This window comes from Mucilaginibacter sp. (assembly GCF_028288205.1).
Lineage (GTDB): Bacteria > Bacteroidota > Bacteroidia > Sphingobacteriales > Sphingobacteriaceae > Mucilaginibacter.
On sequence record NZ_JAQBOD010000052.1, the window covers coordinates 1 to 42929 of the forward strand.

The following is a 42929-nucleotide window of genomic DNA, read 5'->3' on the forward strand; positions in this document are numbered from 1 at the left end:
GTTCGTAAACAGGTAGCCATCCGAAGAAAATAAAAACCCGGAGCCCGAGCCGGTCGCCTGCTCGATCCCTTTCACATAACTAAAAACCTCGAGTGTTACAACCGCGGTCTAGAGATTATCGACCGCGCCGATAATAGTAGCTGAATAGCTATCCATAATCATCCTTTCACGAAGCCTGCTTCAATTTGCGTTCCTATCGGTCGTTTAGCGCCCTTTTGTCGCTTGGAAGCTCCGTATTTGGTTATTATGTCAGTTATGGAGCATAATATTGATTTACCTGGCGTTGAATCGGATGTGCGCGAGGTAAGGCCCTAATTGCTGTGTTCCCTCGAAGGCCCGCCAGCGCAAGATCCTATTGGCTCCAAAGGATTGTAATATAATTCTCCGTAAAAGCTGCCGACACGATACAACTGCACGATCAGGCCGTTCTCTTCGCGGTCAGCTAAGAAGTCGCCCCGTAAAACGACTGCCATCCAGCGCATCGTATTCTTCCATCGTCAGCATATACAAATTTAAACAACCTCCGTCAGAAAGTATTATAAATGATCATACGTGGCTTAGACTTCTTAATTGCTGTCACGATTATTTTTTATTAAATGTCGGATAAGGCACAAATTCGGTTTCGTCCCCTTTTATCTTATCAAATGTTTGCGCGATCCATTTTTGTTTGGCCGCGTTGATCAGTTCCTTATCGGTGGCCACAAAATTCCAATCTAAAAATCGCTCTTCGGCAAAAGGTTCTCCGCCAAATAAGTAGATCGTGCTGTCTGCTGCTATAGTAAATTCGCACAACGAGCTTTCTTTGGCTACCAATAGCTGTTTAGCCTGGTAACTATTGCCCTCACTTTCTATCTGACCTTCGAGTATATACAGGCCCGCTTCACCATAAAGAAAAGGTCCAATATTAACCGTTTGCCTGGTTTTGCTTTTAATCTCTACCATAAATAGTTTGCTGTACACCGGGACGGCAGATTGGTGGCCAAATGCTTCACCGGCCACTAACTTGAATTGCAGGCCACCGTCTGTCCAGGTAGGTAATTGCGCAGCATCAATATGGAAAAATTCCGGTGCCATTTGTTCCAGCTCTTTCGGCAAGGCCACCCAAATCTGTAAGCCATGCAAGGTTTGGCTGGCATGGCGCAAATATTCCGGCATGCGCTCCGAGTGAACGATCCCTTTCCCCGCAGTCATCCAGTTTACCGCGCCCGGTTTGATCTCCACCACATTACCCAAAGTATCCCGGTGCATAATGCTGCCTTCAAATAAAAAGGTAAGCGTAGAAAGACCGATATGCGGATGCGGCAGCACATCGAAGCTTTGACGCTCAGTCAGTTTTACCGGCCCCATGTGGTCAATAAAAACAAAAGGACCAACCATTCTTTTTTCCCGGAATGGCAGTAAGCGGCCGACCATAAAGTTGCCAATGCTGGCCGCTCTTTCTTCAATGATAAGACTGATATTCGACATAACCGTAATTGATTGCTTTACAATGGTAAAGATAAAAAAGGCTAAACTAAATTTTTTGTGGGGTGCTTTTTTTATTAGTCTGAATAGGATATTAGCGCCCGGCTACCCCTGCTTTCACGAAGTCTTGTCAATGCTTTGTCTTTGATTTGCCTTACCCGTTCCCGGGTGAGCTGGTATATTTCCTCAATTTCTTCGAGGCTGTGGGCGTGTTGGTTACCAAGACCAAAAATAAGGACAATACTTCTCTTTCTTTTTCAGCGAGCACGCGCATGCTGTTGGAAACTTCAATGTTTAGTGATTCGTTCATCATCCCTTATCTGTTCCGGGTTCCGGGCTTTGCAGCACATCCAGCAGTGTGTTTTCTTCCTCGCTTGAAAACGGCGTATCGTAAGAGAGGTGCTTGCCGGAATTAGCTAAAGAATTAGTCACTTTTCCTACAGTTATTTCTAAATCTTCTGCCAGTTCCTCAGGTGTCGGCTGCCTTTCATACACTTGTTCCGGCCTGGAAGCCGCTTTAGCGATCTTCGATAGGCCACCCACCTGGTTCAATGGTAGCCGCGGAGATATTATCCAACCCGCGCAACCAGAAAGACGAAATACAAGCTTTGCAGGACACGATTTACATGATTGGCGGCAAATGGAAATTGCCGATCATCAATTCGCTTTGCAACGGTAATAAACGCTTCCGCGATATTAAGCGCAGCATTCCCGGCATTTAGGACGTTTGCTGTTTTTCTATTTTTTCTTCGCTTTATCCCGATATGATTTTTGTAAATTCTCAATTAAAGACTTCTCTGCATTGCCATTTGGCCTAATGAATGATTCAGCTTTTTCAATTGCTTGTAAATCAGCAAAAAAGTTAGACCATTGTCCTGTCTGGTCTACCAGAAAGGCAAAAGCCTCAAGTCGAAAGATTTGAGGCTTTTTTGCGTAAGAACTATCGGCTCGCCAAATATTGTAACAACGGGTTTCAACCCGTTGAAGCACACCCCACCCAACGCAAGTGCCGTATGCACGAACGAGCTTTAATCTGTTGAGCATGCAACACTAAACCGCCCAGCGCACAAGTACGACCTATATAATATCCCTCTGTAATGAAATATTTCTTACTTTACCCGTTCAATATATTCCCCGGTGCGTGTATCTACTTTTACTTTATCGCCCTGGTTTACAAAAAGCGGCACTTTTATTTCTACACCATTCTCTGTTGTAGCCGCTTTTAACGCGCCTGATGAGGTATCACCTTTAACAGCCGGCTCAGAATACGTAATTTCTAATTCTACGAAGTTAGGTGCTTGCGCCATAATAGGTTCTTCACTTTCAAATGATACAATTACGTTCATTCCTTCTTTTAGAAATTTCACAGACGGGCCAAATAGCGCTTTTGGAATATTAAACTGATCATAAGTGTCATTATTCATGATTACCATGAAATCACCATCTTCATACAGATATTGAAAATCGTTAGTTTCTACCCGGCAAATCTCAACCTGTTCGTCGGTAGCTAAACGAGCCTCTACAATTTTACCGGTTTTTATATTTCTAAACTTATCTAAATAGAAAGCCCCACCTTTACCTGGTGTACGATGCAGAACTTCTGTAACGGTTACCAGGTCGCCATTGTAACGTAATATATTTCCTACTTTAATTTCAGATGCCTTTGCCATGAAAATACTCTTTTAAATTTTGAAGCCCAAAGATATATTAAGTTATGATAATCTGCCACTATTCGAAGTTTAGCGAAGCGTAAGAAGATGTAGGCTAATTTATCTAACCATAAAATCAGGTCTCCACGCTCAGGGGAATAAAAATAAAAAAGCTGGAGCCCTGTCCAAAAGCACTTTCAAAATCTATTGTGTCGCCTGTCGCTCAATAAATTCCTTACATAATGGCAGGCTCAAACCAACTCCCTTTTCATCATTCGTACCATATGTGGTTTCTGAGGTTATTGAAAAAATCTTATCTCTTTTATCCTGGTTTCCATTGTCTTTAACTATTAAAAGAAAGCCTTTAATTGAGAGATTAGAGGCTTTTTTGTTTTAGATAATTATTCACTTTTACCTAATAATATTATCTTTAACTTTTTACAAACTTAAAACCTTCATCTCACACTAAAATGAATAAATTCGTACTGCTTTTTTTATTTATATTATTTTTTAATATCTCGAAGGCACAAATAAAAGCACTTACTGACAATGGCCGTCAAGTAGTTTTATATGATAATGGTACCTGGAAGTATGAAGACAATAGTGTTACTAAAAAGTCAAGTGATTCAATAAAATTAAATCCTATTAAATTTTCAAAATCACCCGGCGCTACTTTCCTTGTAAAGAGTACTATTGTAAATATTGGAATTTATATTGACCCTAATAAGTGGACTTTTGCGGGTCATCATGATAATGAGACAAATCCGGAATATAGATTTAATTTAAAGTCGGAAAATGGCATGGCCCTCCTGGAAACAGAAAAGACCCAGATTGGAATTGAATATATGCCGGAAATAGCTTTAGTAAATGCTCGAAAAGCAGCACTTGATGCCAGAATTACTACTAAGGAATACAGGATAGTGAATAATAAAAAAATTCTTTTTTTAGAAATGGCTGGTACCATTAAAGGGATTAAGTTTAAGTATATGGGATATTATTTTTCTAATGAAAAGGGTACTGTTCAATTATTGTGCTATACAACGGAAAGCATGTATAATGCAGCCTATAAAGATCTGGAGATCTTTTTGAACGGTTTTTTAGTAATGGAATAGAAATATCAATTTAAAATCATCGAAAAAGTTTGGGATTTGTCCTGCTCCCGCTACCCAAGTCAAAAGCCGCAAGCCGCAAGATTTGAGGTTTCTTCTGTAAGAGCCCGCGGCTCGCCAAATTTTGTAACAACGGCTTTTAATCCATTGAACATGAGCCTACACCTTCAACACCCGTGTGCCGGAGACGCACTTGTTCCACTTTACTACGTTTACACCCTTTATAAGCAACCACAGGCAAAGTGATAATTCGGCAATAAAGGGGGGAAGTAAAATTACAGGAAACATACGGTATGCAAATGCGGGGGCAATTATCAGCGCAAAGCTATTAATAAGATAACACAAACCGGCAATCTGCATCAGAACGCCCAGGATACGGGGCAGATAGCCCGATCTGAAAATTAAATACCCGGAAACGAGGCATGTAAAGCCAAAAAATATAAGGCCAACGCTAAAGCCTATTCCATGCAACTTGATAGAAAGGTAGCTAAGCGCGTGTAGCTGATTGGGATTGAATGCCTTCAGGTAATCCGCACTGCCTAATAAAGACATCGCCGCCAAAAGATTTAATTTATTGGCAACCAAAACAGCAGTCTGGATCAAATTAAAAAGCACCATAAGCAAAGCAAGGTTTTTGTTTACTGGCCTAAGCAAAACATAAAATACCAGCATTAAAGGGATATCGCATACATGCATTATCAGGTCGGTGGCAATGCTTATGCGCCACAGTAACTCATGGGCCATAATATTATTTGCTGTGGCTATAGCATTGCCCGATACAACAAGCTTGTCTCTTACAAACAATTCGCCAAAAATACCGGCAATTATTATAATCAGATACAGCACGCCGCCAATCCGTGCATAAACTTGCGGCGAAACCTCAGTATGGTTTGAGTTCATCTTGGGCTTTTTAACTTGACTTTATGACTATACCTGTTTTAAATTGTTACAAAAATGAAAAAGCACACATTAGCCCGGATCTTAATACAACAGGCAGTTGATCTTGATCCCGGCTATTTAAGCTATCCGTTTAGGTGGTTTTTCTTTTTAGAATATATCCTAATCCACCTGTTAATTGCTTCAAATAATATTAATACTTAGTTAATAAACTACAGTATTTCTATTATACTAATCAATATAGATTTGAAAATGCCTCACCTATTTAAAAACTTATAGTTGTATCCTTTATTTATTTTTCTTTTTAATTAACGTCCCGTTTTATTAAAATATCTAACTTTTATTACCTATAAAGCACAAATGTTATCCTTGATGCGCTATAACTTTCATGTAACTATTATTAAAATAATAAGCAGACTAAAAATATTTTACCTGCTTTAATTTCTCAAAACCATTTTTTTAAAGTTAAAATACGGCTTACTGCAAGCCTAAGGGCACTATCTGAAAAAAATTTGTCAACAATTTAGCTTGCACGCTTAATCCTAAAAAACAAGGCTATTTATAATGGGCACTTGCTTTGCATATATCGCAGCAATGAAACTATTTATAAAAAACATGATTTGCCTTAGTTGCAAAATTGTAGTAAAGCATGAATTTGAAAAACTTGGACTATTTTGTATGTCTGTTGAGATTGGCCAGGTGGAAACCCGGGGGGCCATTTCTGTTGACCAGATGAAAGACCTTAAGATAGCCTTACTTAAAGCCGGATTAGAGCTTTTAGAGGACCGGAAAAATATATTAATAGAAAAAATTAAAAATGTTGTTTTAGAAATGATCGATGATTCAGATCATCCCTTAAAAACAAATTTTTCTTATTACTTAAGTAAAGCGCTAAATCTTGATTATACCTATTTGGCTAACACTTTCTCTGAAATGGAAGGTACAACTATAGAAAATTTTATTATTGTAAATAAAATAAAAAGGGTAAAAGAATTGATAGGCTATAAAGAACTTAATCTTACAGAAATTTCCTGGAAACTCAACTATAGCAGCGTTGCCCATCTATCTACTCAATTTAAAAAGGTTACCGGTGTAACCCCTTCACACTTCAAATATGTTGAGTGTGCCAGCCCATTGCCTTCTGCAATGTGTGAATTATAGAACTTATTTAAAAAATAATGTAACATCTCTACCCATTACCCGAGGTAGGTTTGTATTGTCCTGAATTATGCCCTAAAAGGTTTCAGGCATTAAACATTATTATTTAAATAATTATTTATGAGCAAAAAAACTACTCCGACTATTAATAGCACTCAAGTGTGTAAAAGCAGAGGCTATTCAAAGGCATTCACTACCATTTGGTCCATGGTGCTACTATTTATGGTATTTACAACAAGTTGTAAAAAAGATGAATTTGTAGCTATTCAAGGGGTTTGCCCCTTAGTTACTACCGATCCGATGGATAAAGCGGTAGATGTGATACTCAGCAAGGTTATTACGGCAACTTTTAATACCGATATGGACCCGGCATCTATCACAAAAACAACATTTATAATTAAACAAGGCGCCACTGCAGTATCAGGCACGGTTGCCGCTACTACCAATGCCAGGGTCTACACTTTTACACCCGATGTGCCTTTATTGCCCTTTACTCTTTATACAGGTACCATCACTACAGGTGCTGTTGATAAATTTCATACAGCCTTAGTTAATGATTATGTATGGACGTTTACAACTATCCCGCAGGTATCTTTATCATCACTTCCTGTTGCAGGTGGAACAACTACCGGGGCGGGTACATTTGCCCAGGGAGCTGTAACTACTGTAACGGCCACACCAGCTACCGGCTTTGTGTTTACTAACTGGACGGAAAATGCAGTTATAGCCTCAACCAGTCCAAGCTACCAATTTACTATGGCTGGAAACAGAGTCTTGGTTGCTAACTTCACAGCAGTAGCAGCAGGGAAAGTAGCATTAAATCTATCAGCTGCCCCGTTAGCAGGCGGAGTACTTAGTGGACAGGGGCAATATGCAACCGGTTCAACTGTAATTGCAACTGCTGCTCCCAATGCCGGATATACATTTGTTAATTGGACAGATAATGGAACTATAGTTTCTACCAGTTCAAGCTATCAGTTTGTTTTGTCTGGAGATAGGACATTAATTGCACACTTTAGCACAATACCGGCATCGCAATTCGCGGTAATATTATCATCAAATCCAGCTGCCGGCGGATCAACAACCGGGTCTGGTTCATATGCTGCGGGAACATCTGTAACCGTAACCGCATCGCCGAATATCGGATATACCTTCGTTAACTGGACAGATAACGGAACTGTTGCATCAACCAGTCCGGCTTATACATTCCCGTTAAGTGCAAACAGGACATTGGTTGCTAATTTCTTAATTAACACGTACACCTTAAATACAACAGCATTACCAGCAGCAGGTGGGAGTGTAACAAAAACGCCGAACCAGCCAACGTACAATTACGGAACTACGGCACAGCTTACCGCAACGCCAAATGCAGGTTATATATTTTCATCATGGAGCGGAGATGCCTCAGGTTCAGTAAACCCATTAACGGTTACCATGACCTCGAATAAAAATATTACGGCCAACTTTACGGCAACAGTAACACCAGCGATTGGCCCTGTACTTCCTGGTCTTGGAGCGGCTGGTAATTTTACCATTTTAACCGAATCTGGGATATCTACTACAGGTGTTACATCAATTACCGGTGATATTGGAGTGAGCCCTATAACCTCAACAGCAATAACCGGGTTTGGATTAATAATGGATACCAATGGTCAAACTTCACACACCCCAATTGTGAGTGGAAAGGTTTACGCTGCCGACTACGCTGTTCCTACACCAGGTAACATGACCACAGCTGTAAGTAATATGGAAACCGCTTATACAAATTCAAATAACCTAGTAACCCCTGCACCTGTTAATGGTTTAGGCGCCGGTGATATTAGTGGTTTGACTTTGCCTCCGGGCTTGTATAAATGGGGCACGGGTGTTTTAATAACCAATGCCGGTGTAACACTTTCGGGTGGTGCAAATGATACATGGGTTTTCCAGATCGCACAAGATCTTACTGTAAATAACTCTGCCATTATTCACTTAATAGGCGGGGCGCAAGCCAAGAACATCTATTGGGTAGTTGCCGGCCAGGCAACACTTGGAACAAACGTTGATTTCAGCGGAAATATTCTGAGTAAAAACCTGATCTCACTAAATACCGGGGCTAAAGTTACCGGCAGATTATTGGCACAAAAAGCAGTTACATTAAACGCCAGTACGGTTATTTTACCTTAATATATTTTATACTCATCAGTACATTCCCCGCGGGGGATGTACTTGTAAAACACATTTATTAAAACAGAAATCATATGTTACTTCAATATAAAACAATAAAAAGATCCATCATATTTTCATTGATGCTGATGCTTGCCCAAATTGCTGCGCAGGCTCAAACAACGCAACCCATTTGGTGGTTTGGCGTATCGGGCGCTGCTAATTTTAATTTTTATGATGGCACAACCCAAACGCTCAACAGTTCATTAATTGTTCCAACTGCTTTTCATAAAGGTTACGGGGTGCGCCCTTATGGCTCCGTTCTGGCAGAATATCGCCCGGCCGGAATATGGGGTGTTATGCTTAACGTTGGCTATGATGGCCGGGGTGGAAAATTTAAAGATGTTGTTGCCCCTTGTAATTGTGATGCCACATTGCATACAAATACAAGCTATATTTCTGTTGAGCCAAGCTTGCGTTTAGGTATCCCATCATCAAGCCTTTACTTCTTTGCAGGCCCGCGTTTAGCTTTCAATATGATGCATGATTTCGCTTATACCCAGGTAAAGCAGCCGAATACAAATTCACAGCTAAGCGATATGCGTAAAACTTTAATATCCGGACAAGTTGGTGTTGGTTTTGAAGTTCCGCTTTCTTCAGCTAACAGCACAACTAAGGTTAACCTTTCGCCTTTTGTTTCTTATCAGCCATATTTTGGTCAATCGCCCCGCAGTATAGAAAGCTGGACGGTAACAACGGTAAGAGCAGGTGTTGCACTTAAATTTGGAAAGGCTCACAAAATTGCTGTGGCCGCTACACCACCGCCGATAGTTGTTCCTATTGTGGCTGATGTTGCTTTTTCAGTACGCGAGCCAAAAACAGTGCCTTTAAATCGTCAAGTAAGCGAAACCTTACCATTGCTTAATACCGTATTTTTTGATGCTGGTTCTAACAGCGTGCCAGCCCGGTATGTACTGCTTACAAAAGATCAGGCATCAGGTTTTAAAGAACAACAATTGCAGGAAGAGCAATCGGTAACTATGTCTGGCCGTTCTGCAAGGCAATTAAATGTATACCATAATATACTCAACATAGTAGGCGACCGTATGCGGGCCAACCCCACTACTACCATATTACTAAGCGGCGCCCCTGCCGGCGATGGTAAAATTATGGCCGAGTCAATTAAACAATATATAGTAATGACATTCGGAATTGACGGCTCAAGAATTACTACCAGGGCACGTATTAAACCTATTAATCCATCAGAACAACCGGGCGGCAACAAGGAGCTTGTTTTGCTTCGCGCGGAAGATCGCAGGGTTGATATTACAAGCACATCGCCAGAGTTGCTAATGGAAGTTGGCGGCGGCATGATGAAGCCTGTACAAATTAATGCAATGCAGGTAGACCCGCTTGACAGCTACGTTATTTTAAATGTTGACGGTGCTAAAAAACAATTTAACAGCTGGTCTGTAAATATAACCGATGACAGAGGAACAGTGCAGCATTACGGACCGTTCACCAGAGACCAGGAAAGCATATCCGGTGTAACTATTGTAGGTAATAACCCTGAAGGAAATTACAAAATAGCTATGACCGGCGAAGCTAAAAACGGCACTACGGTTACAAAGGAAAGCACAGTTCATTTAATGCGTCAGGATGTGACCATTCAAAAAGGCTTCCGTTATAGTATTATATTTGATTTTGATAAGGCAATTACAATAGCATCATATAATAAGCTTTTAACCGATGTAGTGTCGCCTTTAATTGCTGATGGATCTACCGTTATTGTACACGGCCATACCGATATTATCGGCGAGGAGGAGTATAATCAAAAACTGTCTGATAGCAGGGCGCAACAAAGCCAAAAAATGCTTGAACCTACATTAGCAGCTTCGGGTAAAAACAACGTTAAGTTTGAAACATTGGGCTTTGGTGAAGATAGTAATCATTCACCCTTTGAAAATACTTTGCCCGAAGAACGCTTTTATAACCGTACGGTTGTTATAGATATTATACCGGCAAACAAATAAATTAAGGCCTGATCATTTATAGATTAGCCAACAAAATTTACTTTAGAAAAGCCGCCTCCGGGTGGCTTTTCTTTTTATATTTGATATTATTTGTCAAATATCCATGTTATGAAACTGTTAAACCTGCTTTTTTTATTATTAGGTATATCGCAAACATCCTTTGCACAACAAAAACCAGACACACTGTTTTTTGAGAACTTTAACGGCACAACCCTCAACAGGGATAAATGGAACGTTGAGGTTACAGGGCGCACAGTTAATAATGAGCAGCAGGCTTATGTCGACTCGGCAACGATATTAAAAGTATCAAATGGCATGCTGGCTATAAAGCCGGTTTATCACCCCGGCTATACCAGCAATATGCAAAAACAGTATGATTTTTTATCGGGCAGGGTAAATACCCGCAATAAGTTTGCATTTACTTATGGTACAGCTTCGGCAAAGATAAAAATGACGGCAGGCGCCGGTTTATGGCCGGCGTTTTGGGCGCTGGGCGAAGGCAAGTGGCCCGACTGCGGCGAAATAGATATAATGGAAAACATTGGCGACTCATTATGGGTGAACCATGCTTTGCACGGGCCGGGTTATTTTGGTAATACGCCGCTGGTATATCACAGCTTTTTTCCAAAAGGTACAGATATAACCCAATGGCATATTTATTCGGTTAGCTGGGCACCCGATAAACTGGTTTTTAGTATTGACGGAGCGGCGACTTATACTGTTACAAAAGAAATGGTAGAAAAATACGGGCGCTGGGCCTATGATGATCCTAAATATATTATACTAAATTTTGCTTTGGGTGGTGGCTTTCCTAACGGGGTTAATAAAATAACTACCCCCTATTTTGGCATGCCGCAAAATACGGTTGATAAAATAAAAGCAGGGAAGGCCGATTTTGTGATTGATTGGGTATTGGTTACAAAAAAATAAAGCCAATAAACCGGCACAAAATTTTCCTGACTAATATTAAACAAGCCTTTTCTCATAACAATAAAACCGCAGCCCTTCCCTAAAGCCCAGGCCAATCTCACCGGCATAAGTATACCCAAGTTTTGGGAATAGCTTTTGCGTGGCTTCATTAGCTGTATTGGTATCAACGCGTAATACCTTAATGTTACGCCCTAAGGCTACCTGTTCGGCTTGCTGCATAAGTTTACTTGCTATGCCTTTACCACGATGATGGATGCTTACCGCCAGTCTGTGTACCACTATCGCGGTTTCATCCAGGTCCCAGCCTACTGCGGCGTACTCGGGCTCCTGGTCGGTTGTTATGGCTGCAATGCCGGTTATATATCCATCTTCATCAGCTACCCAAAGCTGGTTATGCGCTATATCTTTTTCAAAAACCGGGGCATTTGGATATACGGCATCCCACTGAAAATTACCTGCGGCGTTCATAACGGGCACCACTCCGGCTATCAGTTTCATTATTGGGGGGATATCTGCAAGGGTGGCGAGGCGGATTAGCATAGCGCAAAAAAAATGAAAATTTAGGTATTGAACAAATTTATCAGGCTAATGGAACTCGTCCGTCTCAATGCGCCCCGCATCTTGTCCCGTACACCCACCACAACGTATGCTTGCTAATAATATATTTGTATAAACAATCACTAACCTTATAATCATGAAAACCACAAAAATTTTATACTGGGTATTTACTATCCTGTTTGCGTTCGTAATGTTTGGCTCAGCCATTCCTGATGTACTAATGCAACCCGCGGCTGTTAAAGGCATGCACGGCGGGCTGGGCTACCCAATTTATTTTGTACCTTTTATTGGTGTGGCAAAAATACTGGGTGTTATAGCTATACTTATCCCTGGATTCCGAAGATTAAAAGAATGGGCCTACGCTGGCTTAACTTTTGATCTGATAGCCGCTACCTATTCTCTTTATTGCACCCCACACCCCGATGGCCCATGGTATTTTATGCTAATATTTTTGGCCCTGGCAGCTTGTGCGTATATTTGGTATAGTAAAAAACAAGACTTACCTGCTACCACATGAGAAAATTAAAACTACAAATGCAACTATCCGTGGACGGATATGTTGCCGGCCCAAATGGCGAAATGGATTGGATGAGATGGGACTGGGGCGACGATATAAAAAACTATGTAAAAGACTTTACGGCCCCTGTTGATACCCTTTTATTGGGGCGAAAATTGGCCGAAGGATTCATCCCTCACTGGGCTGGATTAATGCAAGACCCGGCAACGGCCGACCATTTTACTAAAAAAATGGTTGATACCCACAAAGTGGTTTTTTCAAAGACGCTCAAAGAATCCGCCTGGGAAAATACTGACCTGGCAACGGGCGATCTGGTGGAGGAAGTAAATAAACTAAAAGCTATGGATGGCGGTGACATCGTTACCTACGGCGGCGCAGGCTTTACATCAGCATTGATAAAAGCCGGGCTAATTGATGAGTACCATCTTTTTATAAACCCTGCAGCTATTGGGGATGGAATGCCTATATTTAAACAATTGGAAGGTAAGCTTAGCTTAAAATTAATTAAAAGCCAGGCTTTTGAGATTGGTATTGTAGTACTTTTTTATGTACCTGCATCCTAAACACCAATTGCTATCTGTATGAGCAAATCGCTTTTTCGCTATGACTTTTTACACTACGCTGGTCAAGCCCAGCCAAACAGACTTTAGCGAAGGCATTACGCTGCCCGAATTATTTAATTAGATCCTCATTTACCTTTCCGGTACCAGTCTGCGTTATTTGATCAAGCGGGCGGTCAAATTCCAACTTAGCTATCAATACTGTATCAAGCAATGCCTCTACCGGCAAATCGCGTAAACGCAAATAGGCTTTTTGCTCCGCGTGGTCGCTCGGGCTTAGGTTTACTACGCATGCTATGGGCTTGCCGTTATTTAACAATATAGCTGTTTTAGGCATCATGCTTATTGGTTTCAGTTTGATGCCGTTACCAATAATATCTTTCGAAAAATGCACATATAGCGTATTGCCGCGCTTAGTTAACTGGATGTTTTTATTAGGTAATAAGCCATTAGCCAGGGTTACGCCTACTAACGATTCTTTTACCGGTTTATACCATTTGCCAATTTGTTGCAGCAGATCGGCAGCGGGTTTAGGGATAAGACCCTCGGCTGTTGGGCCAACATTTAATAAATAGTTGCCGCCGCGTGTTAAGTAACTGTCTATGCTCTGCATTAAAAATTTAGCAGTATAATAATCTTCGTCCTTCCTATATCCCCAACTCTCCATACCTACCGACTGGCAAGCCTCTGTAGGATTGGTAAAACCTGTAATTGCCGCGGTAACATTCAGGTCGCGTTCTGGTGTGCCGTAGTCACCGCCATCAAAACCACGGTTATTAATAACTGCTGCGGGTTGCAGCTTCCTTATCATGGCGTTTATTGATGGGTCTTTATGGCCGGTAACATTCATGTCCCACCAAAAACCGTGTATCTCGCCATAATTGGTACAAAGCTCTTTAACCTGTTCTTTTAAAAATTCCAGGTATTTATCCAGGTCAGGGCTGTCACCTTCAACCGCGGGTAATTCATGACTACGCCCCTGGTTAGGATAATTAGGTTGGTTCCAATCTACTATCGAGTAGTAAAAGCATAACGGCATTTTACGCTTGTGGCAGGCATCAGCCAATAGTTTAATAATATCCTTTTTATAAGGCGTATTCATGGTATTGTAGGTGGTTTGCTTAGTATCCCACATACAAAACCCGTCATGATGTTTGGTGGTAATGCAAATATATTTCATGCCCGCCTGCTCTGCAAGGTCAATAAAATGGTCAGGATCGAATTTAGCCGGGTTCCATTGCTGGGCCAGTTTCATGTATTCTTTACGGGGTACCCTTGCCCGCCACTGGTATTGCTCATGCCAGGCCGGTATCGCATATAGTCCCCAATGTATAAACATGCCAAAACGCGCGTCGAAGAACCAATCGCGCCCATCGCCAAACTTACGTATCTCATCAGGCACCGGCATAAATGATGGTTGTTTAATGGTTGATGCCGCAGCAATAAGCTTATTAGAAAGTAACGACGTGGCAACAAGCCCAGCGGTTGATTTCAGGAGAGTTCTTCTTTTCATATTGGTTTATATTGGCCATTAAATATAATTATTAGTTGGTTTGGTGCAAGTAATATTTAAACAGAAACAACGGTTTAGTTAAATACTGCGTATTATGCATTATAATATGCCTGGATTAATATCTTTGAGTCGACTTAAATTACCGGTTACCTCCGGCTAACGCGTTGGAAAAACGCTTTTTAACAATTTAGGGTAGCCGGAATAAAGCTTATATGCATAAAATTCTTTTTTTCTTTTTTTTATTACTGACTTTAGAACTGCTTGCTCCCGCTGCTTTCGCTCAAAAAGATTATACCATTAGTGGCACTGTTAAGGATGCAGGAACCGGCGAAACATTAATAGGCGCCACTGTAAAATTACAAGAGCTGCAGCAAAACGGTGCTGTTACCAATTCTTATGGGTTTTTCTCGCTAACGGCTCCTGCCGGCGATTTTACATTAGTTATAAGTTATATAGGTTATGAAACCATTAGCCAGCCTATACGGTTAAATAAAAATTCGCTGGTTAACATTTTGCTTATCAGCGGCAATACGCTAAAAGAGGTTGCAATTAATGGCAATTCACGTAAAAATGAAAACATTACCAACCCCGAAATGGGCGTGACCAGGCTTGACCTGAAACAGCTAAACAATGTACCGGTAATATTTGGCGAGAAGGATGTTTTAAAAACTATCCAGTTATTGCCGGGTGTAAAATCAACCGGCGATGGCAATACAGGCTTTTACGTTAGAGGCGGCGGCTCCGACCAAAACCTTATCTTGCTTGATGAGGCCGTGGTATACAACGCATCGCATTTATTCGGTTTCTTTTCCACCTTTAATTCGGATGCTATAAAGGATGTGAGCTTGTATAAAGGCGGTATGCCCGCCCAATACGGGGGCCGCCTCTCGTCGGTACTGGATATAAAGATGCTGGATGGTAATGATAAGCAATACACTATACAAGGTGGTATTGGGTTAATAGCATCGCGCTTAAAAGTTGAAGGACCCATAGTTAAAAATAAAGGCTCATTTATGATAAGTGCCCGCCGCACCTACGCCGATCTTTTTTTAAAACTATCGCCAGACTCAACCACGCGCAACGCCAGCCTTTATTTTTATGACATTAACGCCAAGGTCAATTACCATTTGGATGATAGAAACACCATCTATCTTTCCGGCTATTTTGGCAAGGATGTATTGGGACTAAAAAACAACTTCGAAACCAACTGGGGCAATCAAACTGCTACACTGCGCCTCAACCATATTTTTAACAGTAAACTATTTTTAAATACGTCGTTTATTTACAGCGATTATAATTTTGTTGTTCAAAGTTTTTCTACCAATAATGATTTTAAGGTAACCTCAAAAATTCGCGACTTTAATCTTAAAGAGGATTTTGAATATTTCTTCTCCTATAAAAACACGCTTCATTTTGGCATTAATGTTACACACCACCTTATTTCGCCGGGCGATATCAGTACTTCGCAAACATCGGGCATAAACTCGCAGGCTATTCAAAGCCGTAATGGTATAGAAAGCTCGGCCTATGTGTCTGACGAATGGCATCCTACCGATAAGTTGAATATTTTATACGGCTTAAGGTTATCGTCATTTTCATTAATAGGCCCCGGTAAGATCACTACCTATGCCCCGGATAATACCATTATATCATCTGCAGACTATGCATCAGGGAAGGTTGTAAAAAGCTATCTTAATCCAGAACCGCGTATTTCTGTAAGCTATACACTTAATGAGCTGAACGCTATAAAAGCTTCTTTTAACCGTAATACACAAAATATTCATTTAATTTCTAACTCAACTGCCAGCTCACCAACAGATCTGTATGTAATGAGCAGCAATAATATCAAACCCGGCATAGCCGACCAGGCATCGATAGGTTTTTTTAAGAACTCGGCAAATAGCCAATATGAATTTTCTACCGAAGTTTATTATAAATGGCTGCAAAATCAGATTGATTATAAAAATGGGGCACAGCTTATAGCCAACCAGGATGTAGAATCGCAGTTGGTTTATGGCCGGGGCCGGGCCTACGGCCTGGAGATATTTTTGAAAAAGAAGTACGGGAAATTTAACGGGTGGATAGGTTATACTTTATCAAAAACCGAGAACCGGTTTGATGCAATAAATAACGGCAATTACTTTGCCGCCAGGCAAGATAGAATACATGATGTATCAGTAGTTGGTATTTATAAAATAACTAACCGGTGGACATTATCAGGCACCTTTGTGTATGGTACCGGCAATGCAGTTACTTATCCGCATGGAAAATATACCATAGGTGGATTAACTACTTATTATTATCCCGACCGTAATTCGGACCGCATGCCGCCCTATAGCCGTCTGGATCTGGGCGCTACGTTTGAAGGGAAACAACATAAAAAATTTCATTCCAGCTGGACGTTTGGCTTATATAATGCCTACAATCGTAAAAACCCGTATACCATTACCTTCCAAAACAAAGAAAACGACCCTACCCGCACAGAGGCTGTCGAAACAAGTTTATTTGGCCGTATTCCGTCTGTTACTTATAACTTTACCTATTAATTAACGCATGAAAACAAGTTATAAATTAGCCGCTTTTATTATTCTTTGTATAAGCATTGCTTCCTGCAAAAAAGTGATTAATCTAAAACTGGGCAATACTTCCCCACAGTTGGTGATAGAAGGCAACTTAACAGATATAGTGGGTACACAAAGCATAACTATATCTCAATCTGTTGCTTTTGATAACACCAATACCTTTCCGCCTGTATCAGGAGCCATTGTTAAAATAATTGATTATAACGGCCGCGTTTATAATTTAACCGAGCGTGCCGCGGGTACTTATACCATAAATTCTCTTTTTGGAAGATATACACAGCCTTACACTTTACAAGTACAGGTTAACGGGCAAACGTACACGGCCAAATCAACCATGCCCAGCAGGGTTAATCTGGATTCGCTTTCTGTTACAACACAAAGCTTCGGCAAATCAACCACAAATACCATAGGTATATCTTTCCAGGATTCGCCAAACATAAAAAATCAATACCGCTTTATCTTATATGTAAACGGGGTACAGGTAAATTCTGTATTTGTTCGAAACGATCAGTTTAGTGACGGACGTTTTGTGCAGGCCCTGTTATATCAGGATGATATTAAGATTAATAGCGGCGATAAAGTTAATGTTGAGATGCAATGTATTGACCCCGCAATGTATACTTACTGGTATACTTTTAGCCAGCAAAGCAACGGTTTTAGCAATTCGGCTACGCCAACTAATCCTCCTAATAATTTTGATAAGCCTGTATTAGGCTATTTTAGCGCACATACGGTACAGCGCAGATCAATTACAATTCCGTAAAGTTGGGGGCTAATTAATAAGTGGCCGGGGTTCCATTAGCCGATTGTGACATCAGGAAATTTTTAAGGGCAACAAGCTTATCTGTATTGATTAAATCAACACCGCAGCTTAATATTTCTTTCCATACGGCTTTATTATCGGGCGAAGCCCAAAGCCTTACCTGTTCCCCGTTTTTATGAGCCTGGGTTACATAAGCGCATAACCTATCCTTTTCACGTTCAGAGATATTACCCGATCCTTTCCACTTTAATAGTTTTGAATATTTGCAGCTTGCCATAGCGAATATGTTGCTGGCATTAGCGGTGTCCCTGGCGGTTTTACGCAAGTCTTCATCAATAAAAGCAAAACGGGATTGCTCGTTTTTCATAACATCATACGGCTTATGCCCAGATAACACAATAGTAATTGCACGTAAAGAAACCTTACCATTATCATAACTTGACAACACCGACTTATAATTTTCAAGTTCCCGTTTTAGCAAGGCATAAGTTTTATTAGCGTCTGATTTAATATCTATCATAAGCGTAATTGGCTGATTGTACCCGGCATATACTTGCCCGTTATTTTTACTTATCTGCTGGAACAACGGTTTTAAGTATAAATTTTCTAACGTTTTTTTCCCTTTAAAATAAGGGTTAATGTGGGCAACAACCAGTTTATTGAAGTGTAAAAAAACATCGGCTTCAATATGGGTATAGCCATTATTTTCAGCATCGATCAGGGGATGTTTGTGGCGATAATCGTTATGCGCAAAAGCATTGGCAAGCGTAATACATTGTGATTTTCCAATAAGTGGAATACCAAATAATAAAAAAACAAAAAGCGTCTTGAAAAAATGTAGGCGCATATTTACCAGTATTTAAACATATTAGGGTGTTACAATATTGTAAATATATGACTATAAAATGACAGTTTAAAAACATTTTTTAAATATATATCTGACCTTTTTAGTCAAAAATACAAGATCAATCAGTTTTTGCATACACTGTGTTATTTGTTAATAAAAAGTTTTTAAGTTGCACCAGCTTGTCTGTATTAATCAAATCAACACCACAGTTTAACAATTCCTTCCACACAGATATATTTTCGGGCGATGCCCATAGTCTTACTTTTTTACCATGCTTGTGGGCCATGTATACATAATTTTGTAATAATTGCTTTTCGGTTGCAGGCATAATACCCAGGCCCGTCCACTTAATAATTTTTGAATATTTACAGCTTGCCATGGTATATACATTCATTATACTATCGCGGGCAGTTTCGCGCAGGTCCTCATCAATAAATGCCAGGCGATTTGTTTCGCCTTTAATAATTCCGCAGGGCTTATTTCCTGATAGTACAATTGTAACCTGCTTTATAACAACCCTGCCGTTATCATAACCGGTAAGTATTGATCTGTATTTCTCTAATAATGGTTTAAGCGCAAGGTAAGTTCGACCTGCATCAGTTTTAATATCTATTAATAAAGTAACCGGGGTATTATAGCCCTTATATACCTGACCGCCGTTTTTAATAATTCGATCAAGCAATGGTTTTAAATAAAGCATTTCAAGCGTTCGGTTTTCCTTAAAAAACGGATTTATATGTGCAACTACAAGCTCGTCATCTTTTAAAAATATATCAGCTTCAATATTAGTATAACCATTATCAAGGGCATCATATAATGGGCGCTTATGGAAATAATCATTATGTGCAAAGGCGTTTGGCAGTGGAATGGATTGGCCACGAGAGGTAAGTTGGCAAAGGGTCAGCAAAACAAATAACCCTGTTTTTAGGAATTCTACTTTAAAATTTGCCGTTCGCATTTTAAGTATTATTACTAAATTTTGTTGATGCAATATTACTTATCCGGTATGTCTATTGAATAAAGTCAAGGTTAAGAGTTAGTTAAATTGTAAAGATTTTATATTAACAATATTTTAAAGTATAGCGGGGGATTGCAGAAAAAAGTCTGTAAAATGACAGGTTTAGATTTGATAACTTTTTAAAAAGTTGTCAAATCTTTCTATCTCCACAGAATTTATATGAGAACAAAAAAAGTCCCTCTAAATAAAGGGACTCAATTCAATTAGTTAAATTCAAAATCGAATATGCGATATTCGGGCGATCAGGTTATCCTACTTCTTCTATCAGTTTATCGCCGGTAACTTCTTGTTTAATTTTCGCTTCCAGTTCGTCCATTAGTTCGGGGTTATCCAATAGCAGTTGCTTAACCGCATCACGGCCCTGGCCCAAACGAGTATCGCCATAGCTAAACCATGAACCGGCCTTTTTAATAATGTTATGCTCAACACCCAGATCAATGATCTCGCCGGCTTTTGATATGCCTTCGCCAAACATGATATCAAACTCGGCAATACGGAACGGAGGCGCGACTTTATTTTTTACAATTTTAACCTTAACGCGATTACCGGATACTTCGTCGGTATCCTTAATTTGTGATATACGTCGCACATCTAAACGTACCGATGCATAGAATTTCAGGGCGTTACCACCGGTAGTAGTTTCGGGGTTACCAAACATAACGCCTATTTTATCGCGCAGCTGGTTAATAAATATGCAGCAACAACCTGTTTTGCTAATGGTACCTGTTAGCTTACGCAATGCCTGCGACATTAAACGTGCGTGCAAACCCATTTTTGAGTCGCCCATTTCGCCTTCGATCTCTGCCTTTGGTACTAACGCGGCAACCGAGTCAATAACTAAAATATCTATAGCGCCCGAACGGATCAGGTTATCAGCAATCTCCAAAGCCTGCTCGCCATTATCGGGTTGTGATATCAATAGATTTTCTACATCAACGCCTAATTTTTTGGCGTAAAAGCGATCGAACGCATGTTCCGCATCAATAAAGGCTGCAATGCCGCCCTTCTTTTGCGATTCGGCAATAGCGTGGATAGCCAGCGTGGTTTTACCTGATGATTCAGGTCCGTATATTTCAATAACACGGCCCTTAGGTAAACCGCCAACGCCTAAAGCGATGTCAAGCCCTAATGAGCCGGTTGATATAACCTCTGTTGGTTCAATAACAGAATCGCCCAGCTTCATGATGGTACCTTTTCCGTATGATTTTTCAAGCTTATCTAATGTAAGCTGTAGTGCCTTTAATTTATCTGCGTTACTCATCTTAAAAATATCTTGAACAAATATAAATAATTATTTTACAAATACTAATATTTTTAGCAATTAATTATGCGTTCTATGTCATTTCGAACGATAGTGAGAAATCTTATACTATTTGCATATCGGTTATGTATAGTGTATAAGATCTCTCCTCGTACCTCGTCGAGATGACAGGGTGCTTTTATTGCTATGTAAATTTACCTAACCCGCAAATAGCAATCAAATATTCTTATCCACACTGCGCTTAGCCAATTGCTTACTAATGGTATCCAACGATTTCTTTCTTTTTGCGTCCTTAGCTTTTTTGAGTTTTAGCGCTTCGGCTTTTATTAGCGCGGTTTCGGTATGGGCGCGTTCATAATACCGGCAAAACCAGGTAAGCGGGCATATTTCGCATTTAGGGCTGCGCGCTACGCATATATACCGGCCATGTAAAATTAGCCAATGGTGCGCTATGGCCAAAGTTTCTTTAGGCAGGTATTTTACCAATTGTTTTTCAACAGCCAGGGGGGTGCGGGCGTTGGTAGTTAATCCTATTCTATCCGCTACCCGGAAAACATGCGTATCAACAGCAATGGCCGGCGCATCATACACTACTGATGCAATAACATTGGCGGTTTTGCGGCCCACACCAGGCATTTTTTGCAGCTCATCAATATCAGATGGCACTATACCATTAAATACTTCTATCAGCATTTTAGCCATTCCTACCAAATGCTTAGCTTTATTATTAGGGTAGCTTACACTGCGGATATATGTAAATACCTCGTCGGCGTTTGACGCCGCCAAACTTTTGGGCGTAGGGAACCGCTCAAAAAGCGCAGGCGTAACCTGGTTAATGCGCTTATCTGTGCATTGTGCCGATAGTATTACGGCAATAAGTAACTCGAACGGATTGGTATAATGCAGCTCGGTTTTTGCCCCGGGTTGGTTCTTAGAGAAATATTCAACAAAATGGCGGTAGCGTTCGGCTCTAAGCATATGGGTAAGTCTGAAGTCTGCTGTCAAAAATAAAAAAAAGTCCTGAGTGAGAAATTAACTTCTTCACCCAGGACTTAAGGCTTTCAACTACCAGGCTTATCGCAAACTTTTAGAATAATCAAGTATGTAATGAATGGTTTGCAGCTTTGGCTGTTTTTGCAACAGGTCCAAATCTGCACGGAGCGAATTGTAGAACATTTGATCGTCCCCTTCCAGATTTTCTATTGTATCTGTTTTCATCACCCCGTTTTGGTTAGTGAGCTGTTTAAAAGTAAAGGTTTCCCCCATAAGCTATTTTTATTGAATCAGTTATATGATGTATAACGTACACCTGTTTCATTTTATTTTGCTTAAATGAAAATTTAATGAAATTTTTCTTTTGGGTTGATTAAGCTGCAATAAGAAGCAAGCCAAATGGAGGCAAATAAGGGTATAGTTAAGGTTTAAACTGGTGGTTTAGTGTGAGGGTGGATTTAGCGCACCCACTACCAGTCATTGCAACGGCTCTTAAACACACAAAGAATTTGCTGCCCCGTAATATCCGGGGCAAACAGCATCTTATAATCACAAATTATTAATGTTTAATTCTTCAAACTCAACTCTTTGGTTTGCATCATTTTGCGCAGGTTGTTTAGCGCGTAACGCATGCGGCCCAGGGCCGTGTTAATACTAACATCGGTAATGTCGGCAATTTCTTTAAAGCTCATATCGCCAAAGTGGCGCATAATTAATACTTCTTTTTGCTCAGAAGGGAGCAATTGTATCAATATCTTTAAATCCTTGTGAGTTTGGTCGCGAACCATGCGGTCCTCTGTGCTTTCATCGTAGTTACCAAGCACCTCAAAAATATCAAAATCATCCCCATTGCTTACCATTGGCGCACGCTTTTCGCGACGAAAATGGTCAATAACCAGGTTATGTGCAATACGGGTTACCCAGGGTAAAAATTTACCTTCTTCGTTATATTTACCTGCCTTTAGCGTATTAATTACTTTAATAAAAGCATCTTGAAAAATATCCTCGGCAAGGTACTCATCCTTAACAAGCAGGTAAATTGAAGTGTAAATTTTTGATTGATAACGGCGGATCAACTCTACTAAACCCTTCTCGTCTCCGGTTACGTATAGATGGATTAGATCCTGATCACTTTGCAATTGAAAATCCATATTAAGCTCTTACTTTTTAAACTTAGTTAATTAAATTGTTAAGTATAGCTTTTAATCGATAGGGGGTCTCCTTTTGGGGTTAAATTATTATTACCTCAAATAAAACAAATTATAAGCTAAAAAACAAATAATTTTTTTGTGTAATAATATTATTGCTTTCACTGTTATTTGGATACTGCTAAATATTTTAGGATTTTTGCATTTTGTAAAAAAGTACACAACAACAGCTTATATGTTATAGACTTATTAATCCATAAATGGTTTAATCACAATAAGCATTTATATATAAATATAATACATGATCAAGGAAGCGGATAAAGATCCTAAAAAGCATATTATAATAAAGGGTAGCCGGGTACATAACCTTAAAAACCTGGATGTAGCTATACCAAAAAACAAACTGGTTGTAGTTACGGGCATGTCTGGTTCAGGCAAATCATCCCTGGCTTTTGATACGCTTTATGCCGAAGGTCAGCGCCGTTATGTAGAGAGTCTTTCATCATACGCCCGCCAATTTTTGGGCCGCATGAACAAGCCCGATGTTGATTATATTAAAGGCATTGCCCCTGCTATAGCGATCGAACAAAAAGTAATTACCTCAAACCCGCGCTCTACAGTTGGTACCTCAACAGAGATATATGATTACCTCAAACTGCTTTTTTCACGTATTGGCAAAACTATTTCGCCGGTATCGGGCGGCATTGTAAAAAAAGATTCGGTTACTGATGTGATCAATTTCATTATGGCTTTGCCTGATGAAACACAGGCTACTATACTTTGCCCCCTGTACCCGCATAATAACCGCAGCTTAAAAGAAGAACTGGCTGTATTAATGCAAAAAGGGTTTGTGAGGGTTGAATATCAAAACAAAATATCCCGCATCGAATCTCTTTTAGAAGAGGAGGGGTTAGATAATACTGTGTGGGATAGTTTTGATGGCGAAGAGGTAAAAGGTAAAAGGTTAAAGGTTAAAGGTGATGGTGAGGAAACCACTTCTAACTCACCAATCACTACTCACCACTCGCTACTTAACACTCACCACGCTGTACATATTGTAATAGACCGTATTACTAAAAACGATTCGGAAGAAACCATGAGCCGCCTGGCCGACTCAGTGCAAACGGCATTTTTTGAGGGTAAGGGTGATTGTTATGTAAGGTATCAGGAACCTGACACATCTGAAGAAAAAGAACGTTTTTTTTGTGATCGGTTTGAGTTGGATGGGATTAAGTTTGAAGAGCCTACACCAAATTTCTTCAGCTTTAATAATCCGTACGGCGCCTGTAAGCGTTGTGAAGGCTACGGCAAAGTAATTGGCATTGACGAGGATTTGGTTATCCCCGATAAAAGCAAAACCGTTTACGAGGGTGCCATTGCGCCGTGGCGCGGCGAGAAAATGCGTGAGTGGAACGATGAATTGGTAAAACATTCTTTAAAGTTTGATTTTCCTATCCATCGCCAGTACAACCAACTGACCGAAAAAGAGCAGCGCTTATTATGGACCGGCAATAAATACTTCCGTGGCTTGGATGAGTTTTTCAAGGAGATGGAGGCGCAAACCTATAAAATTCAATATAGGGTTATGCTATCCCGCTACCGCGGCAAAACCACCTGTCCCGAGTGTAAAGGCAGCCGCCTGCGCCATGATGCTACCTATGTTAAGATAAACGACCATTCTATCACCGATGTGGTTTTAATGGCGCTGGATAAAGCGCTGGCGTTTTTTACCAACCTGCAATTAAACGAAACCGATATCAAGGTTGGCAAGCGTTTATTAACCGAGATAACCAATAGATTAAGTTTTTTAAATGATGTTGGATTAAGCTATTTAACGCTGAATCGTTTATCTAACACCTTATCGGGTGGTGAGTCGCAGCGTATTAATTTGGCAACCTCGTTGGGCAGTAGTTTGGTTGGCTCAATTTATGTATTGGATGAGCCCAGCATTGGCCTGCACCCACGCGATACGCAACGGTTAATAACCGTGCTAAAATCATTACGCGATGTTGGCAATACCGTTTTGGTAGTTGAGCACGAAGAAGAGATCATGAAAGCAGCCGATCATATAATCGACATTGGCCCCGCTGCCGGCACCCATGGCGGCGAACTGATATTTAGCGGCACTTATGATGAAATTATAAAAGATAACAATAGCCTTACAGGCCGTTATTTAAGCGGAAAGGAAGAAATAGCTATCCCAACCAGTCGCCGTAAATGGAACGATTTTATAGAGATAAAGGGCGCGCGCGAAAATAACCTGCAGCACGTTACCGCAAAATTCCCATTAGGTGTATTTACCGCCGTCACCGGTGTGTCCGGCTCAGGTAAAACCAGCCTGGTAAAGCGTATACTTGCTCCTGCACTGCAAAAAACGCTGGGCAATTATTCGGGCGAGCAAACCGGCAGTTATGATGCTATTGAGGGCGATTATGCTAAAATTGAGCAGGTAGAAATGGTTGACCAAAACCCAATTGGCCGTTCGTCGCGCTCTAACCCGGTTACTTATGTTAAGGCTTGGGATGAGATACGCAACCTGTTTGCAGCGCGCCCGGTAGCTAAAGCCGCAGGTTTAAAGCCATCGGCATTTTCTTTTAATGTTGAGGGTGGCCGCTGCGATGTTTGCCAGGGTGAGGGTGAGGTAAAAATAGAAATGCAGTTTATGGCTGACATTTTTTTAACCTGCGAAACCTGTGGCGGCAAACGCTTTAAACAACATATACTGGATATAACCTATAATGAAAAAAATGTAAGTGATGTATTAAGTATGACCATTGAAGAAGCATTAGAGTTTTTTGCTTCTGAGCCTAAGATCATCGCTAAAATAAAACCTTTATTTGAGGTGGGTTTAGGTTATGTGCAGTTGGGCCAATCATCCAATACACTATCAGGCGGCGAAGCGCAGCGTATCAAGCTTGCGTCGTTCCTGGTTAAAGGGAATAATCCACATAAAACACTGTTTATATTTGATGAACCTACCACAGGCTTACACTTTGCCGATATTAAGAAGCTGCTAAAATCGTTCGATGCACTGTTAGAGCATGGCAATACCATTATTGTAATTGAACACAATATGGATGTGATAAAATGCGCCGATTGGGTTATTGATATAGGCCCCGAAGGCGGCGACCGCGGCGGTAAGGTTGTTTTTGAAGGCCTGCCCGAGGATCTGATAAAAGAGAAGAATAGTTATACGGGTAAGTTTTTGAAGGAAAGATTTTAGAAAATGCTTGCTCCCGTTTGCAATAAAAAAAATTTCAAAGTCAATTGATAAAAAAAGCTGATATTTATCAAGCAATAAGCGAGCTGGAAACTTTTATTTTTTTTTCTTAAGACATATTTTATTATGAGGGTTGCATTTTTGGTCCTTTTATTCTCCTTTCTTGGTTATAAAGGGTTTACCCAATGTACTACAACACCTATTAATGTTGATCTTTCTGGTTCTGCAAGTAATGCAATTACAATATCGGCAACGCGTAATGGAGACTGCTGTTTGGATAATAATTGCAACACTTTTAATGTAACTGTTAATCCGGGCACTGATATGATCAATTTTAGTACAGATCAAACAGGCGGAGCTAGTTTTTATACAATAAATTGCGGCTCCCCAATCAACAGTGGTACACCGGCCTGTGTATCCGGACTAGGGACAAACTTTACAATATCCTGGTGTAAGCCGGGCAACAACGTGGTTGCCTATACAATAACCGCATTATCAACAGTAACGGTTTCACCTGATCTTCACTTAAGAACAGGTTGCTCAGGAACTATGTCGGTTAATGGCTTAACACCGTCCACTGTTAGCTGGACCTCGATTTATCCGGGTGCTACCGGTGCTTATGATAGTTATTTAAGCTCACCAACCTCAGGTGTTAGTACAGTAACTGTTACGCCCCAGGCAGGGGCTCCTGCTTATATTGATTATAAAGTTAGTGGTTCGAGGGCAACTTGTGGAACAGCTGGTATTCCCATTCGAGTTTATACTTATCCTACACTTAATGTGTCAATAACACCATCATCTCCTGTAATCTGCTCCGGGGCGCCGGTAACATTAACAGCCGTACCCACTGGTGGATACCCATCCTATACTTATTCATGGAATACTGGCGCAACCACCTCATCAATAAGTGCAACCACCCCGGGCACTTATACAGTCACGGTTAATGATCAAACGTCCTGTGGGCCGGTAACTCAACAGATAAACGTTACTGCACTTGCAGCGCCAACGGTTGCGCCGGCTACTATTTGTTCAGGTAATTCTGCTACACTTACTGCAACAGCACCAGGAGGTTCATATCAGTGGTATAACGCCGCTACCAATGGATTTTTATTATTTTCAGGCGCAAGTTATACAACACCCTCTCTAACCACTAATACTACATATTACGTACAAACTACAGGTGTGAGCTGTACCACCTCCAGAACACCGGTAACGGTAACAGTAATTCCATTGCCTCCAAAGCCTGGCATTACGCCTTAACCGGAATAAGTGTAAGAATTGCCGTTATTTTATTTGCATCATTAAGATATCGTATTATAAATGCTTACCCACATTAAGCACTCGTTGTGCTTAACATTGTTTTACTATTGTATCACAAAGCATATCATCCATCCAACCTCTTCAAAAACTCCAGCCCCGCATCCCATTCACCAAAGCCCGATGCTACATTAATATGCCCGGCATCGCCAATATTAATTAACTCACTCCCCCAGCTTTCGGCAAATAATTTAGCGCGGTCAATAGTTACATAATAATCATTGGTACTTACTACCGCAATTGATGGAAAAGATAATTTATTTAATGGTACAGGTTTAAACCCTATTGTCCCGGTTGGATAAGTATCTGCTTCGGTATCGCTTGGGCCAACTAACAACGCACCTTTAATTTTGGTGTTAAACTTTTGTGCCCAATAAGCTATAGTGGCGCAAGCCAGGCTGTGGCCAACCAATATTACTTGCGATGGGTCGTACTTTTTAATTTCATTATTAATCGTTTCTATCCAATCGCTACAAACCGGGGTATCCCAATCCTGCTGTTCAACCCTGGTAAAATTAAATTGACGCTCCCATAAAGATTGCCAGTGTTGCGGACCTGAACTGCCAAGTCCGGGTATAATAAGGATGGTTGATTTAAAGGTCATGGTTGTAAAAATAATATTTTAAGTTTGAGATTTACTAAAGTGTAAAACTTCGTAATCTTTAAACAACTAACATCACACTGTCAAATCAGTAATGCAATAAACCAATAACTCAATAATTACATATATTAGCTTTGATGAATAAACTGATAGGCTGCCTGTGTTTACTTTTGCTGTTATCAGCCTGTGGTCCGTCCGAAAATAATACCCGGCAAACTGTTTTCAATATCAACCTTGATGAGGGCCTAACCTCGCTCGATCCTGCTTTTTGCCGCAACCATAACACCATTTGGATGGATAACCAGGTATATAATGGTTTGGTACAAATAAATGACAGCCTTAAAACCATCCCCTGCATTGCCAAAACCTGGGATATATCTGCCGATGGTAAAGTATATACCTTCCACCTGCGTAGTGATGTTTATTTCCAGGATGAAGCGCATTTTAAAAATGGCATTGGCCGCAAAGTTGCAGCTGCCGATTTTGCCTACAGCTTTAGCCGCCTTATCGACCCAAAAGTAGCCTCATCGGGCTCATGGATATTTAGCGATAAGATAACCGGCAAGCAGGCTTTCGAGCCATTAAATGACAGCACATTCCGTATCACGCTTAAACAGCCCTTCGCGCCTTTCATTAGCATGCTTACGGCGCAATATTGCTCTGTAGTACCTAAGGAGATTGTTGAGTTTTATGGTAAAGATTTTCGCAGCCACCCGGTGGGTACCGGGCCGTTTAAATTTAAGTATTGGAAAGAAGGTGAAGTAATGGTGCTACTGAAAAACGAAAAATACTGGGAGAAGGATAACAAGGGCCAACAACTACCTTACCTGGATGCTATCCGTGCTACGTTTATTGATGATAAGCAAACCTCGTTTATGGAGTTCATCAAAAAGAAACTCGATTTTTTTAATGATATTGATGGCAGCTACCGCGATGATATTTTAACCAAAGCCGGGCAGATCACCCAAAAATATAAAGGCAAATTTATTTTACAAACCGGGCCCTACCTCAATACCATGTATCTGGGTATGCTGGTGGATACTAACCTGGCCATTGTTAAACACTCGCCCCTCCGGGTGCTAAAAATAAGGCAAGCCATCAACTATGCTATTGATAAACAAAAGCTTATAAAATACCTGCGCAATAGTTTAGGCACGCCGGGTTACCAGGGCTTTATTCCGGCGGGTATGCCCGGCTTTAGTCAGTCGGAAGTAAAGGGCTACAACTATAACCCTGCCAGATCGCGCCAGCTATTGGCAGAGGCAGGTTATCCCGACGGTAAAAATATGCCGCCCATCACCCTTACTACTACCGTTGCCTATCACAACATGATAGAATATATACAGGGCGAATTGGACCGGGCCGGCATAAAAACTAAAATAGAAGTAACCCAGGGAGCCAGCCTGCGCGAAATGGTTGCCAAAAACGGCATTAACTTTTTCTATGGATCATGGATTGCGGATTACCCGGATGCCGAGAATTACCTGTCTGTTTTCTACTCAAAAAACAAGATACCCTTCGGCCCAAATTATACCGGGTTTAATAATGCGGAGTTCGACCATCTGTTTGAGCAATCTTATAACATAAAAAACGACGGGCAGCGTTTCGCCATCTACCAAAAAATGGATAACGTGATTATGGCACACGCCCCGGTGGTTATTTTATATTATGATAAACGCGTAAACCTGTACCAGAATAATATAAGCGGCTATAGCTTGAACGCGCAGAATTTGCTGACATTGAAACGGGTAAAAAAACAGTAGATAATTGTTGTCCGTCCGCTCAGGGGCAGACACCTCGAACATCCTAAAAAAACAGCCTTCCGTCCTATCCGGGCATCTCTTTACTTTTTGTTTATTTATTGATACACCCTTATATAATCAACTTCCATAGCGCTGCTGCTAAAGTTTGGATCAACCGCCCCGGCAAATCCGCCGCCTACAGCCAGATTAAGGATAATAAAAAAGTTGTGGTTAAATGGTATACCACTGTTGTTGATAACCGTTTTAAACACTACACCATCTACCGATATTTTTATAATCTGCGGTGTCCAATCAAGCGAATAAATATGGAAATCGGTAGTAGCGCCGGTTATTACTGTGGTAGCACCATCGCCATTGGCGCCCGAGTGGTTGGGATAATGCAGGGTGCCATAAATACGGTTCATGTCGCTGCCTTTTTGCTCCATTACATCCATTTCGCCGCAGGCGGGCCATATGTTAGTGGCATAGTCGGCGCCTAAGGTCCAGATAGCCGGCCATAGGCCTGCGCCTGTTGGCAATTTGGCCCGCACTTCCATACGGCCATACTTAAAAGAGTACTTGCCGTTAGTTACCAACCTTGCCGACGTATAATTGCTGCCGCTATAAAACTCTTTCTTAGCCGTGATCTTTAATGTCCCGTTTGATACGATGGCATTATCAGCTCTGTTGGTATAATATTCCAGCTCGTTATTGCCCCAGCCGCCGCCACCCAAATCGTAGCTCCATTTGGCTGGGTCGGGAGCGCCGTCGGTATTAAATTCTTCGCTCCAGACAAGCGCCAACGTAACAGTAACAACCGCCTGCGTACTGGCAAACACCGTTTGCCCCGTGCTGCTTTTAGCCGTTACTGTAGCTGTGTACATACCGCTTGATGAATATTTATAAATAATAGTACCGGTAGTGCTGCTTTGTATAGCCGCGCCGTCGCCAAAATCAAAGTAATAAGTGGCAGCGTTGGTGGCTGCTGCGGTAAAGGTTACATTGCCGCTGTTGTTGGTATTAACCACATTGCTTATAATTAAGTTAGCTGGTGGGGTACCTTCGCCGCCCGTATTATTGTTTGTTTTTTTACAATTGGTAAGTACCGTAGCTAATAGCATTAAGGCTACTGTTTTTAAATATCTCATAAGTTATGTTATACGGTTTATTGTGGCGGCTATCATTATAACGGATCTAAGCCCGCTAAATGTTCATTAAATTATTACCTGCGTCACTCCAATAATATTGTTTTTATCGCAATAAACGAAGAATTTATGGTTTTAATTAACGATTTTATATGCTTTTTGCAATACAATCGATTGTAATTTGACTTTGCTGATGACATATTAACAACGGCGGTGGGGGCCGGAAGTTGGCAAGTCAGTAGACAATTTGCGTTAGGGATGGAAATGGATACCGGCCCTGCGCCTAAGGCCATGTGCGCGTATGAATGGACAGCCCGGGCCGAAGGCAACGCCCAGAGATAAGTCGTAAGTTCTGAGTGAAAAGTCTTGAGTCTCCTGTCCGTCCGCCAAAGGGGCGACACGCTATGGACGTTGCGGACAAAAAAAGCCGCCCCGATAATCGGAGCGGCTCTGCAAAACCTTTTAGCTTTACCTTTAACCTTTCGGCCTCAGACTAAGCCATTTGTCTGCGAATAATATTCAACGCGCCACCGGCTTTGAACCATTCTATCTGCTGCGCGTTATAAGTATGGTTAACCGGGAACGCATCAACCGTACCATCTTTATGATGCAATACTACGGTTAACTGTTTGCCCGGGGCAAAGGTGGTTAAACCGTTAATATCAATTTTATCATCTTCCTGAATCTTTTCGTAATCGTTACTATCGGCAAATGTAATGGCCAGCATACCTTGCTTTTTCAGGTTGGTTTCGTGGATACGGGCGAAAGATTTCACCAGTATGGCACGCACACCCAAATGGCGTGGCTCCATAGCCGCGTGCTCGCGTGATGAGCCTTCGCCATAGTTCTCATCGCCAACAACGATAGAACCTATGCCATGGGCCTTATAATCGCGCTGTGTGGCAGGCACCGGGCCGTATTCGCCTGTTAATTCGTTTTTAACGCTGTCGGCAGTATTGTTGAAATAGTTTAGGGCACCAATAAGCATATTGTTACTGATGTTATCCAGGTGACCACGGAACTTCAACCATGGGCCAGCCATAGAGATATGATCTGTAGTACATTTGCCTTTGGCTTTTATCAGCAATTTTAGGCCTGTAATATCTGTACCTTCCCACGCCTTAAACGGCTCCAGCAATTGTAAGCGTGATGAAGCAGGATCAACCTTAACCACTACCCTGCTGCCATCTTCGGCAGGGGCCTGGTAACCGGCATCCTCAACCGCGTAGCCACGTACCGGCATTTCAATACCTAATGGCTCGTCCAGCTTAACCTGCTCGCCTTTTTCGTTGGTTAAGTAGTCTGTTAACGGGTTAAATGTTAAATCGCCTGCAATAACTAAAGCGGTTACCACCTCTGGCGAAGCCACAAAAGCATGCGTATTTGGGTTACCATCATTACGTTTAGCAAAGTTGCGGTTAAACGAGGTAATGATAGAGTTTTTTCTTGTAGGATCATCCGAATGGCGCGCCCACTGACCAATACATGGCCCGCAAGCATTAGCCAACACTACGCCGCCCATTTGGCCGAAGGTATCTAAATAACCATCGCGCTCTACGGTGTAACGTACCAGCTCAGAGCCCGGTGTTATGGTAAACTCGGCCTTAACTTTTAAGTTTTTATCAATAGCCTGCTTAGCAACAGATGCCGAACGGGTAATATCCTCGTATGATGAATTGGTACATGAGCCTATCAAACCAACTTCCAGTTTCTCTGGCCAGTTGTTCTCTCTAACCGCGGTAGCGAATTTAGAGATAGGCCATGCCAGATCAGGAGTAAACGGACCGTTAATATGCGGCTCCAGCTCGCTCAGGTTAATTTCTATCACCTGGTCAAAGTATTGTGCAGGGTTGGCGTAAACTTCGGCATCGCCGGTTAAGTGTTCGGCAACCGCGTCGGCAGCGTCAGCAACTTCGGCACGTTGGGTACCACGCAGGTAGGTGGCTATCTTTTCGTCATATCCAAAAACAGATGTGGTAGCGCCAATTTCGGCACCCATGTTACAAATGGTACCCTTACCTGTAGCGCTAAGCGATTGTGCTCCTTCGCCAAAATATTCAACAATAGCGCCGGTACCACCTTTAACGGTTAATATACCGGCAACTTTTAAAATAACGTCTTTAGCCGATGTCCAGCCCGAAAGCTTACCGGTTAATTTAACACCAATCAGTTTAGGGAACTTTAGCTCCCATGGCAGGCCGGCCATCACATCGCAGGCATCAGCACCGCCAACGCCTATGGCAATCATACCCAAACCACCCGCGTTTGGCGTGTGGCTGTCTGTACCTATCATCATTCCACCCGGGAAAGCGTAATTTTCCAGCACTACCTGGTGAATAATACCCGCCCCGGCTTTCCAGAAACCAATACCATATTTATCAGATACCGACGCCAGGAAATCATAAACCTCGCGGTTCACATCAATAGCGGTATGTAAATCTTCAACAGCGCCAACTTTGGCTTGTATCAGGTGGTCGCAATGTACCGTACTGGGTACGGCAACCTGCGGCCTGCCCGCCTGCATAAACTGCAGCAGCGCCATTTGCGCCGTAGCATCCTGCATAGCCACACGATCGGGTGCAAAATCAACATAGTCTACACCACGGCCAAAGGCTTGCTTAGCATCGCCCTCGCTCAGGTGAGCATATAATATTTTTTCGGTTAAAGTTAGGTGTTTACCGGTCGCGGTACGGGCAGCAGCCACGCGGGTGCTGTAGCGATCGTAAACCTTTTTGATCATCTCTAAATCAAAAGCCATTTGAGTAGTATTTAAGTAAGAAGTAAAACGAATAAACCCTATTTAAAGTAATAACTTCCACTAAAAACAGGCGTGGGGCGAATTTACGAAATATAACGCTCAATGCGAAGTCGCAGTAATGTCAAATGTTATTTGGAAATGTTCTAAGGATGTGCAGGTGTGCAGATGTGCAGATGAGGGTTGGATGATTAAGGGCGTTGCCTGCGGCCCGGGCCATCCGCTTATACGGCTACAAGCATTAGGCTCGGCCTGCACAAAGGCTGCACACGGCCGGTATCCGCTACTGTCCCTAACGCAAGAGGTTGTCCGTCCGCCAGATACCCGACACCCTTTACGACAGGCGGACGGGGTGGGATAGTGAAAGCAATCACACCAAATCACACTCGTCATTGCGAGGACCGAAGCAAACTCTGCATAGGACATTCAAACAGCAGTTTGCCGTTTTATGCGCCCCTTAAACAACATTTTACACGAGGGATTTGCGAGTGCAGAGATTGCTTCGTTCCTCGCAATGACGCGCGGAGGGATTGCCGCCATCCAAGCGCGCAAAGGCCTGTCAGCCCACCGGGCCGGGAGTATGGCCTTGCGGGTGGAAGCGATTGGGCTGACTTGATGTTTGGTTACTTTGCATCTAAGGTAAAGTAACAGCCTTAGCGGCAACTGAGCGTCACCAAGCGATAGGTACGACGCTACTTAGCATTGCGTGAGGTTGCCACGTTACCGCTCGCAAAGACGCGAAGAGAAAAAAAGCTTCCGTCCGCCAGATACCCGACACGCTTTACGACAGGCGGACACTCACCAACCAATCTGCTATATCCATCCCTGCCTCTTGATATTCGGGTGCAAGATCATCCCGGTAACGCGCCATGCCGAAGCGTGTGCCGGGCATTTTGGCGCGGAGCTGGTGCATGCGGGTTTCCTGTTGCCCCGCGGTTTGATTTTAGCGAGTTCGAGATGGCTAAAAAGCAGAAACTAACGACGCAATACCCACAGCATGCAGCTTTGCTGGAAAGGTTGTGCAGGGAGTAAAGCTGGGAACGCCATTATTGTTATTCTGCAAAGCAACTGTTAAATTTGAGCACCTTAAATAATCAACAGTTATGAAATCGATAGAAATTATATCCATCCCGGTTACAGACCAGGCCCGGGCGAAAGAGTTTTATTTGCAGCTGGGGTTCGGCATATTGGTTGAGGCGCCATTTGAGGGCGACAAAAAATGGATGCAAATGGGCCTGCCCGACGGTGGTGTATCTATAACGCTGGTAACCTGGTTTGACAATATGCCCGCGGGCTGTATTGATGGCCTGGTTATAAAAACCGATGATATTGCTAAAGATGCCGCCGACCTAACTGCAAAAGGTATAACAGTTGGTAAAATTGACGAAACGCCCTGGGGTAAATTTATGGCCGTGACAGATCCGGATGGTAACCGGTTGAGTTTGCATGAGTAGATTTGGCGGTGCTTAGCTACTTTTATTCTTTCCCCTTTGCTCCAGGTTGGCTACAAATGTGGTAAGCTCGCGGGTAAAGGCGTCAAGGTCAAGGGCAGATTGTTTCATGTAATCTACTATCTTCTTCAGCTCTTCGGGCGAGTTTGCATATTCGTCAATAAGGTTTACCATGCCTAAAATATTGGCTACCGGTTGGCGCACCTTATGGTGGGTCATGAACATCATTTCTTCAAGCCCATGCACGTATTGCTTTAAAAACTCTTTACGGTTCTCGTTTTCGTTATAACTATTGTTCAGCGGCTCTTCCGCACACTTTTTCTTTTCGGCGGTGTTAATAAGGATATTAACCGCCTGCTGCTCAAGTTTTTTTGCGCTTTGAAACACAAATTCCCTTTTTGCAATAAGTATATCGGCTGCCATCCTGGCCTTACTTACCAGGGCATCTATAAACCCAAACGCGGGTTTATTTTGAATAATGAAGATCATAATTGGGGTTATTATACTATTTTTTTCTAAACAGTAAGTTGGTTAATTAACTGCCCGTTAGCCATTGCGATGAGTTTATTAATATCTACACCACTGCCCGGGCATTTCTTCAACGAATATATTTCGTGATGGCCTATAACGTGCTTACGGTCTATGGGAATGCCCCAACGCTTGCTGATGGCCCGTATCAAGTTGCTGCTGGTTTGATACATTTCGTCGGTCCACTCGGTATTAAAGTCACCCTCATGCTCAATACCTATGGTGTAAAAATCCGGACTTATGTATAACCCGTTTTCTGTTTGCTTGATAAGGCTCCACGTTGGGGCATTAACACGACCCGCATGGTAGGCGGTATCTTTTTCATTCACATACTGGTGCACCTGGCCCATTTTACCTACACCATAATGTGCCGATGCCTTTGATATAAGGCTCTGGAACCAGCTATCAGTACCATATAGTGTGCCTTGCATAATATGTATTACTATAGCTTCGGGTCTATGGCCCTTGCGGCCTGCATAAAAATTTGGGCTGGGTTTATTAATAATATTCATATGATTGCTTTTTACCGGGATTAAACCGGCAAGCTTTCAGCAGCACCCTAAAGCTGCTGATCGCCCTCTTTTGCCGGTCGTTATTAACTAAACTAATTAAACTAACGATACAAATGTGGGCACTAAAAGCAATATCGCTTACAGTAAAATCCCCCTTTTTTATAGGGTGTTTTTACCCTTTTAATTAGGGTGTAATTGCTTTTAATAATGTGCGGTTTAATATTGATTTTAGTAGTATTGTAATTCACAACTTAAACCACCTTTTTAATTTAAACCTTTCACAACATGAAAAAATTAGTGTTACCCCTTATTACTTTAATAATTGGCCTTGTTGCCGGTTTTTATTATGCCAACTCAAAAACGGCTACAGCCGCGGTTACCGCACTAACCGATACAGCCGGATTCAAATCAGAAAACAGCATCAGCTATGATGAAGCAAAAATGCTGGTAGACACCTTTGGTACCCACGGCCTTGACGATGCCAGCAACAAACCCGGCGGCACGGGCTCAAAAACCCGCAGCATTTTTATGCCTTTATCCAAGCTTGACAGTTTAGTTGCCGCGTTGGATGCCGCCAGGAAAAAAGACGGAAAGACCGACGGGCTACGTATCTATTTCGGCAGGTACCCTAAATTACAATTGGACAGACAACCGTATCAGCATCCGTACCGAAACACTATCATATTGGTTTCTACAAGAGATACCAGTGTGTTGCCAAAAGGCGCTAAAGACCCAATACGCATACACATGGATTATTTTGGGGCGCCAAACCATAAATTACCTATGCATATGTTTGCACTCGATCCGCAAAACCGCGGCGAAATGTGCCCTAATAACTGCGATGGCGCCTTATTAGTATGCCCTGACCCAACCGACCCAAGCTGCGGCTATTAAATTAAAGACAGCCCTACAATCACCCCCAAAGTAGAAGGGGGATCATAGGGTGAGGTAAAAAAAGAAAATATGTCGTTTATAATTTTTATCGAAGCTGCCTGTTTTATCATTGCCTTTATTTGTTTAATAAAGGATTCAAATTTTGCGTGGCGCAGCATGGTTCTTTTCCTGCTGATAACCTGCGCTACAGAGATATCGGGCAAGCTGTTAAAAATCGCGCATCAGCATAACCAGTGGTTATATAATATATTCCTGGTTTTCGAGGCCGGCTTTACCAGCCTGATGTTTAGCAGCATATTAAGCAAATACATTAACGGCAGACCCCTTATTTTAGGGGGGCTTGCTGTTTTATTGCTGTTATATGGTTATGATATTTACGATCATGGCTTCTTTGTATTTAATGATGTTACGGCAACTGTTATGTCGGTTGTGTTTGTGATATACAGTTTTTACTATTATTTCCTGCTGATAAAGGATGAGCATTATATAGATCTTAAACGTTCTGCTTCTTTTTGGTGGGTTGCCGGCACACTGTTCTTTTATTTTGGCAGCACGGCAGTTAATCTGTTCTTCACATCGCTAAAAAATGTAAAAATTGCAGGGCATAACATTACCTATTTTATATTTACGGCGCTTACTATTATTTTGTATGGCTGCTGGTGCTATTCATTCATTTGCAAAAAATGGCTAACAACAACATCACAGAGCTAATTTTAATAGCTACGCTGATATTTTTATTGGCGCCCGTTTTTATTATCCTGTATGTGCTGGTTTATAATCGGCGCAAAATAAAGCACATCGAAGAAAAAGAGCAGATGAAGCTGGCCTTTGATGCCGAAATTGTAAAAACCCAGCTCGAGGTGCAGGAGCAAACCATGCAAAACATAGGTGCCGACCTGCACGATAACATTGGCCAGCTGCTTAGCTTGAGCTCGCTCACCCTAAACTCCATACAGCTTGACGACCTTGAAAAAGCGCAGCAAAAAATAGACGCCGCTATTGATCTTACCGGTCGATCCATTAAAGAAATGCGCCTGCTTGGCAAACTCCTGCAGGGCGACCAACTGCTGGGCGTGGGCCTGTCTGAAGCGATATGTCATGAAATTAACTGGATAGAAAAATCTGGCAAGTACCAGGTTAATTACCTGCACGAGGGCGAAGAGCCACCAAATAGCAGTTTGGATAAAGACCTCATCATTTTCCGTATATTACAGGAGGTAATGAATAATATTATCAAGCACTCGTTTGCCACGCAGATCAATATAAAATTAGCCTATATCGGGCAACAAATGCAATTGCATATTCACGATAATGGCGTAGGTTTTAATGCCGGTAACCCGCAAGCCACAAATATGGGCATGGGCTTGCAAAACATGAATAAAAGAGCTCATATAGTTGGCGGCGAAGTAATCATCCGTTCACAAAAAAACGAAGGCACCCATATAAGTGTAATAATTCCCTATCCCTAAACAATGAAAATCCCTAAAATCCGCATCGCAATTGTTGATGACCATACCCTGTTCCGTAACGGCGTTGCCGCGCTGATGCGCGAGTTTGATGATCTTCAGGTACTGTTCGAGGCCGATAACGGCTACCAACTGCAGCAAATGATAACCCGGCACCCCTTGCCGCAGGTAATATTAATGGATATAAATATGCCCGTGCTTGATGGCTATGGCGCAACAACCTGGCTAAAGCAAAACCACCCAACCGTAAAAGTTTTGGCCCTAAGCATGTTCGAGGATGACAGGGCCGTAATACAGATGATAAAATGCGGCGCATGCGGCTATTTGCTAAAAGAGTCGAGCCCGCGCGAGGTGCACGAGGCCATTAAAGTAATTGCAGAGAAAGGGATGTATATAAATGACCTGGTATCAGGCAAAATGGTGCGCTCGCTTACCAATACCGAAAGCGTGCCAGTTTTCTCGAAAAACGAAGCCGCATTTATGGAACTTTGCTGCACCGAACTAACCTACAAAGAAATAGCCGACCAAATGTTTATCAGCCCGCGCACGGTTGATAATTACCGCGAGGCCCTCTTCCAAAAGCTGAACCTTAAATCAAGGATAGGTTTAGTGCTATACGCCATACAAAATGATATGGTGAAATTGTGAGGACGCACAAGTGTAGGTGTAGTGTAGCCTACACCTGTATACACCCATATACACTGGCAAAATGGTGTCACCAAAAGCTTGGTGGAAAATGTGTATAATCAAATGGCTATATAGTAGTAAAAAGGGCATTTTATTAAAGATTATTATTAAATTACTGCACTTTATCAACCAAAATGACTATCTCAATTAGTGAGCTTACAGCCAGTCTCAATAAAGCATATCGCTTAATTAGCCCTCGTCGTATAGATCTTGACCAGTTTAAGAAAAATTTAACGCTGCTTTTAGGTTTGATTGATGAAAAGGAAAGCGAAGAAAATGTAAAAATCCATTTAATGGATTTTTTGAAAAACACTTATTACAATCCTGATTATTTAATTGCAACTAAAGGAAAAACCGATTTTGTAATCCACTTAGGTAAAGATTCTTCTGCCCCCTCAGGTATATTATTTGAAGTTAAGCGTCCAGGCAACAAAGCAGATATGGTTACCCAAACCAATCTGAATACAAAAGCCATGCATGAACTCATTCTTTATTATTTGCGCGAAAGAACAAATGATAAAAATAATTCATTAACCCATTTAGTAATTACTAATATATATGAATGGTACATATTTGATGCGACAATATTTGAAGCAATATTTAATAAGAACAAGCAATTACTAAAAGCTTACAGCGAATGGGAAAACAAACAAAAAGTAAGTAATTCGACCGATCATTTTTATAAAGAAATTGCTAAACCTTTTTTGGATTTATTTGATAAAGAAATAAGCTTTACACATTTCGACCTTAAAAAGTTTTTACCCCTTTTAGATAGTACCAACAATAATGATGATGAATTAATTCCGCTTTATAAATTTTTCACACCTATTCATTTACTTAAATTACCATTTCTTAATGACAGTAATTCATTAGATAAAGGTTTTTTTTCAGAGTTATTGCATATAATAGGATTGGAAGAAGTTAAAGATGGTGGACGTAAAATCATTCGTCGTTTACCCAATGACAAACGAAACCCGGCATCCTTTATTGAAAATACTATAAATATTTTAGAGGTAGAAAATGCCTTGCGAAAAATTCCGTCACAATTTATTCAGGGTGAAAATTCAGAAGAACAACTGTTTAATGTAAGTCTTGAGTTAAGCATTACATGGATAAACCGAATATTATTCTTAAAGCTGCTCGAAGCTCAATTAATTAAATATCACAGAGGCGATAGAAAATATCGCTTTTTAAATCAACAAATAGTAAATGATTACGATGAACTCTATAAATTATTCTTTCAAGTATTAGCTAAACAAGCAAAAGATCGTAGTTTACTTATACAAAGCAAATACGGTCATATTCCTTACTTAAACAGTTCGTTGTTTGAATTTTCTGATTTAGAGGAATGCACTTTTAAAGTAAATGCTCTTGACGATAATTTAGATATTGATCTATATGCCAATTCAGTTCTTAAAAAGGCAAGTAATTATCAACCCGTTGGCACTAAAAATACACTTCATTATTTATTTGACTTTTTAGATGCTTATAACTTTGCTTCGGTAGGTAAAGAAGAAGTACAGGAAGAAAATAAAACAATAATAAATGCAGCAGTATTAGGTTTAGTGTTCGAAAAAATAAATGGTTATAAAGATGGCTCAATTTATACACCTGGTGCTGTAACTACTTTTTTATGTCATGAAACAATTAGAAAAGCTGTAATTAAAAAATTTAATGACAGTTATAACTGGAAATGCGAAAGCATCGCCGATCTTAAAAACTACTTAAAAGACAAACGGAATACTAAGGACATACTTAAGTTTAATGATTTAATTAATAATATAAAGATAGCTGATCCTGCGGTTGGTTCTGGTCACTTTTTAGTTTCCAGTCTTAATGAGTTGATAAGCATTAAATCCGAATTAGGCATTTTAGCTGATAAAGACGGAAGTTGCCTTTCTGAAATTGAAGTAAGCATTGCCAATGATGAATTAGTAGTTACTTATACCGACTTGAAATTTTTTGATTATAGTATAAAGTCTTCATCTGCGATGGCTAATGTCGTGTCACCATCAGAGCAACGCATACAAAGTACCTTATTCGAAGAAAAGCGGAAAATTATTGAACACTGCCTGTTTGGGGTTGATATAAACCCTAACTCAGTAAAAATTTGCCGGTTACGTCTTTGGATAGAATTACTTAAACATACTTATTATAAGCCTGGTGATTATTTAGAGTTAGAGACACTTCCCAACATTGACATTAATATTAAGCAGGGTAATTCTTTATTAAGCAAATATTCTTTAACCGAAGATTTGTCGGAAGTATTTAAAAAGCAAAAATTTAGCATTTGGGATTATCGCAATGCGGTACAAGCCTATAAAGAAGAATCAGATAAAGACGCCAAAGAAGAATTTAAAGAATTCATAAAAAAGATAAAAGAACAGTTTCATGAAACAGTTGGCAGGCGCGACCCACGGCGTAAGAAGCTTTCTGAGCAGCGTGGAAATTTAGGATTGGCCCAAAATAATTTCGATCTTTTTGGGCAAAAACGCACCGAGAAGGAAATGGAGCTCGAAGTGCGTAGAATTAGCTTACATATTGAAAAGATAGAACAGGAAATTAAAGAAATTGAAAACAATGCGGTATACAAAAATGCTTTTGAATGGCGTTTTGAGTTCCCGGAAGTATTAGATGACAATGGAGATTTTGAAGGATTTGAAGTTGTTATAGGTAATCCGCCTTACATTCAGTTACAAAAAATGGGAGCTGATGCTGACGTTCTACAAAAATGCGGCTATGAAACATTTACCCGTACCGGCGATATTTATTGTTTATTTTATGAACAAGCTACAAGATTGCTAAAACCCGGCTATTTTTTCGGCTATATAACATCCAATAAATGGATGCGTGCCAATTATGGCGAAGCTATGAGGCGCTTCTTGCTTGAAAAAACCAATCCTTTGCTATTGGTTGATTTTGGGGGTTATCAAGTATTTGAGTCAGCAACAGTAGATACTAATATGCTGATTGCTCAAAAGGCACCATATACAGGAGAAACAGAAACTTGTTTGCTTGATAAGAGTTTAGGTAGTCTAGAAAAAATGAGCGTTTTTATTAAACAGCACACAAGCACTGTCAAAGGCTTTTCTAAGGAAAATGGGTGGGTGATTTTAAGTGAAATAGAAGCACGAATAAAGTCAAAAATTGAATCAACCGGTACCCCACTAAAAAATTGGGATATACAAATCAACTATGGAATTAAGACCGGCTTCAATGAAGCGTTTATTATAGATCAAGCAAAGCGCGATGAACTACTAAAAAATTGTCCTGAAGCTGGCGAAATTATACGTCCGATTTTATTGGGCAAGAACATTAAGCGATATCAATTTAATTGGTATGATAAATGGATTATCTTCACTAGGAAAGGAATCGATATTGATCAATACCCAGCTATCAAGAATTATTTACACACTTTTTACGATAGTTTAAGACCAAGAAATAATAATGAGCCGACTGGAAGAAA

General features: G+C 41.1%; 40 protein-coding genes. 21 read left to right on the plus strand and 19 right to left on the minus strand.

The window, feature by feature from the left end:
* Window positions 1-582: 582 nt before the first annotated feature.
* The 3 genes from JWR23_RS11935 to JWR23_RS11945 all read right to left on the minus strand — a co-directional run bounded on the left by JWR23_RS11935 (window position 583) and on the right by JWR23_RS11945 (window position 2007).
* Window positions 583-1467, minus strand: coding sequence for a pirin family protein (locus tag JWR23_RS11935; protein WP_299516320.1), 885 nt, complete (start codon window positions 1465-1467; stop codon window positions 583-585).
* Window positions 1468-1541: 74 nt separating this feature from the next.
* Window positions 1542-1706 carry a sigma factor-like helix-turn-helix DNA-binding protein gene (locus JWR23_RS11940; protein WP_367277549.1) on the minus strand — a complete coding sequence of 55 codons (165 nt, stop codon included), beginning with the start codon at window positions 1704-1706 and terminating at the stop codon, window positions 1542-1544.
* Window positions 1707-1773: 67 nt separating this feature from the next.
* On the minus strand, window positions 1774-2007 hold the full coding sequence (locus tag JWR23_RS11945) for a sigma-70 domain-containing protein (RefSeq protein WP_299516321.1): 234 nt from the start codon (window positions 2005-2007) through the stop codon (window positions 1774-1776).
* A gap of 8 nt (window positions 2008-2015) precedes the next feature.
* On the opposite strand from JWR23_RS11945, the gene JWR23_RS11950 reads away from it, so the two are divergent.
* On the plus strand, window positions 2016-2186 hold the full coding sequence (locus JWR23_RS11950; RefSeq protein WP_299516322.1) for a helix-turn-helix domain-containing protein: 171 nt from the start codon (window positions 2016-2018) through the stop codon (window positions 2184-2186).
* 16 nt (window positions 2187-2202) lie between these two features.
* Here JWR23_RS11950 and JWR23_RS11955 read toward each other — a convergent pair whose 3' ends face one another.
* Entirely contained in the window at window positions 2203-2508 is a 306-nt protein-coding gene (locus tag JWR23_RS11955) for a hypothetical protein (RefSeq protein WP_299516323.1), read from the minus strand.
* Window positions 2509-2573: 65 nt separating this feature from the next.
* Complete coding sequence (efp, locus tag JWR23_RS11960) at window positions 2574-3134, minus strand: elongation factor P (RefSeq protein WP_299516324.1); 561 nt, start codon at window positions 3132-3134, stop codon at window positions 2574-2576.
* 449 nt (window positions 3135-3583) lie between these two features.
* Between efp and JWR23_RS11965 the strand changes: the two genes are divergently transcribed.
* Window positions 3584-4225, plus strand: a complete 642-nt coding sequence (locus JWR23_RS11965) for a hypothetical protein (RefSeq protein ID WP_299516325.1) — start codon at window positions 3584-3586, stop codon at window positions 4223-4225.
* Window positions 4226-4381: 156 nt separating this feature from the next.
* Here the strand turns inward: JWR23_RS11965 and JWR23_RS11970 are convergent, their stop codons facing one another.
* The gene (locus JWR23_RS11970) at window positions 4382-5122 is read right to left on the minus strand and encodes a DUF4386 domain-containing protein (protein ID WP_299516326.1); all 741 of its coding nucleotides are present in this window, start codon (window positions 5120-5122) and stop codon (window positions 4382-4384) included.
* Between the two features lie 54 nt (window positions 5123-5176).
* Between JWR23_RS11970 and JWR23_RS11975 the strand changes: the two genes are divergently transcribed.
* From JWR23_RS11975 to JWR23_RS11995, 5 genes are all read left to right on the plus strand, one after another.
* Window positions 5177-5323: a hypothetical protein gene (locus JWR23_RS11975; protein ID WP_299516327.1), complete on the plus strand. Its 147-nt coding sequence runs from the start codon at window positions 5177-5179 to the stop codon at window positions 5321-5323.
* Window positions 5324-5797: 474 nt separating this feature from the next.
* Entirely contained in the window at window positions 5798-6280 is a 483-nt protein-coding gene (locus JWR23_RS11980) for a helix-turn-helix domain-containing protein (protein WP_367277548.1), read from the plus strand.
* A gap of 204 nt (window positions 6281-6484) precedes the next feature.
* Entirely contained in the window at window positions 6485-8443 is a 1959-nt protein-coding gene (locus JWR23_RS11985; RefSeq protein ID WP_299516329.1) for an ice-binding family protein, read from the plus strand.
* A gap of 74 nt (window positions 8444-8517) precedes the next feature.
* Window positions 8518-10455: an OmpA family protein gene (locus JWR23_RS11990; RefSeq protein WP_299516330.1), complete on the plus strand. Its 1938-nt coding sequence runs from the start codon at window positions 8518-8520 to the stop codon at window positions 10453-10455.
* 108 nt (window positions 10456-10563) lie between these two features.
* The gene (locus JWR23_RS11995; protein ID WP_299516331.1) at window positions 10564-11385 is read left to right on the plus strand and encodes a glycoside hydrolase family 16 protein; all 822 of its coding nucleotides are present in this window, start codon (window positions 10564-10566) and stop codon (window positions 11383-11385) included.
* 36 nt (window positions 11386-11421) lie between these two features.
* Here the strand turns inward: JWR23_RS11995 and JWR23_RS12000 are convergent, their stop codons facing one another.
* Window positions 11422-11925, minus strand: a complete 504-nt coding sequence (locus JWR23_RS12000; RefSeq protein WP_299516332.1) for a GNAT family N-acetyltransferase — start codon at window positions 11923-11925, stop codon at window positions 11422-11424.
* A gap of 154 nt (window positions 11926-12079) precedes the next feature.
* Here JWR23_RS12000 and JWR23_RS12005 point away from each other — a divergent pair, with 154 nt between their 5' ends.
* Complete coding sequence (locus JWR23_RS12005; RefSeq protein ID WP_299516333.1) at window positions 12080-12460, plus strand: DoxX family protein; 381 nt, start codon at window positions 12080-12082, stop codon at window positions 12458-12460.
* On the plus strand, window positions 12457-13023 hold the full coding sequence (locus JWR23_RS12010; protein WP_299516334.1) for a dihydrofolate reductase family protein: 567 nt from the start codon (window positions 12457-12459) through the stop codon (window positions 13021-13023). Before JWR23_RS12005 ends, JWR23_RS12010 begins: the two co-directional genes overlap by 4 nt.
* 109 nt (window positions 13024-13132) lie before the next feature.
* Here JWR23_RS12010 and JWR23_RS12015 read toward each other — a convergent pair whose 3' ends face one another.
* Window positions 13133-14533: an alpha-L-fucosidase gene (locus JWR23_RS12015; protein ID WP_299516335.1), complete on the minus strand. Its 1401-nt coding sequence runs from the start codon at window positions 14531-14533 to the stop codon at window positions 13133-13135.
* A 212-nt stretch (window positions 14534-14745) separates the two neighbouring features.
* Here JWR23_RS12015 and JWR23_RS12020 point away from each other — a divergent pair, with 212 nt between their 5' ends.
* Window positions 14746-17079, plus strand: a complete 2334-nt coding sequence (locus tag JWR23_RS12020; RefSeq protein ID WP_299516336.1) for a TonB-dependent receptor — start codon at window positions 14746-14748, stop codon at window positions 17077-17079.
* A gap of 7 nt (window positions 17080-17086) precedes the next feature.
* Window positions 17087-17878, plus strand: a complete 792-nt coding sequence (locus tag JWR23_RS12025; protein ID WP_299516337.1) for a DUF4249 domain-containing protein — start codon at window positions 17087-17089, stop codon at window positions 17876-17878.
* A 13-nt stretch (window positions 17879-17891) separates the two neighbouring features.
* Here JWR23_RS12025 and JWR23_RS12030 read toward each other — a convergent pair whose 3' ends face one another.
* From JWR23_RS12030 to JWR23_RS12055, 6 genes are all read right to left on the minus strand, one after another.
* Window positions 17892-18725 (minus strand): phosphatidylinositol-specific phospholipase C/glycerophosphodiester phosphodiesterase family protein, encoded by an 834-nt coding sequence (locus JWR23_RS12030; protein WP_299516338.1) that lies wholly within the window; start codon window positions 18723-18725, stop codon window positions 17892-17894.
* A gap of 118 nt (window positions 18726-18843) precedes the next feature.
* Window positions 18844-19683, minus strand: coding sequence for a phosphatidylinositol-specific phospholipase C/glycerophosphodiester phosphodiesterase family protein (locus JWR23_RS12035; protein ID WP_299516339.1), 840 nt, complete (start codon window positions 19681-19683; stop codon window positions 18844-18846).
* Window positions 19684-19990: 307 nt separating this feature from the next.
* Window positions 19991-21004 (minus strand): recombinase RecA, encoded by a 1014-nt coding sequence (recA, locus tag JWR23_RS12040; protein WP_299516340.1) that lies wholly within the window; start codon window positions 21002-21004, stop codon window positions 19991-19993.
* A gap of 216 nt (window positions 21005-21220) precedes the next feature.
* On the minus strand, window positions 21221-21982 hold the full coding sequence (nth, locus tag JWR23_RS12045) for an endonuclease III (RefSeq protein ID WP_299516341.1): 762 nt from the start codon (window positions 21980-21982) through the stop codon (window positions 21221-21223).
* 96 nt (window positions 21983-22078) lie between these two features.
* Window positions 22079-22222, minus strand: a complete 144-nt coding sequence (locus JWR23_RS12050; protein ID WP_299516342.1) for a hypothetical protein — start codon at window positions 22220-22222, stop codon at window positions 22079-22081.
* A gap of 341 nt (window positions 22223-22563) precedes the next feature.
* Window positions 22564-23148: a sigma-70 family RNA polymerase sigma factor gene (locus JWR23_RS12055; RefSeq protein ID WP_299499904.1), complete on the minus strand. Its 585-nt coding sequence runs from the start codon at window positions 23146-23148 to the stop codon at window positions 22564-22566.
* A 298-nt stretch (window positions 23149-23446) separates the two neighbouring features.
* Here JWR23_RS12055 and uvrA point away from each other — a divergent pair, with 298 nt between their 5' ends.
* Window positions 23447-26368 (plus strand): excinuclease ABC subunit UvrA, encoded by a 2922-nt coding sequence (gene uvrA / locus JWR23_RS12060; RefSeq protein WP_299516343.1) that lies wholly within the window; start codon window positions 23447-23449, stop codon window positions 26366-26368.
* 123 nt (window positions 26369-26491) lie between these two features.
* On the plus strand, window positions 26492-27625 hold the full coding sequence (locus JWR23_RS12065) for a hypothetical protein (protein ID WP_299516344.1): 1134 nt from the start codon (window positions 26492-26494) through the stop codon (window positions 27623-27625).
* Between the two features lie 124 nt (window positions 27626-27749).
* On the opposite strand, the gene JWR23_RS12070 is transcribed toward JWR23_RS12065, so the two are convergent.
* Window positions 27750-28286, minus strand: coding sequence for an alpha/beta fold hydrolase (locus JWR23_RS12070; RefSeq protein ID WP_299516345.1), 537 nt, complete (start codon window positions 28284-28286; stop codon window positions 27750-27752).
* Between the two features lie 134 nt (window positions 28287-28420).
* Here JWR23_RS12070 and JWR23_RS12075 point away from each other — a divergent pair, with 134 nt between their 5' ends.
* Window positions 28421-30046, plus strand: coding sequence for an ABC transporter substrate-binding protein (locus JWR23_RS12075; protein WP_299516346.1), 1626 nt, complete (start codon window positions 28421-28423; stop codon window positions 30044-30046).
* Between the two features lie 95 nt (window positions 30047-30141).
* Here JWR23_RS12075 and JWR23_RS12080 read toward each other — a convergent pair whose 3' ends face one another.
* Both JWR23_RS12080 and JWR23_RS12085 read right to left on the minus strand, forming a co-directional pair.
* Window positions 30142-31173 (minus strand): family 16 glycosylhydrolase, encoded by a 1032-nt coding sequence (locus JWR23_RS12080; RefSeq protein ID WP_299516347.1) that lies wholly within the window; start codon window positions 31171-31173, stop codon window positions 30142-30144.
* Between the two features lie 490 nt (window positions 31174-31663).
* Window positions 31664-33928 (minus strand): aconitate hydratase, encoded by a 2265-nt coding sequence (locus JWR23_RS12085; RefSeq protein WP_299516348.1) that lies wholly within the window; start codon window positions 33926-33928, stop codon window positions 31664-31666.
* 840 nt (window positions 33929-34768) lie between these two features.
* Between JWR23_RS12085 and JWR23_RS12090 the strand changes: the two genes are divergently transcribed.
* Together JWR23_RS12090 and JWR23_RS12095 are read left to right on the plus strand one after the other, a co-directional pair.
* Window positions 34769-34957: a hypothetical protein gene (locus JWR23_RS12090; RefSeq protein WP_299516349.1), complete on the plus strand. Its 189-nt coding sequence runs from the start codon at window positions 34769-34771 to the stop codon at window positions 34955-34957.
* 71 nt (window positions 34958-35028) lie between these two features.
* Window positions 35029-35379, plus strand: a complete 351-nt coding sequence (locus JWR23_RS12095; RefSeq protein WP_299516350.1) for a glyoxalase superfamily protein — start codon at window positions 35029-35031, stop codon at window positions 35377-35379.
* A 12-nt stretch (window positions 35380-35391) separates the two neighbouring features.
* Here the strand turns inward: JWR23_RS12095 and JWR23_RS12100 are convergent, their stop codons facing one another.
* Both JWR23_RS12100 and JWR23_RS12105 read right to left on the minus strand, forming a co-directional pair.
* Window positions 35392-35865: a hypothetical protein gene (locus JWR23_RS12100; RefSeq protein ID WP_299516351.1), complete on the minus strand. Its 474-nt coding sequence runs from the start codon at window positions 35863-35865 to the stop codon at window positions 35392-35394.
* A 26-nt stretch (window positions 35866-35891) separates the two neighbouring features.
* Window positions 35892-36416: an N-acetylmuramoyl-L-alanine amidase gene (locus JWR23_RS12105; RefSeq protein ID WP_299516352.1), complete on the minus strand. Its 525-nt coding sequence runs from the start codon at window positions 36414-36416 to the stop codon at window positions 35892-35894.
* A gap of 285 nt (window positions 36417-36701) precedes the next feature.
* Between JWR23_RS12105 and JWR23_RS12110 the strand changes: the two genes are divergently transcribed.
* The 5 genes from JWR23_RS12110 to JWR23_RS12130 form a co-directional block, all read left to right on the plus strand.
* Window positions 36702-37310 carry a hypothetical protein gene (locus JWR23_RS12110; RefSeq protein ID WP_299516353.1) on the plus strand — a complete coding sequence of 203 codons (609 nt, stop codon included), beginning with the start codon at window positions 36702-36704 and terminating at the stop codon, window positions 37308-37310.
* A gap of 69 nt (window positions 37311-37379) precedes the next feature.
* Entirely contained in the window at window positions 37380-38021 is a 642-nt protein-coding gene (locus tag JWR23_RS12115) for a hypothetical protein (RefSeq protein ID WP_299516354.1), read from the plus strand.
* On the plus strand, window positions 37994-38779 hold the full coding sequence (locus JWR23_RS12120) for an ATP-binding protein (protein WP_299516355.1): 786 nt from the start codon (window positions 37994-37996) through the stop codon (window positions 38777-38779). The genes JWR23_RS12115 and JWR23_RS12120 overlap by 28 nt, the downstream gene beginning before the upstream one ends.
* A 3-nt stretch (window positions 38780-38782) precedes the next feature.
* A complete protein-coding gene (locus JWR23_RS12125; RefSeq protein ID WP_299516356.1) occupies window positions 38783-39424 on the plus strand; it encodes a response regulator transcription factor in 642 nt (213 codons plus the stop codon).
* A gap of 173 nt (window positions 39425-39597) precedes the next feature.
* The coding region (locus JWR23_RS12130; protein ID WP_299516357.1) for an Eco57I restriction-modification methylase domain-containing protein at window positions 39598-42929 on the plus strand (3332 nt) is incomplete at its 3' end.

Excerpts from the sequence above, each read along its gene's own strand:
- JWR23_RS12095 (WP_299516350.1), top strand. The coding sequence starts at position 35,029 with ATGAAATCGATAGAAATTATATCCATCCCGGTTACAGACCAGGCCCGG.
- nth (WP_299516341.1), bottom strand. The coding sequence starts at position 21,982 with ATGCTTAGAGCCGAACGCTACCGCCATTTTGTTGAATATTTCTCTAAG.
- JWR23_RS12050 (WP_299516342.1), bottom strand. The coding sequence starts at position 22,222 with ATGAAAACAGATACAATAGAAAATCTGGAAGGGGACGATCAAATGTTC.
- JWR23_RS12070 (WP_299516345.1), bottom strand. The coding sequence starts at position 28,286 with ATGACCTTTAAATCAACCATCCTTATTATACCCGGACTTGGCAGTTCA.
- efp (WP_299516324.1), bottom strand. The coding sequence starts at position 3,134 with ATGGCAAAGGCATCTGAAATTAAAGTAGGAAATATATTACGTTACAAT.
- JWR23_RS12065 (WP_299516344.1), top strand. The coding sequence starts at position 26,492 with ATGAGGGTTGCATTTTTGGTCCTTTTATTCTCCTTTCTTGGTTATAAA.
- JWR23_RS12080 (WP_299516347.1), bottom strand. The coding sequence starts at position 31,173 with ATGAGATATTTAAAAACAGTAGCCTTAATGCTATTAGCTACGGTACTT.
- JWR23_RS11950 (WP_299516322.1), top strand. The coding sequence starts at position 2,016 with ATGGTAGCCGCGGAGATATTATCCAACCCGCGCAACCAGAAAGACGAA.
- JWR23_RS12125 (WP_299516356.1), top strand. The coding sequence starts at position 38,783 with ATGAAAATCCCTAAAATCCGCATCGCAATTGTTGATGACCATACCCTG.
- uvrA (WP_299516343.1), top strand. The coding sequence starts at position 23,447 with ATGATCAAGGAAGCGGATAAAGATCCTAAAAAGCATATTATAATAAAG.
- JWR23_RS12020 (WP_299516336.1), top strand. The coding sequence starts at position 14,746 with ATGCATAAAATTCTTTTTTTCTTTTTTTTATTACTGACTTTAGAACTG.
- JWR23_RS11965 (WP_299516325.1), top strand. The coding sequence starts at position 3,584 with ATGAATAAATTCGTACTGCTTTTTTTATTTATATTATTTTTTAATATC.
- JWR23_RS12030 (WP_299516338.1), bottom strand. The coding sequence starts at position 18,725 with ATGCGCCTACATTTTTTCAAGACGCTTTTTGTTTTTTTATTATTTGGT.
- JWR23_RS11985 (WP_299516329.1), top strand. The coding sequence starts at position 6,485 with ATGGTGCTACTATTTATGGTATTTACAACAAGTTGTAAAAAAGATGAA.
- JWR23_RS12015 (WP_299516335.1), bottom strand. The coding sequence starts at position 14,533 with ATGAAAAGAAGAACTCTCCTGAAATCAACCGCTGGGCTTGTTGCCACG.
- JWR23_RS12115 (WP_299516354.1), top strand. The coding sequence starts at position 37,380 with ATGTCGTTTATAATTTTTATCGAAGCTGCCTGTTTTATCATTGCCTTT.
- recA (WP_299516340.1), bottom strand. The coding sequence starts at position 21,004 with ATGAGTAACGCAGATAAATTAAAGGCACTACAGCTTACATTAGATAAG.
- JWR23_RS11970 (WP_299516326.1), bottom strand. The coding sequence starts at position 5,122 with ATGAACTCAAACCATACTGAGGTTTCGCCGCAAGTTTATGCACGGATT.
- JWR23_RS12100 (WP_299516351.1), bottom strand. The coding sequence starts at position 35,865 with ATGATCTTCATTATTCAAAATAAACCCGCGTTTGGGTTTATAGATGCC.
- JWR23_RS12000 (WP_299516332.1), bottom strand. The coding sequence starts at position 11,925 with ATGCTAATCCGCCTCGCCACCCTTGCAGATATCCCCCCAATAATGAAA.
- JWR23_RS12035 (WP_299516339.1), bottom strand. The coding sequence starts at position 19,683 with ATGCGAACGGCAAATTTTAAAGTAGAATTCCTAAAAACAGGGTTATTT.
- JWR23_RS12105 (WP_299516352.1), bottom strand. The coding sequence starts at position 36,416 with ATGAATATTATTAATAAACCCAGCCCAAATTTTTATGCAGGCCGCAAG.
- JWR23_RS11975 (WP_299516327.1), top strand. The coding sequence starts at position 5,177 with ATGAAAAAGCACACATTAGCCCGGATCTTAATACAACAGGCAGTTGAT.
- JWR23_RS12075 (WP_299516346.1), top strand. The coding sequence starts at position 28,421 with ATGAATAAACTGATAGGCTGCCTGTGTTTACTTTTGCTGTTATCAGCC.
- JWR23_RS12110 (WP_299516353.1), top strand. The coding sequence starts at position 36,702 with ATGAAAAAATTAGTGTTACCCCTTATTACTTTAATAATTGGCCTTGTT.
- JWR23_RS11990 (WP_299516330.1), top strand. The coding sequence starts at position 8,518 with ATGTTACTTCAATATAAAACAATAAAAAGATCCATCATATTTTCATTG.
- JWR23_RS12010 (WP_299516334.1), top strand. The coding sequence starts at position 12,457 with ATGAGAAAATTAAAACTACAAATGCAACTATCCGTGGACGGATATGTT.
- JWR23_RS12085 (WP_299516348.1), bottom strand. The coding sequence starts at position 33,928 with ATGGCTTTTGATTTAGAGATGATCAAAAAGGTTTACGATCGCTACAGC.
- JWR23_RS12120 (WP_299516355.1), top strand. The coding sequence starts at position 37,994 with ATGGCTAACAACAACATCACAGAGCTAATTTTAATAGCTACGCTGATA.
- JWR23_RS11980 (WP_367277548.1), top strand. The coding sequence starts at position 5,798 with ATGTCTGTTGAGATTGGCCAGGTGGAAACCCGGGGGGCCATTTCTGTT.
- JWR23_RS12025 (WP_299516337.1), top strand. The coding sequence starts at position 17,087 with ATGAAAACAAGTTATAAATTAGCCGCTTTTATTATTCTTTGTATAAGC.
- JWR23_RS12055 (WP_299499904.1), bottom strand. The coding sequence starts at position 23,148 with ATGGATTTTCAATTGCAAAGTGATCAGGATCTAATCCATCTATACGTA.
- JWR23_RS11935 (WP_299516320.1), bottom strand. The coding sequence starts at position 1,467 with ATGTCGAATATCAGTCTTATCATTGAAGAAAGAGCGGCCAGCATTGGC.
- JWR23_RS12005 (WP_299516333.1), top strand. The coding sequence starts at position 12,080 with ATGAAAACCACAAAAATTTTATACTGGGTATTTACTATCCTGTTTGCG.
- JWR23_RS11995 (WP_299516331.1), top strand. The coding sequence starts at position 10,564 with ATGAAACTGTTAAACCTGCTTTTTTTATTATTAGGTATATCGCAAACA.
- JWR23_RS11955 (WP_299516323.1), bottom strand. The coding sequence starts at position 2,508 with ATGCTCAACAGATTAAAGCTCGTTCGTGCATACGGCACTTGCGTTGGG.